Here is a 57,671-nt window from a genome sequence, read left to right on the forward strand (position 1 = left end):
AGGACCCCGGAAACCGCAAGCCGCCGCCCACATGTCCCTTCATCTTTACCTACAATGTCAAAGAGCCGACAAAAATACCGACACTCGCATAACCCTCCCTCGCGGAAAGCTTGGAGCATCTGGTTTTTTGCGACCTCAGCGGTAACCAGTGAGGCACTCCGCTGCGGTGACACCCCTCTAGGGCCACCTACCGATACCGTCAAACGCTTTTTTACAGTTCCATGGCACTTTTTGGAAAAATGAGCGTCAGGGGCCCAGAACGGCTAGATGGGCAGCGCTCGCCTTACCGGGGATGCAACTTGGCGAGCGCTATGCCGGCGATGTTCTGGTTTCGACCGATATGCCGTATGCGAAGCCGATCGAAACCCGAGGCCAGATCCGCGAACCTTGCCCGGTGTGCTTCCAGCACTGGCGAGCGGCATCGGGCCGTTCCGTTGGCTTGCGTGACGACCAGCGTGGAATCGCCGAGCAGCGTGATATCGCGGTCGCCGTTTTGCGCTGCGACTTCCAGCGCATGGATGGCGGCCAGCCATTCGGCGTCACTGTTGCTGCCGTCACCCAGATTGTGGCGGTAATGAGTGACGCCCTTGCGAACGACTGCGCATTCGATCGGGCCGGGGTTTGGCCGGCACCCGCCGTCGAAGAACAGCTTGGTCGACTGACCATGGGCCATCAGGCTTTGTCTCGCGGGTTCGTTGTCGCCTGACCGGATGCAATATGCTTCCGGTGGGCGAGCACTGCGCCGATGGCGATCATGCCGAGACCCGCGACCGGTGAACCGCGGCGGATAGACCGCAGCCCGCCGAGCGCCAGAAGCGAGGCGGGTAGGCCTGCATGCACGCCGCTCAGATGCGCGACTGCCAAGACCCCTGCCCCGTCTGGCTCTGCAGGCCGAGCAGCTTGCCGAGGCGCAACCTCCGTTGCCACCGTGTCAGCGACGGTCGCGCCTCGTGCGCCCATCGGAGCCGCCGCGCCGGTCGTCGTGTCGCTGGTCGTCTGGTGTTCGAGTTCCGAATTCAGTTCTGCACCGAGGAGGAAGACGTATGCCGACAGCCACAGCCACGTGAGCAGCACGATGACTGCGCTCAGCGAGCCATAGGTCGCGCCGTAATTGCCGAAGCGCGAGACGTAGACGCCGAACCCGATCGTCGCACCAAGCCAGATTACGGTCGCGGCCAGCGACCCCGGCGTCAGCCACATCCACTTCGCCTTGTGACGGTTGGGGCCGAACCGATACAAGCACGCCGCCGCCGTGACGCCCAGCGAAGCGAGCACGCCGTAACTTAAGAGGCGGATCGCGAGGAGCAGGATCTCTGGCGCGCCGGGTATCAGGCTATCGAGCAGCGCGAACGCCGCGGTCGAGAGCGCAGCGACCAAGGCGAGCATCACGGCACCACCGGTGATCGCAAAGGCGAGCAGGTTTAGCGCGATGAACCCGCGCGTCTCCTTCTCTTCGTAAGCGATGTTGAGCGCGGTGACGATCGACGATGCGCCCTTCGTGCCGCCGTACAAGGCGATGCCGAGCGCGATGACGAGGCCGAACCCCTTCTTGCCTTCCGACGTGTTGACGACGGTCGCGAGCTGGTCGCCGATCACGCGGGCGGCGTCGTCAGGCAACACGTTGAACAATGCGCGGATGTTCGCGACGACCGTCGCGGTGTCTGCGACCAGGCCGTAGATCAGCACGACGGACGCCAGCAACGGGACGATCGCGGCGAACCCGTAGAACGCCGTCCCCGCCGCGATGAGACCGATATTGTCGTCGTTCCCCTCGGCCCAGGTCCGCTTCAGGACCTTCCACCATTCCCGTGCCGACATCGACCAGGGGCTGGTGGCCTGATGCTCGGATGGTGTTTCGTGCGTGCTCAGCGTCTTGCCCCCTTCGGTATATTGCGGCCCAACGCTGCACGGACGCAAACGGACCCTCAGAGTTGCCGCAAAGCCTGTGCGGGCCGAGCGCCGAGAATGGGCCACGCACCGATCAACCCGATCACCATCGTCAGCCCCGCCCCGCCGAGTAATGTCACCAACACAGTCGCGTAATCCGGGCGCCATTCGAAACTGAAGAGCTGCGTGACGACATACCAGGCACCACCGAGCCCGAGCAGTAACGCGAGTACCGACAGGACGATGCTGAGGAACGCGTATTCGAGCGCCTGCACCGCGAGCACCTGCCGTCGTGTCGCGCCGAGTGTCCGCAGGATCACGCCATCATAGGTACGCGCCTCACGCGCCGCGGCAATCGCGCCGATCAGCACGGCGATCCCGGCGAGGATCGCCACCGACGCGGCGGCAGTGATCGCGGTCGCCATCTGCGAGACGATGTCGCGGACCTGCCCCAGCACGCCGCGAACCTCGATCACCGACACCGACGGGAAGCGCGGCAGCAATGCGCGCATGACAGGCGCTTCCTGCCCCGGTGCGAGCTCGATCGTCGCGGCGAGATTATGCGGTGCGTCCTCGATCGCATTGGGCGAGAACACCATCACGAAGTTGAAGCCGAGCGTATCCCAGCTGATCCGGCGGAACGACGCGATATGCGCGGTCCGCTCGACGCCGAGCAAGGTGTAGGTGAGCGGATCGCCGATCTTGAGGTCGAGCACCTTGGCCAGTCGCTCGTCGATCGAGACCAGCGGCGGCCCCTTATAGTCACGCGGCCACCATCGACCCGCGACGAGTTCGCTACCCTCGGGCAAGGTCGCGGAATAGGTCAGCCCGCGTTCGCCGCGCAATGCCCATGCGCCATCGGGCAGCGTCTTGAGATCGGCAACGCGCGTCGTTCCGTAGCCGGTGATCGTACCGCGCATCGCCGGCACGGTGCGAATGACCGGGTGGGTCGCTACGCCTTCGATCGTCCTCCGGAACTCCGCCTCTCGGTCGGGCGGAACGTCCAAGGCGAACAGCGCCGGCGCGCGCTTGGGTACTGTGAGTGCGATGTTCGCGTCGATGCTGGTGCGGATGCCGGCGAGCAGAACGAACAGCGTAAGCCCGAGACCGAGCGCGACGACCAAGGTGCCGGTCCGCGCGCCGGGACGGTGCAGTCCGGCGATGGCGAGGCGTAGCAACGGCTTGCGCGAGCGGGGAAGCGCGGCGGCTATCCGGCGTACGGCCCAGCCGAACCCGGCCAACACCAGCAATACGCCGGCCACCGCCGCGAGGAAGCCTGCGCTGAGGCCGGGCTGGTCCGCAGTCGACAGCGCGAGTGCGACGATCGCGGCGCCTGCACCGACGACCCAAGGCAAGGTCCGGCGTAGCGGCACGGACCGATTGCCGAACACGCCGCGCAACAGGCCCGCCGCGGGAATGCTGCCAGCCTCGATCAAGGGCGGTGCGGTGAAGGCTAGAGCGATCAGCATGCCGTAGGCCGCAGCCAGCACGAGTGGCGCCAATTGCAGCGAGAATTGCGGCGCTACCGGAAGGACGTCGCCTGCAAGCCAGACTATCAGGGGCACTGTTGCGGCGCCTGCGACCAGACCGGCAACGATACCCATCGTTGCCACGACCGCGACTTCGAGGAGGTAGATCTTCGCGATGAGCCCGGACGTCGCACCGAGCACCTTTAACGCCGCGATGCTGCTTCGGCGGGCGGCGAGATAGGACGAGACGCCGTTGCCGACGCCGATGCCGGCTATGACAAGCGCGGACAGCCCCACAAGCAGCAGGAACTGCCCCATGCGATCTACGAAGCGTTCGGCACCGGGCGCGGCACGGTCGCGCGTCTTGGTTTCCCAGCCGCCGGTCGGGAACGCCGCCTTGAACCGATCGACCGCAGTAGTCGGCGAGGCACCGGGCGAAAGGCGTACCCGGTATTTGCTCTCGTACAAGCTGCCGGGCTGGACCAGGCCGGTGCGCGCGATGCCCTCCATCGAGACGATCGCGACGGGTCCGAGCGTAAAGCCTTCGCCGAGCCGGTCCGGTTCGTTCGCGATCACGCCAGCGACGGTGAAGTCCGCGATCCCGAGCCGTACGTGCGCGCCGCGCCCGACGCCGAGCCTCTGCGCCAAGGCCGGGACGATCCAGATCGCCTTGGGATCGTCGACCTTCGCGACCGATCCACCCTGTACGGTCAGCGTCCCGTAGAGCGGGTAAACCGCGTCGACGCCCTTGAGCTGGACCGGCACGCTGTTGGTGCCGCCGATCGCGGTCGCCTGCATCCGCACGGTTTCGGACACCGTGCCGAGCCGCGCCATCGCCGCGCGTTCGTCAGGCGTAGCGGCGCGCTGCGACGTGCCGAACTCGACGTCGCCACCTAGGATCGCGCTGCCGCGGGCGGCAAGCTCACCGTCGATCGACTGCGTCAGGCTGCCGATCGCGGCCAAAGCGCCAACGCCGAGGAACAGGCATGCGAGCAGAAGCCGCAGCCCGCGAAACCGAAGATCGAGTTCGCGACGGGCAAGCCGCCACGCCAGCCGCCATTCGCTCACCGCAAGCGATCCGCGGCGATCCGGCCGTCGGCGAGTTCGACGATGCGATCGCAACGCGCGGCGAGCACGGGATCATGGGTGATGATGATCAACGTAGCACCGGTCGCGGCGCGGCGGTCGAACAGCAGGTCCATGATCGATGCACCGGTGGCGGCGTCTAGGTTGCCGGTCGGTTCGTCGCCGAAGACCAGCGCTGGCCGTGGCCCAAGCGCACGGGCGATGGCCACGCGCTGTTGCTCGCCGCCGGAAAGTTGGGTCGGATAATGGCCGATCCGGTGAGAGAGGCCGACGGCGGCGAGTTCGACCTCCGCGCGCTCGAACGCGTCAGGCATCCCGGCCAGTTCCATCGGCACGGCGACGTTCTCGAGCGCGGTCATCGTCGGGAGAAGGTGGAAGGCCTGAAGGACGATGCCGATCCGTCCACGCCGCGCGCGCGCGAGGGCGTCCTCGTCGAGCTTGCCGAAATCAAGGCCCGCCACCTGGACCCGGCCGCTGGTCGCGCGCTCCAGGCCGGACAGCACCGCCATCAGCGACGACTTGCCCGACCCGGACGGCCCGAGCAGCGCGACGCTGGTGCCCTGGGCGATGTCGAGATCGATGCCTTTGAGGATCGTCGTCGCGGCAGTCGATGCGCCGAGTGTCAGCGTGACATCGCGCGCCGAGATCACCATATCGGCGGAAGCAGGTTCTGACATGGAGACCAATATTTTGGAGAAACAGATGCGACGCTGGCCTCTTTATGGGGGCGGACTGGCGCTTCTCCAAGCGGGGTTGCTGGCCAGCTGCGATCGGACACCCGAAGTCCCTGCCCCGCCGCCCGCGACGAACACCGTCTCGCCGATTGTTGCGACCCCAGCGCCGCACGGTCCCGAGCGCGTCATATTAGCCTTCGGGGACAGCTTGTATGCCGGTTACGGCCTCGACCGCGGTCAAAGTCTGCCCGATGCCTTGCAGAACCGATTGCGCAAGGACGGGATCAACGCGACGATCGTCAATGCCGGCGTCTCGGGCGATACCAGTGCAGCGGGACGGCAGCGGTTCGCCTTCGCGCTCGACAACATGAAGCGAAAGCCCGACCTGATCCTGCTGGGGCTCGGCGGCAACGATGTTCTTCGCCAGATTTCGCCGGCCGAGACGCGCGAAAACATGACGGCGATGATGGACGAGGCGAAGCGTCGCGGCATCCCGGTGATGCTGACCGGCATGATGGCGCCGCCCAATCTGGGTCCGGAGTATTCTTCGCAGTTCAACGGGATATGGACCGACTTGGCTAAGTCCTATCACGCGACGCTCTACCCGTTCATACTCGACGACGTCATCGGCAACACCGCACTGATGCAGCCGGATCACGTTCATCCCAACCGGACCGGCGTCGACCGGATCACCGCCCGCGTTGCGCCACTGGTGGAAAGCGCGTTAGGACGATCGCAATGATGGCATTGCATCGTCATCGATAGACTTACGAAGGATCGCGCGATCCACGACGCGTGGTACGATAATCTGGCGGCGGGACGGCAATAGCCGCGCGCAAGGAAAAGGGTAAAGCATGCAATTGAGCGGTTTGATCGCACGACTGGGGCGGCATCTCGATCTCACCGAGGCCGAACGCGAGGCGATCCTGCACGCCGAACGCGGCGAGCGGCGGTTGCGCGCGGGTGACGTGCTGGTCGCGGAAGGTGGCGAAAGCCACGCGCTGTATGTCGTGCGACAGGGTTGGCTGCACTCGTCGACCAAGCTGGTCACCGGCGGGCGCCAAATCCTGCGCTTCCACTATGCGGGCGACCTGATTGGCACGTCGAGCATGGCGTGGTCGCAGGCAGCGGCGACGCTGACCGCAATCTCGGACTGCATCGTGATCGATTTGCCGAAGACCGAACTCGGACTGCTCTTCCGCGAGCAACCGCGGATCGCTGGACTTCTCTACGCAATCGCCGCAGCCGAGAACGTCGCGATGAGCGACCGGCTGACGACGATCGGACGGATGGGGGCGAGCGAGCGGCTGTCGACGCTGCTGCTCGACATAATGGCGCGGCTACGCGTGACGGCGGGCGGAATCGTCGATTCCTTCGACCTGCCGCTGACGCAGACCGATATCGGCGATGCGCTCGGGCTGACCAAGGTGCATGTGAACCGGACGATCCGCGCGCTGGAGAAGGCGGGCGTGATCGAGCGGAACGGGCGGCGGGTCCGGATCGTCGACGAAGCGGCGCTGGTCGCGGCGACCGGGTTTACAGACCGCTACGGCGAGATCGAAACCGCGTGGTTGCCACCAGCGGTTTGAGGTCCTCCCAATCCTCCCCCGCCAGAGGGAGGTGGCTGGCTCTTGCCAGACGGAGGGGGAGGACGGCGACCACCTCTGCTCCGTGTCCTCCCCCTCCGTCACCTTCGGCGACACCTCCCCCTGGCGGGGGAGGATCAGTTGTAAGTCAGCTGCGATCGACGACGAACAACGTGACGCGGTCATACTTGATGTCGCCAGGGTTGAAGATCGCATCGGGTACGAACGGACGATCGGTCACTTCGATGTCCTTCAGGCCGGCGAGCTTGAACGTCCCGAGCTTGATCTCCTTGGGCGGCTGGCCGTCGCGCTCGAGCGTCACCGCATCGACGAACACATCGTCGTGCTTGGTGTAGAGGATGTGCGGCGCAAGCGTGCAGACCATCCGGTTGTAGGTCGCGGTGATGCACTTGCGCAACGCGATCGCCTGGAGAAGCAGCGCATTCGCATTGTTCGGCGCGGAGGTATCTGAGGTCGAAGTCATGTTGTGCATCGCAGCATAAGTTTGAGGATCGGTGCCGTTAGGCCGAACGCGACCTTACCCACAAGGGTTAAGTTTTCGAAGACGCCGCTTCGCCTGCGCTTTTACCCGCCCGGCTGGTCGTCGGCAAAGACTTCGTCGGTATGCACGTCGAACCTCACCAACTGCGCCCGACCGAACGTCGTCGTCAGCGCAGTATCGGTCGCATCGCGCCCCCGCGCCATCAGGATGCGGCCGATCCGCGGCCGGTTGTGGCGAGCGTCGAAGGTGTGCCACGTCCCACCCAGATACACGTCGAACCATGCCGAGAAATCCATCGGCGCGTCGACCGGCGGGATGCCGATATCGCCGAGATACCCGGTGCAATAGCGCGCGGGGATGTTCATGCACCGGCACAGCGTGATCGCGAGGTGGGCGAAGTCGCGACACACGCCCTGGCGCTCCTGATGAACGTCCCAAGCGGTCTTCGTCGGGCGAGCATAGTGATAGCCGAACTCGACATGATCATGGACGAAGTCGACGATCGCCTGAACTCGCTGCCAGCCGGCCGGGACATGCCCGAACAGCGACCAAGCGGTCTCGGTCAGCCGGTCGGTCTCGCAATAGCGGCTGCCGAGCAAGTAGATCAGGACGTCGTCGGGCAGATCCTCGACTGCGTGCTGGCTGGCGTCCGGCGTGATCGGATCGGGCTCGCGGCTGTCCACGATCGTGAAGTCGCACGACAGTGTCAGGCCGCCCTTCGGCACCGTGACGCGCGTGCAGACGTTTCCGAACGCGTCGAGGTAATCGTAGGTCGGCACGTCGGGGGTCGCGACGATCCGGTGCGGCGTCACGAGATCCTTGTTGCGGGACGGGTGCAGGCTCAGCATCGCCATCATCGGCGTCGCGACCTCGGTCTCGAAAACTATGTCGTATCCAGTCCGGATCAGCATGGAAGAGCCCCTTTTCACGCCTGTTTTAAAGTTTGTGCCGAGTGTTGCCCCGCCGTGTCGGCATCATCGAGCGTGATGTCCACCGACACGGTCATGTCGAGAAAGCTGCCGGGAAAGCCGCTCCAGGTGCCGGAGATCGGCACGGCCTGGTAGATATCGCGCGCGACCGCGACGCGGACGAGCCCGCGATTGCCGACGATCCCATTGGTCGGATCGAACTCGACCCAGCCCGATCCCGGCAGGTACACGCGGACCCAGGCATGCGTGTTACCGCCACCGGTCCGTTGCTCGCGCGCGCTGGGGTTGTAGACATAGCCCGAGATGAACCGCGCCGCGAAGCCGAGCGCGCGGACCGCCTCGATCATTAGCACGGCGTAATCGCGACACGTCCCCTTGCGCGTCGCGAGCGTCTCGATCGGCGACTGCGTGCCCTTTTCCGGTCGCGGGACATAGGTGAACTCGCGCCGGATCGTCGCGGTCATGTCCGACAGCATCGCCAGCGTGTCGGTCGGCCCGTCGGTCCGCACGAAGCGCCGTGCCCAGCTGTCGATCTGGCGCAGCGGATCGTGATGCTGACGCTCGATCGAACGAAGCAGGTCGGGCATCTCCTCCGACGAATAGGTGAACGGATAGAGCCGTGCGTACCGTTCGATATCGACGTTCTGCAGTTCGGCCGGCGTGTGCAGCAACTGCACGCGGCTGTCGAAGACGAGCTCCTTCGCGCGCTTGTCGAACGTCGCGATCGCGACCGAATTGCCGAACACGTCCTGTAGCCAGCGGACGTCCGAAGGCTCTGGACTGATCGTCAGCTGCGCATCGATCAGATGCTGGTCGAAACTCTCGCGCGGGCGAACCATGATCCGATGCTCGCCAAACGCTACCGGATGGCGGTAGGAGTATCGGGTTACATGAGAGAGAGTTAGAGATGGCATCGAGGATCCGTGTCGCATGAAGACCGCTATCAGCCAATCGCTGCTTGGGACCGAAGATGCCGCACCGGTCACATTGGTCAACCCCGAAGGCGCGTCATCGTTCCTGCTGATCGGCGATCATGCGGGGAAAGCCGTGCCGGCTGCGCTCGGCTCGCTCGGGCTGAGCGATGCCGAACTCTCGCGGCACATCGGTTGGGACATCGGCATCGCCGAGCTTGGCCAGATGTTGGCCGAGCGGCTAGACGCCGTCTTCCTCCGCCAGACCTATTCGCGGCTGGTGATCGACTGCAACCGGAGCGCAGAGCAGCCCGATGCGATCGCCGCAGTGAGCGACGGGACCGTCGTGTCGGGCAACCAAGCCTTGTCGGACGCCGACGTCGCGGCGCGGTTCGCCGAGATCCACGAGCCTTATCAGGCGGCGATCGCGGCCGAACTTGCGCGCCGCGATGCGCTGGGGATCACGACGACACTCGTGGCGCTGCACAGCTTCACGCCGTCGATGCGTGGTGTCGATCGGCCGTGGCAGATCGGTATCCTGCATGATGGCGGCGATACCGGATTTGCGCACGCCCTGCTCGACGTCCTGCGCGAAGAGGCCGACCTGACCGTCGGCGACAACGAACCTTACCGCATGGACCAGATCGACTACACCATTCCGCGCCACGCCTACCCCGCCCGCCCCTATGCCGAGATCGAGATCCGGCAGGATCTGTTGGGCTCGACGGAGGACTGTGCGGCCTGGGCCGATCGCCTTGCACGGGTGTTGCCGGCAGCGCTCGAACGGACCGCCACGATCTGAGCCGAACCGCGGATCGGTTTTACCGTTGGTGCGTTTGCTCGCCGGCCTTGGTTGCGTAAGGCGCGCCCTCAGACGTTCGAGATACGATGCAGCGACCGACGACCCAGCCTGATAGCGGCAACCCGGCGCAGGAGCGTTACGATGCGCTGTTCGAAGCGATCGACGCGGGGTTCTGCATCATCGAGGTGATGTTTGATGGCGACCATGCGGTCGATTACCGCTTCGTGGAGGTCAATTCCCAGTTCGAAAGCCAGACCGGGCTGCTCGATGTGGTCGGCCGGACGGCGGGCGAACTCGTCCCTGATCTCGAGCGCTTCTGGTTCGACGCCTATGGCAAGGTCGCGCTGACCGGCGAGCCAGCGCGGTTCGATCATGGTTCGGACGCGATGGACCGGTGGTTCGACGTCCACGCCTTTCCGGTCGGTTCCGGGACGCCGCGCCTCGTCGCCGTTCTGTTCACCGACGTATCCGCGTACCGTCGCGCAGCTATCGCGACGCAGGAAAGCGAGGAACGGCTCAATCAGGCGCTCGCGGCCGGCAACGGCATCGGCACATGGGACTGGGACATTCCGAACGACCGGGTGAAGGCCGACGAACGCTTCTCGCGACTATACGGCGTTCCGGAGGAACTCGGTCGCAAAGGCGCGCCGCTCGAACGGTTCTTTGGTGGCATTCATCCCGACGATCTTCCAGCTACCCGCGCGGCCATCGCCGATGCGCTCGAAACCGGTGGCGACTTCAGTGCAGAATACCGCCTCGTCCAACCCGGCGGCGCGATCCGCTGGGTCGCCGCGCAGGGCCGCTGCCGGCTTGCCTCGGATGGCACGCCGCTGCGCTTCCCCGGCGTCAGCTTCGACATCACCGAACGCAAACAGGCCGATCTCCGACAGAGCGCCCTGCTGCAATTGAGCGACGCGATCCGCGACCTCACCGATCCCGACGAGATCGCCTACGCGGCATCGGCGATCCTGGGTGCCGCGCTACAGGTCAGCCGGGTCGGCTACGGCGTGATTGACAAGACGCGCGAGACGATCCGGGTCGAGCGCGACTGGAACGCACCGGGCATCGTCACGCTCGCGGGCACGCTCAAGTTTCGCGACTATGGCTCCTATATCGAGGATCTGAAGGCGGGCCGCACCGTCGCCATCGCCGACGTCGCCCACGATCCCCGAACCGCCGATCTTGCCGACGCGTTGCGGGGGATCAGCGCGGCATCGTTCGTCAACATGCCGCTGGTGGAGCAGGATAATTTCGTCGCGCTGATCTATGCCAACCACGCCGCGCCGCGCGTGTGGAGCGACGACGACCAGTTGCTGATGCGCGAAGTCGCTGAACGCGTCCGCGCCGCCACCGAGCGCCTGCGCGCCGAGGGTGCGCGACGCGCGAGCGAGGAACAGTTCCGGGTGTTCGCCGAGGCCGTGCCCAACCAGATCTGGGCGGCGCGACCCGATGGCTACCTCTATTGGTTCAACCAGCAGGTCTATGCGTATAACGGGCTCGCCCCCGGCGAACTCGACGGCGTCGAGGTATGGGGCGGGCTGTTGCATCCCGACGATGTCACCTTGGCAGCCGAGCGATGGAGCACTTCGTTGGCGACCGGCGCCCCCTATTCGGTGGAGTTCCGGGTACGAGCCGCGGATGGCGAATATCGCTGGTTCCTGGTCCGCGCCGAACCGGTGCGCGGCGATGACGGCACGATCCTGCGCTGGGTCGGCACCAATACCGATATCGACGATAGCCGCCGCCAGACAGCGCAACTCGCCCAGTGGAACGAGACGCTAGAGGAACAGGTCGCCGAACGCACCCGCGAACTGATGCAGGCCGAAGAGGCGCTGCGGCAGAGCCAGAAGATGGAGGCGGTCGGCCAGCTTACCGGCGGGATCGCGCATGATTTCAACAATTTGCTGACCGGCATTACCGGCAGCTTGGAACTGCTCGGCATACGGATAGCCCAGGGGCGGCTGAACGACGTCGAGCGCTATTCGCTGGCTGCGCAGGGTGCTGCCAAGCGTGCGGCGGCGCTGACCCACCGGTTGCTTGCTTTCTCGCGGCGACAGACGCTCGATCCCAAGCCGACCGACGTCAACCGGCTGGTCGGGGGAATCGAGGATATGGTCCGGCGCACGGTTGGCCCGGAAGTCGAGGTCGAGGTCGTCGCCTCGGTCGGGTTGTGGGCGACCTTGGTCGATCCCCACCAGCTGGAAAACGCGCTGCTCAACCTGTGCATCAATGCGCGCGATGCGATGCCGGGTGGCGGGCGCCTCACGATCGAAACCGCCAATCGCTGGATCGACGCCCGCACGGCGCGCGAGCGCGAACTCGATGCCGGACAATATGTGTCGCTGTGCGTGTCCGATACCGGCACGGGAATGACCCCGGAGGTGATCGCCAAGGCGTTCGATCCGTTCTTCACCACCAAGCCGCTCGGGCTCGGCACCGGGCTCGGCTTGTCGATGATCTACGGCTTTGCCCGGCAATCCGGTGGACATGTCCGCATTTACTCTGAGGTCGGCGAAGGCACCAACGTTTGCATCTACCTCCCGCGGCATTTCGGTGAGGCCGAGGATACCGAGACCGTCGCCGGACACGCCGAAGCCCCGCGTGCGAACGCCGGCGAAACGGTGCTCGTGGTCGACGACGAACCGACCGTCCGAATGCTGGTGATGGAGGTGCTCGAGGAGCTTGGCTACGCGGCGATCGAAGCGGCAGACGGGGCATCAGGGCTCAAACTGCTGCAGTCCGACATTCGCATCGACCTGCTGGTCACCGACGTCGGCCTTCCCGGCGGCATGAACGGGCGACAGATGGCCGACGCGGCGCGGATCGGGCGGCCGGACCTCAAGATCCTCTTCATCACCGGCTATGCGGAGAATGCGGTCGTCGGCAACGGTCATCTCGATCCCGGCATGCATGTCATGACAAAGCCGTTCGCGATGGAAGCCCTGGCCACGCGCATCAAGGATCTGATCGTTGCGGGATGATGGGGCGGCGTGTGGAGTCGGATCCTCCCCCACTCCGTCATCCTGACGAAAGTCAGGATCCAGAGCAACGGAAGCCGCCAATCGTGGCTCTGGATCCCGACTTTCGTCAGGATGACGGCGAATGTTTTGATCCCCCCGAGAACGTCAAACCATGTTGCATCGCGGTAACAGTCGCGACGCCATTCGCATTCATGGCAACATTGTCACTTGATATGATGTATCATCAAATCTACCCGATGTGTCGTACAGGGACGACACAAGGGAATTTCATGAAGACGATGCTGTTCGGCGCCACCGCCCTGGCCGCGCTCCTCTCCCCGCAGGCGCATGCGCAAACCGCCGCCACGGATGCTCCGACCCCTGCCCCCGTACCGACGTCGGTCGGTTCGACCAACCAGCGCGACATCATCGTCACCGCGCCGATCCAGACCAGCGAGCGCGACGTCCTGCAAGGCACGACCGTCCTGACCGGCCAGGAACTCACGCGCCAGTTGCGGCCGTCGATCGGCGAGACTCTCGCCCGCCAGCCCGGCGTATCGGCATCGTCGTTCGGCCCGAGCGCATCGCGGCCGATCCTCCGCGGCTTTCAGGGCGACCGTATCCGCGTGCTGACCGACGGGATCGGATCGATCGACGTCTCGAACACCTCGGTCGACCATGCCGTCATCATCGACCCGCTGCTCGCCGAGCGTATCGAGATCCTCCGCGGCCCCAGCGCGCTGCTCTACGGCACGTCGGCAGTCGGCGGCGTCGTCAACGTTATCGATACCCGCATCCCGCGGTCGGTGCCCGAGAACGGGTACCGCGTGAACGGTATCGCCAATTACGGCTCGGCCGCCAACGAGCGCTCCGGCGGCATGGCCGGCGACGTCGCGGTCGGCCAGCACCTCGTGCTGCACGCCGATGGTTCGTACTTGAAGTCCGGCGACCTGCGCACAGGCGGCTACATCCTCTCGCGCGACGCCCGCGCTCAGGCGCAGACCACGGCCGCCCTCCCCGTCGATCCCAACGAAGCCGACCCGATCGACTATGCCGCCTCGGCGCAGTTGAAGGGCAAGCTCCCCAACACGCAGGCCGAAACCTGGACGGCGGGTGCCGGCGCGTCGATCATTACCGACAACGGCAATCTCGGCATCTCGTACAGCCACTACGACAGCCTCTACGGCGTACCGATCCGCTACGCCACGCAGCCCGACCAGGAGCAGGAAGCGCCCCGCCTCGACGTCGTCCAGAACCGCGTCGACCTGCGGGGCGAGATCGACACCGGCGGCGATTTCATCAGCAAGATCCGCGTTCGCGCCGGCCAGGCGAGCTATCGCCATTTCGAACTGGAGGAGGACAACTCCGTCGGTACCGCCTTCTATAACAAAGGCCTCGAAGGACGCCTTGAGGTGGTACAGGCGAACCGAGGCGGATGGCAGGGCGCGTCGGGCGTGCAGTTCTACAACCGCATCTTTAACGTGGTCGGCGACGAAGCCTTCCTGCCGAAGAACGAGACCAACCAGACCGGCCTCTTCACGCTCCAGCAGTACGAGTCCGGCAAGTTCCACGCCGAGGGTGGCGTCCGCTACGAGATCACCGATCTCGCCGCGCGCACCCCCGAGGACGACCTTCGCTTCTTCCGCGGCAGCCAGAGCTATCATTCGGTCTCGGGTTCGCTCGGGGCCTCCTACGCGCTGACCGACAGCATCCGCGTCGGCCTGAACGGCTCGCGCACCGAGCGTGCGCCATCGGCGGAAGAACTGTTCGCGAACGGCGCGCATGCTGGCACGCAGGCGTACGAACTCGGCAATCCGAACTTCCGGCTTGAGAAGTCGTGGGGCCTCGAAGGCACGCTCCACGCACATGGCGACGGTTTCAGCTTCGACGCATCGGCCTATTACAACTGGTTCTCGAACTACATCTCGGAGAACCAAGTCGCCTCGACGGTCTGCCAGGCAGCCGCCGATCCTTCGGGCCGGACCGTTGATCTGCCCTGCTTCCAGTACCAGCAAGCCGATGCGCGCTATTACGGGTTCGAGGCGGACGCATCGGTGAAGGTCGCGCAGATCGGCGGCTATGCGGTCAACGCCGATGTGCTGGGCGATTACGTCCACGCCAACATCGTCGACCAAGGCCCCGTCCCGCGCATTCCGCCGATGCGCGTGCTCGGCGGGATCGAGGCGCAGGGCGACCGGATCAACGGCCGTGTCGAGGTCGAGCACGTGTTCGACCAGAACCGTATCGCCGCGTTCGAGACGAAGACCAACGAGTACACGATGGTCAACGCCTCGATTGGCCTCAGCCCGTTCGGCAAGGATTCGAAAACGACGCTGTTGCTGAGCGCGAACAACCTGTTCGACGTCAACGCACGGCGCGCAACGAGCTTCCTGAAGGACTTCGCGCCGCTCGCCGGCCGCGATTTCCGCGCGACGCTACGCTTCGGTCTGTAACCTCTACCGGCCGTTCCTGCGTCGAAGCGGGAACGGCCAGCACGCAATCACTTGCCGATCAGGACGTCGCTCGCCTTGATCAGGACTGTGACCGTGTCGCCGGTCGCGAGTGCGAGGTCGGCGATCGCTTCTTCAGTGATGTTGGCGGTGACGACGTTGCCGCCGCCGATGTCGACCTTGATCGAACCGTTGACCGCACCCGGCGTGATCGAGACGATGGTGCCGGAAATCTGATTGCGTGCGCTGATCTTCATCGTTCTGTTCCTTCTGAAACCGTTTTCCGGCCGCGTTTTGGTCACGCTGCCAGCGCTGGATCCGATGCCATGAGTTCGACCCGCACGCCATCCTCGCCGAGCAGGTCGAGGATCCGCTCGCCAGACGATAACGCGGTATCGCCCCACCAGTCGGCCGCCGTCATTGCGCCGAGATAGCGCTCGGCACACCGCAACGCGATGATGCAGCAAAGCATCACCCCCTCATGCTCCCGCTGGAACGCCATGACATGGTCGCGGCGCGGCCCGATGACGGCGATCGGCGCATAGCTACCGTTCGAAAACAACGCGGGATGCGTCCGCCGCAAGTCCAGCAGATGCTTGATCGACCGCATCTTGGGCGCATCGCCGGTCCGCAGTATATCGCGCAGGATGGCATAATCGACCGGCCGCCGGTTATCCGGATCGACCAGGCTCAGATCGGCGATCTCGGTACCCTGATACAGATCCGGCACGCCCGGCACGGTATAGCGCAACGCAACCTGCGCGAGGCTGTTCTGCTCTCCGGCGGGCGCGATCCGATCGACGAATGCCGTCATGTCTTGGGGGAAGTCCACGGACCGCTCGGAATCGAGAAGCGCCCGAGTCAGATCGTGACAGCGGGTTTCGTACGCCTCGTCCGGCGCCTCCCAGGACGACCGGAGCTTGGCTTCGCGTAACGCCTTTTCCTGCCACGCGACGATCCGCTTGGCATACTCCGAAAGAGCGTCGGCGTCCGACGCGCGAAGGTTCGTCGGCCATGCGCCGAACAGCGTCTGGAGCAGCATATAAGTGTCGGCGGGATCGACGCCTTCTGCATAGGGGGCAGCCAGTTCGAACCAATGCTCCACACGCGAACGCCAGAGATCGGGTATCTCGCTGAGCACCGCTAGCCGCGCGCGAACGTCCTCACCACGTTTGTGGTCGTGCGTCGCGGTGGCGAGCATCGCGGACGGCCAGTCGCCGGCACGTTCGATCATCGCGGCGTGGAATGCGTCGATATCGAGCGACATACGCGCCGCGTCGAACCCGACGTCGTTGCGCGAAAGCAGGCGGCCATAGCGGTAAAAGGCGGTATCCTCGACCGCCTTGGCGGCGATCGGTGCGGAAAGTTGCTGGAAGCGCCGTACAGCGTCCGCGGCTAGTGTCGGGTCGCCAGAACCCTCGCCTGCCAGCCAGGACAGCATTTGGTCGACGACGCTGCCTTCACCGGGGGGGGTGAACTTGGCAACCCGCTGGCGGACGATATCGCGGATCCTGGCGTCTGCGAGCGGCGCTGCCTCGCCCGTTCCGTAGGTCCGATACACCGGAAAGACCCAGAGCAGCCGCTCGATCGCGCGGTGGAGCATGCCTGTCGTCAGCCCATCGCAGTCGGATGTCGAGCGGGCCAGCGCCACGAACGCCTCGACGCAGCGGCGGTGCTGCGCATCGAACTGCCACGCGAGCAAATCCTGCCGCGCGCGCAGTTCCTCGGGCGCGAAGTCGGCGGAGCGGCCGCTTATGTCGGCCCAGAGTTCGGCGAATGGTTCTGCCCCGGCGGGCGCGTGAAGCAAGGCGGTAACCTGCTCCATGAAGTCGTACCCGCTGGTGCCGTCGACGCCCCAGTCGGTGCTGAGCGGTTCGCCGTCGGCGAGGATCTTCTCGATGACGATGTAGGCGGGCCCAGCGGGCGCGTCGGCGGGGCGCTCGATCGCGTCGAGCCTTGCGCGCAAGGTGCGGCAATAGCCGGCGGGGTCGGTCAGGCCATCGACATGATCGACGCGGACGCCGTCGATAAGGCCCTCGGCGTAGAGGCGAAAATAGAGCGCGTGCGTAGCCTCGAACACGACCGGATCTTCGGCACGAAGGCCGGCAAGGTCGTTGATCGTAAAGAACCGTCGCCAGTTGAGTTCGTCGTTCGCTACGCGCCACGAGGCAAGGCGGTAATGCTGGCGGTCGATCAGCGCGGCTATGTCGTCCGTCGCTGCGGTCGTTTGGTCCTCGTCGCGGATCGGCAGGCGGTGTTCGCCATATGCTTCGAGGACGTAGCGGCCGTCGGCCTGCTCGACCTTCAGCGCGCCGCTGGCCAGCGTCTCGGCGAGCGGATCGCCGAGGATCGGAAGAACGAGCTTCTCGCGCCAGTCGATGTCGAAGTAGCGTGCGAATTCGCTGTCTTCACCATGTGTTAGAACGTCGTTCCACCACGTGTTCTCACCTCCGGCAACGCCCATGTGGTTCGGAACGATGTCGATGATGACGCCCATGTCTCGCGCGCGAAGAGCGGCAACAAGGCTTCGAAAGGCGTCCTCGCCGCTAAGTTCGGGATTGATCCGAGTCGGATCGACGACGTCGTAGCCGTGGGTGGACCCGCTGCGGGCGGTCGTGATCGGCGAGGCGTAGAGGTGGCTGATCCCGAGCTCGTCGAGATACGGGACCAGCGCTTCGGCGTCGGCGAAGGTGAAGTCCTTGTGGAACTGGAAGCGGTAGGTCGCGCGGGGCGTGGTGGGGGCGGTCATGCGGATCTCGTGACGTTGAGCGTGACGATGCGGGTGGCGACTTCGGGGCGGGCGAGCAGCGCCTCGGTCGTGTCGGGCATGCGGCGGCGCCAGTTGGGGTGTTCGTCGATCGTGCCGGGGAGGTTGGGTTGCTCGACCAGTCCGGCGAGGTCTTCGATCGGGATGATGGCAAGCGCGCAAGGCGTGCCGGCGACGTGCACGATCGCTGCGTCGACGACCGGGTCGGTGTCTTCGGGGGTGGGCTGTTCGGTGCCAGTGTCGAATGCGGACCAGAGCGCGACGCGGTCTTCGGCGCGAGCGGCGAGGTCTGAAGATTTGTCGGCAGCTTCAGACTTGCGTCCGAGGTCCCAGGTCCAGTCGATATCGCGACCGCTCCACCAGCCGGCGACGGTGGCTAGGTCGTGGGTGCCGGTCATCGCGACCGCGTCGGGCGACCACTGCGCCGGGGGAACGAAGCCATCCGCGTCACGCTCGAACCAGAGGACGCGCATGCCGAGCATGGCGCGCGTGTCCATCGCCTCGCGAAAACCGACGGGGACGGTGCCGAGGTCTTCGCCGATGACGATCGCCCTCGCCCGCTGTGACTCCATCGCGACGATCCGCATCAGGTCGTCAAACGACATATCGAGATACGCGCCCTCCGCGGCGGATGCGCCCTCGGGAACGACCCAGAGGCGGCGGAGGCCGAACGCGTGGTCGATGCGAATGCCGCCGGCGTGCGCGAGCGCTGCGCGGATCGTTGCGATGAAGGGCGCGAAGGCGGTGTCGCGCAATGCCTGCGGGTCGAAGCCGGTGATGCCCCAACTCTGGCCGTCGGGGCCGAGCGGATCGGGGGGCGCGCCGATCGAGAGGCCGGTGAGCAGGTCGCCGCGCCGGCTCCAGCCGTGGCTGCCGCCGGGATCCATGCCGACGGCGAGATCGGCGATGAGGCCGATCGCCATGCCGGACTCCTTAGCCGCCGTCTGCGCGGCGTCGAGGTCGCGGCGGGCCAGCCATTGGAGGAACGCATAGAACGTCACGTCTTCGGCATGATCGGCCACGAAACGTCGGACGGTCGGGCTCGCGGGATCGTGATATTGGGCTGGCCATTGCTGCCAACCCTTCGCACCGGTGGTGGCGAAGAAATGCGCGTGGAGCGCGTCGAACTCGGCATGGCGTTCGAGATTTTCGCCGCCTTCACGTCGGAATGCTGCCATAATTTCGCTAAGTTGTGCAGTGCCTTGTGCGAAGGCTTTGCGAAGTCGTTCGAGCTTGACCGGGATCGCGTGCTGCCAGTCGATCAGGTCTGGCACCGGGTCGTTCGATGGGACGCCGAACGCGGACGGGTTGCCGTAGAGGCCGTTAAGGAATTGCCGGCTCGACGGTGCGTAGGGGCTGTAGCGGCTGGCGTCGGCCGGGAACAATGCGTGCGTGGGGCTGATCGCGAGGGCATCGGCGCCGCGCCCGCCGAACGCGCGGGCGGCATCGGCGAGCGTGCCAAAATCGCCGAACGCGGTTGGGGTCTCGTCGCGCAGGCTGGGGATCTGGACGGCGGGCGCCCATATCCTGCGTGCGCCTACGGCATCGGCGATCGTGAAGCAGCGGCGTGGCGCGACCAGCAGGTCGATCACGTTTCCAGCGAATTCGAGCCGGTGATAGCCAGTCTGCGCGATCGGCGTCAGCGTACCGTGATCGATCGTGACCGAGGCGGACGTGCCGTCTTCCAAGATCAGCTCGGCCTCGCCCGAAACCTCGGTCGAGAGCCGGATCGGGCGACCGACGTCCACCGAGAGGAAGCGCCCGCCGCGCGCGTTCCGTGCTGCGATCGCGGCCAGGCTGTCGGCGATCTGCTTCTCGTTTTCGGACGGATGGCCGAGCCGATCGAGGATCGTCCGCAACGCGTCGTCGGATACCGTCTGGCGGCGACCCCCTGCGTCCTGCCATTCGTGTTGCAGGCCGGCGGCGATGGCGAGTGCCTGGATGTTGCTCATCGTTCCAGCCAGACCGCGACGCTGCCGGGGTGGCCGGGTTCGCCATCGGCAAATATCGGCTCGACGTCGATTTCCGGGAAGGCCGCGGCACTGTCCCCGAGGTTCAGCGCGATCGTCAAGACTGCGCCGTCGCCCATCCGCCAGCGTGCGACGACGGCGCCCTCGCCGATCGCTTCGGCGCCGATCGACATCGCGCCGTGCAGGCGAGGGATGATCGCTTCGTGGCGGATCTTCAGCAGGGTGCGGTACAGGTCCTGCCACGCCGCCGCATCGGGGCCGGGTAGCGCGCGCGATCGGTGGAACGTCTCATGCGCGTTCGGATCGGGGATCGCCTCGCGCGCTTCGGGATCGGCGAAGGCGGCGAACTTGGCGAATTCCTTGCGGCGGCCTTCGCGCACCGCGTCGGCCAGTTCGTCGTGGAAGTCGGTGAAAAACAGGAACGGGCTCTCGCTGCCGTGCTCGTCGCCCATGAACAGCAAAGGGATCTGCGGGCCGAGCAGGAGCAGAGCGGTGGCGGCGCGGAGCTTCTGACGGTGGGTCAGCAGCGTCAGCCGCTCGCCCATCGCGCGGTTGCCGATCTGGTCGTGGTTCTGGAGGAACGCGACGAATGCGGTCGGCGCGAGATGCGCGCTGGGTTTGCCGCGCGGCTTGCTGTCGTGGTTGGGTGAGCCCTCGCCCTGGTAGATGAAGCCTTCGCCCAGACACCGCGCCAGGCGTTCGGCGGGACGATCGGCGAAGTCGGCATAATAGGCGCTGGTCTCGCCGGTGAGCAGGACGTGGAGGACATTGTGGAAATCGTCGTTCCACTGCGCGTCGAACGCCGCGGGGTGGAGGCGGTCTGCGTCGTTGCCCTCGTTTTCGAGGACGAGGTGGACGTGGCGACCGGCGGTCTTCTTGCGCAGTTCGGCGGCCATCGCGTCTAAGAAGGCGTCGTTCTCGATCGCGTGGACCGCATCGAAGCGGAGGCCGTCGACCTTGTACTCGTTCAGCCACATCAGCGCGTTGTCGACGAAATAGCGGTGGACCGGCGCCTGGTCGACCGCGACCGCGCCGCCCCAGGGGGTGTCGACTTCGGGGTGGAAGAACCCTTTCGCATAGGCGCCGAGGTAGTTCCCGTCGGGTCCGAAGTGATTGTAGACGACGTCGAGGAACACGGCGAGGCCGAGTTCGTGGGCGCGGTCGACCAAGGCCTTCAGTTCGTCGGGCGTGCCGTAGCACTCTGCGGGCGCGTAGGGCAGCACCCCGTCATAGCCCCAGTTGCGGGTGCCGCCGAACGCGTTGACGGGCATGAGTTCGATCGCGGTGATGCCGAGTTCGGCGATCGCCGGGAGGTGGTCCGCGACGCCCGCGAAGCCGCCAAAGGTGCCGACATGGACCTCCTGGATGATCATCTCTTCCCAGGGCCGACCGCGCCAGTCGGGCATCTGCCACGCATAACTGTCGGGATCGGCGACCATGCTCCAGCCGTGGACGCCGCCGGACTGCGCGCGGGAGGCGGGATCGGGGACCGCCAGGTCGTCGGTCAGGCGGAACCGGTAGCTGGCCCCTGCCCCTACAGGCGCCTTCGCGCTGAACCAGCCTTCCGGATCCTGGGTCATGGCGACCGGCTGATGGTCGGCGAGCTCCAGCGTTACCGCGTCACGATCGGGCGCCCATAAGCGGAAGGTCGTCCCGTCTTCGGAAAGCGTCGGCCCCCAGGTCATGCTGCCGCAATCGTCCAGGCAAGCAACGCCGCGCCCTGCGGGGGCAGCTCGTAGCTGTCCTTGATCGGTGTCGCTGGCTGGTCGGGCTTGCTGCTGTCGATCAGGACGGTGCGCTCGACCTCTTCGGGCGGCGGCATGTGGAAGGTCAGCGGGCCTTCCGACGCATTGAGGAGGAGTGAGACCACCTGGACTTCACCGGATTCGAGTTCGCAGGCGCGGCGCATCACCAGCGCGCGGCCGTTGGTGTTCTCCCAGTCCTCAGAGGTCAACTGGAGGCCACGCTCGTCCCACCATTCGATGTCCTTGAGGCCTTCCGCGGGCGTGTCCTCGCCGTAGAGGAAGTTGCCGGCGCGGAGCATCGGGTAGTCGCGGCGGAGGGCGATCAGGCGCGCGGTGAAGTCGATCAGTGCGTCGCCCTCGGGGGACTTGGCCTTGTTCCAATCGAGCCAGCTGATCTCGTTGTCTTGGCAGTATGCGTTGTTGTTGCCGTTCTGCGTGCGACCGAACTCATCGCCCGCGACCAGCATCGGCGTACCGAGCGAGGCGAACAGCGTGGTCAGCATCGAGCGCATCACGCGCGACCGGGTCTCAAGGATCGCGGGGTCTTCGGTCGGGCCCTCAACGCCCCAGTTTCGCGAGCAGTTGTTCGAATGGCCGTCGTTATTGTCCTCGCCGTTCGCCTCATTGTGGCGCTCCTCGTAGGCGACGGTGTCGGCGAGCGTGTAGCCGTCGTGCGCGCCGAGCAGGTTGACGCTCGCCCAGGGACGGCGGGCGCGGCGGTCGAACAGGTCGGCCGACCCGGTCAGGCGGGCGGCGAGATCGGCGCGCTGCGCATGGTCGCCGCGCCAGAACTTCCTCACGGTGTCGCGATACTTGTCGTTCCACTCGGCGAAACCGGGGGGGAAGTTGCCGAGCTGATAGCCGCCGGGGCCGATGTCCCAGGGTTCGGTGATGAGCTTCAGCTTGCCGAGCACGGGATCCTGGCGAAGCACGTCGAAGAACCCTGCGCCCGGATCGAAGCCGGTGTCCGTACGGCCGAGCGTCAGCCCGAGATCGAAGCGGAAGCCGTCGATCCCGAAGCTGGTCGCCCAGTAGCGCAGCGAGTCCGCGACCATCTGGATCACGCGCGCCTTGGTGAGGTTCAGCGTGTTGCCGGTGCCGGTGTCGTTGATCGAGTAGCGCGGGTCGTCCTTGACGAGGCGGTAGTAGCTGGCGTTGTCGAGACCGCGCCAGGAGAGCGTCGGGCCCTGTTCGGAGCCTTCGCACGTGTGGTTGTAGACGACGTCGAGGATGACCTCGATCCCGGCCGCGTGGAGGCGGCGGATCGAGCGGCGGAGTTCGTCGTGGCTGTCGGTCGCGAAGAACGAACGCTCGGGCGTGAAGAAGTTGAGGGTGTTGTAGCCCCAGTAGTTGCGCAGGCCCTTTTCCTGGAGAAAGCGGTCCTGGATGTAGGTGTGGATCGGCAGCAGCTCGATCGCGGTGACGCCTAGGCGCTTGAGATGATCGATGACCTTGGGATTGCCGAGCGCCGCGAAGGTGCCGCGCTCGGAGGGCTGGACCTCCTCGAACAGCTTGGTCAGGCCCTTGGTATGCGCCTCGTAGATCACGGTTTCGGACCAGGGCGTGTTCGGACGCACGTCGCGCGACCAGTCGAAATGGCTGTCGGTCACGACGCCCTTGGGCATCGTCAGCGCGCTGTCGCGCTTGTCGAAGCTCAGATCCGCGCGCGGCGACTTCACCTGATAGCCGTACATCGCGTCGGTCCAGCGGAGTTCGCCGATCATTTGCTTGGCGTACGGATCGAGCAGCAGCTTGTTCGGGTTGAAGCGGTGCCCTTCCTCGGGCGCGTACCGGCCATGCGCGCGGAAGCCGTAGACGAGGCCGGGCTGCGCGTCGGGGAGGTAGCCGTGCCAGACTTCATCGGTCCATTCGGGCAGCGGATAGCGCTTCAGCTCGCGGCGGCCGGTCTCGTCATAGACGCAGAGTTCGATCTTCTCGGCATTGGCGGAATAGACCGCGAAGTTGACGCCGAGGCCGTCGAACGACGCGCCGAGGGGGTAGGCCGAGCCGGCGTCGAGCGTGTCGGGCAGTAGATGCAATGCGAGGACCCTTTTCGTGTCGTAATCGTCGCTGCGGGCGCGGCTTTATCGCGGTGCAGCATTCCTTGCCATGAAACCCGCCCGCCCGTTCCTATGTTCCGCCAGCAGCAGCGAGTTTTCGCCGCACTCTTCTACGTATCAAGGACATGCACATGCCTTACACCATCCGATCGATCCTCGCATGAGCGGCCCGAAACTGTTCGAGCCGCTTACGGTCGGCAATCTGACGCTCGCGAACCGCATCGTGATCGCGCCGATGTGCCAGTATTCGGCGGTCAACGGCTGCATGAACGACTGGCACCAGATCCATCTGGGACAGCTGGCACTGTCCGGCGCGGCATTGTTGACGATCGAGGCGAGTGCGGTGCTGCCGGAAGGGCGGATCACCTACGGCGACGTCGGACTGTACGACGATGCGACCGAGGCGGCGATGGCGGGCGTGATCGAGAGCGTGCGGCACTGGTCCGACATGCCGATCGCGATCCAGCTTGCACATGCCGGGCGGAAAGCGTCGTGCGAGGTGCCGTGGAAGGGCGGGCTCCAGATCGCGCCGGGCGCGCCGAACGGGTGGCAGACCGAGGCGCCATCTGCCGTGTCGTTCCTGCCCGAGGAGAACGACCCGGTCGCGCTCGACCGTGAGGGGCTGGCGAAGGTGCGCGATGCGTTCGTGGCGGCGACGGTGCGCGCGGCACGGCTCGGGATCGACGTGATCCAGTTGCACGGTGCGCATGGGTATCTGCTGCACGAGTTCCTGTCGCCGCTGTCGAACCGGCGTGAGGATGACTATGGCGGCAGCCTCGAGAACCGGATGCGCTTCCCGCTCGAAGTGTTCGATGCGGTCCGCGCTGCGTTTCCGGCCGATCGGGCGGTGACGATGCGCGTGTCGGGCACGGACTGGGTCGAGGGCGGCTGGGATTCGGAGCAGACCGTGGCGTTTGCCAAGGCGCTCGAAGCGCGTGGGTGCAGCGCGATCCACGTATCGAGCGGCGGGAATTCGCCGGCGCAGCAGATTCCGGTCGGGCCGAGCTATCAGGTGCCACTGGCGCGGGCGGTGAAGCAGGCGGTGTCGATCCCGGTCGTCGCGGTCGGGCTGATCACCGATTACGAGCAGGCCGAGGCGATTATCAGCACCGGCGATGCGGACATGATCGCGCTGGCCCGGACGATCCTGTATGATCCGCGCTGGCCCTGGCATGCGGCGGCGCACCTTGGCGGCAAGGTGAAGGCGCCGAAGCAGTATCTGCGGTCGCAACCGCGGCAGTTTAAGGATTTGTTCGAGGGATAGAGCGACTCTGCAATCCTCCCCCGCCAGGGGGAGGTGGCGCGGAGCGACGGAGGGGGAGGACACAGAACAGGGGTTTCGCCTGCCTCCCCCTCCGTCAGGCTGCGCCTGCCACCCCCCCCTGGCGGGGGAGGATTCTTCTGTTCTGCTCCGAGACCGTCCGCGTCACCCAGCCACCGTCATCACCGAGCCGGAGTCCACGCGGATATCCGCGCCGTTGATGAAGCTCGCGCGCTCGGAGCACAGGAACAGGATCGCCGACGCCACCTCGTCCGCCTTGCCGCGGCGCTTCAGCGTCATCCCAGGGCGTTCTTCCTCCAAGAATGTCTCGATCGCCTCGTCGAAGCTCATGCCCTTCTCGTCGGCGCGCTTCTGCATCATCTTGTCGGTCATCGGCGTCGCGATGAACGCGGGCGACACGGTGTTCACCAGCACGTTGTCGCAGCCATACGCCTTCGACAGCCCCTTCGACAGGCTCGAGATCCCTGCCTTCGACGCGCAATAGGCGAGCTCGTCGACATAGGGCTGCACCGCATCCTCCGAGCTCATCAGCACGATGCGGCCCCATTTGGCGGCGCGCATCGCCGGGATCGCCTCGCGGCAGACACGCACCGCGCCCATCAGGTTGATGTTCAGCGTCGAGTGCCACCCCTCGTCGTCGACCTCCAGAAAATCGCCGGTCGCGCCGGTCACGCCTGCGCAGTTGACGAGGATATCCGGATCGCCGAGCTGCTCGCGGACCTTGGCGAACAGCGTCTTGACGTCGTCGAGCCTGGTTACGTCCGCCTCGACCGCGATCACTTCGCCGAGCACCTTCAGATCCTCGACGCTCTTGGCCAGATCGCCGCCGGGCTGGTCGGTGATCGCGACGCGGACGCCCTCCTGCAACAGCATCCGGGCGGTCTCCTTGCCCATGCCGCTGTCGGCGCCGGTGACGAGTGCGATCTTGCCTGCGATATCGAGATTCATGGCGTATTCCTCAAAGTGTCGGATATCGTAACCCGTTCAGACGCCTGGAGTTTCCTCAGGCCCATGCCCTCGGCCCGCCATCGTTCAGTGCGCGGTCGAGGTAGAAGGCGGCGCTGATCAGCGCGAGGTGGCTGAACGCTTGCGGGAAGTTGCCGAGGAACGTCCCGTCCTGCGCGATCTCTTCCGCGAACAGGCCGAGATGATTGCCATGCGCGAGCAGTTTCTCGAAGTTGAACCGTGCCTCGTCGAGCCGACCTGCCCTTGCCAGACATTCGACGTACCAGAACGAACAGGCGACGAACGTCCCCTCCTGCCCCGGCAGGCCGTCGTCGATCTTGTAGCGATAGACCTGCCCGTCGTCGGACAGGTCGTCGCCGATCGCCTTCAGCGTGGCGAGCCATTTGGGATCGGTCGGGCCGATGAAGCGGACCAGCGGCATCATCAGCAACGCGCCGTCGACCGCCTTATCCTCAGGCGTATCCCCTTTCGCGCGAACGAAGCGGCCGAGATCGTCATTCCAGAAATTCGCCCAGATATCGTCGCTGATTTCGGTTCGCGTTTCCGACCAGCGGACCAGCGGCGCGGGAAGCGAGCGTTTCTGCGCCAGGCGGACGGCACGATCGACCGCGACCCAGTTCATCAGGCGCGAATGGAGGTATTCCTTGTCCGGCCCGCGCACTTCCCAGATGCCCGAGTCCGGATCGCGCCACGTATCGCAGACATGGTCGACGACCCGGATGATCGCCTGCCAGGAATCGTGCGCGAGCGGCTCGCCGTATTTGCTGCCGAGATAGGTCGCGTCGAGCAGCGCGCCGTAGATGTCGTGTTGGGTCTGGCCATTGGCGTCGTTGCCGACGACGATCGGCGATGCGCCTTCGAACCCGGCGAGATCGAGCTTGCGCTCGGACGCGACATCACCGCCGTCCAGGGCGTACATCACGCCGAGATGCCCCTTCGAACAGGACTGCGCGCGGTCCATCGCCCAGTGCATGAAGCCGACCGCCTCGTCTTGAAAGCCGAGTCGCAGCAGCGCGTAGACGGTGAACGACGAATCGCGGATCCAGGTCGCGCGGTAATCCCAGTTGCGCACGCCGCCGGGCGCTTCGGGCAGGCCGAACGTAGCCGCCGCCGCGATCGAGCCATGCTTGCGCGAGGTCAGGAGCTTGAGCAGCATCGCGGAGCGCTCGACGGTCTCGCGCCAGCGTCCGCGGTACAGCGACTGGCGGCTCCACTTGCGCCAATAGGCGATGTCCTTCTCGACGACCGCGTCGAGTGCCTTGGCATCGAGCGACACGTCGTCCGGGTTGCTGAGCACCAGCGAAACGGTGTCGCCCTCTGCCAGCACGATCTCCGCGGTCAGGTCGCAGCCATCGGCGACCAGCGACGCCTTGGCATGCAACGCCAGCGCGAGCCCGCATTCGTGGTCGAACCTGCCGCGCGATACCTCCGCCTCACGACCCGTGACCGATGCGGTTCGCCCTTCGGTCCCGTAATCGAACCGTGGCGCACAGCGGATGCGGATCGTCGCCTCGCCGCGCGTGCACGTGATCCGGCGGACCAGCCGCGACGGCACGTCCTCGTCCGCGTTCCCCACCGGCATCAGGTCGACGAGGTCGATGCTCGCCTGCGTACCCATCCAGCGGGTCATCAGGATGTTGGTCTCGGGCAGGTACATCTGCACGACGCGCGCGTCCGGCAGATCGGGTTCGATCGCGAAATGCCCGCCTTTGTCCGCATCGAGCAGGCGCGCGAATACCGTCGCGCTGTCGAGGCACGGCCAGCACAGATAATCGATGCAGCCGGTCGTATCGACGAGCGCGATCGTCTCCAGATTGCCGATCGCACCGTGATCGGCGATCGGCGTCGTGGCCGGCTCAACCATTGTCGCGAAAGCCGGGATAGAGCGACATGCCGCCGTCGATCGTCAGGGTGGACCCGACGATGTAATCTGCCGCATCCGACGCCAGGAACAGCGCCGCGCGGGCGACGTCGTCGGGATCACCGACGCGGCCGTAGGGGATCAGTTCGAGCAGCTTGCCCTGATTCGCCGTCGCATCCGCGTTGATCGCAGTGGCGATCGCGCCGGGGGCGATGCCGTTCACGCGGATACGGTCGCCGGCGACCTCCTGTGCGAGCGTCCGCATCAGCATCCCGCTGCCGCCCTTCGACGCCGCGTAATTGGCGTGGCCTGCCCAGGGGATGACCTCGTGCACCGAACTCATGAAGAGGATCTTCCCGATCGCCCGGCTGACGCCGCGGTCGCCCTGTTTGCGGAACCGCCGCACGGCTTCGCGCGAGACGAGGAACTGGCCGGTCAGGTTGACGTCGATGACGCGCTTCCAGTCCTCCAGCGTCAGGTCGGCATAGGCGGCGTCCTTCTGCATGCCGGCATTGGCGAACACCACGTCGACCCCGCCGAACCGCGCGACCGTCTCGTCGAACAGGCGGATGACCGCGGCTTCGTCGGAGGTATCGGCCTGAAAGGCGAACGCCTCGCCACCGGCCTGCTCGATCCGCTCGACGACCTCGCGCGCCTTATCCTCGCTGCTGTTGTAGTTGACCGCGACGCGCGCACCGGCAGCGGCAAAGGCGATCGCGGTAGCGCGTCCCAGCCCCGAACTGGCACCGGTGACGATCGCGGCCTGGCCTGTCAGGTCGATATGCATGGCTAGTCTTTCGGTTGAGAATATCCCGCCCCCAACGCGCTCCGGCCCGCCTTCTATCCCTCCCCCCGTAATCTTGCTGATCTGCGTTAAGTGGCGGTTTTCGGTGCAACTCTTAGCCCGCCCCGCGCGCTGTGGGTCCTGAGAAGCTACGAGGACGGCACATGACCAAGACCATCGCCAAGGATACCGGCACGCCCCCGCAGGGCGCGACGTTCGAGACGCAGGTCGGCGAAGGGGGCGAACTGCACCAGATCGCCAGCGGCGACGGCGACGTGCTGACGACGCAGCAGGGTATCCCGGTCGCCGACGACCAGAACTCGCTGAAGGTCGGCGATCGCGGACCGACGCTGCTCGAGGATTTCCATTTCCGCGAGAAGATCTTCCACTTCGATCACGAGCGTATCCCCGAGCGCGTCGTCCACGCGCGCGGCTATGGCGCGCACGGCACGTTCACGCTGAACGAAAGTCTCGAAGAGTTCACCAGCGCGGGCGTGCTGACCGAAGTCGGTGAGCAGACGCCGATGTTCGTCCGCTTCTCCACGGTCGCGGGCAACAAGGGCTCGGCCGATCTCGCCCGCGACGTGCGCGGCTTCTCGGCAAAGTTCTACACCAAGGAAGGCAATTGGGACATTGTCGGGAACAACATCCCGGTGTTCTTCATCCAGGATGCGATCAAGTTCCCCGACCTGATCCATGCCGCCAAGCAGGAGCCCGATCGCGGCTTCCCGCAGGCACAGACCGCGCATGACAATTTCTGGGACTTCATCAGCCTGACGCCGGAATCGATGCACATGGTCATGTGGATCATGTCCGATCGCACGATCCCGCGCGGTTTCCGCTTCGTCGAAGGCTTCGGCGTGCATACGTTCCGGCTGATCAACGCCGAGGGCAAGGGCACTTACGTCAAGTTCCACTTCAAGCCGAAGCTGGGCCTGCAGTCGGTCGCCTGGAACGAGGCGGTCAAGATCAACGGCGCCGATCCCGACTTCCATCGCCGCGACCTGTGGGACTCGATCAGCCAGGGCAATTTCCCCGAGTGGGATCTGGGTGTGCAGCTGTTCGACGACGAGTTCGCCGACAATTTCGAGTTCGACGTGCTCGATTCGACCAAGATCATTCCCGAAGAGCAGATCCCGGTCCGCATCATCGGCAGCTTCAAGCTCGATCGTCTGGTGGACAATTTCTTCGCCGAGACCGAGCAGGTCGCGTTCTGCACGCAGAACGTTGTCCCGGGGATCGGTTTCACCAACGATCCGCTGCTGCAGGGGCGTAACTTCTCCTATCTCGATACGCAGCTGAAGCGGCTCGGTAGCCCGAACTTCACGCATATCCCGATCAATGCGCCGAAGATCCCGGTGAAGAACTACCAGCAGGACGGTCACATGGCGATGCGCAACCCCAAGGGTCGCGTGAACTATGAGCCCAACAGCTGGGACGGCCCGCGCGAAAGCCCTTCGAAGGGATACAAGCATTTCCCGTCGCAGGAGACGGGGCGCAAGGCGCAGCTGCGTTCGGCGACGTTCGCCGATCACTACAGCCAGGCGCGGCAGTTCTTCATCAGCCAGACAGAGATCGAGAAGAAGCACATCGGCGATGCGCTGACGTTCGAGCTGTCGAAGGTCGAGCGTGTCGATATCCGCAAGCTGATGGTCGGGCATCTGCTCAACATCGACGAGAAGCTCGCTAAGACGGTCGCGACCGGTCTCGGCCTCAAGGCGATGCCGCCAAAGGCAAAGGCGGCGGTCGAGCCGCGCACCGACCTGCCGGTGTCGGATGCGCTCAGCATCCTGAAGAACACCAGCGGTAGCTTCGAGGGTCGTAAGCTCGGCATCCTCGTAACCGACGGTGCACCCGCAGCGATCGTCCAGGCGCTGGTCGACGGGATTGTCGCGGCGAAGGCCACGTACGAGATCATCGCACCGAAGGTTGCCGGTGCGACGCTCGACGACGGGACGCTCGCGGAAGGCAAGCAGAAGATCGATGGCGCGCCTTCGGTGCTCTACGACGCCGTTGCGATCGTCGTGTCGGCGGACGGGGCGAAGAAGCTCGGCAAGGACAAGACCGCCAAGGACTTCGTCAGCGATGCGTTCGGGCATGCCAAGTTCATCGGCTTCAACGCCGAGGCGAAACCGTTCCTGGAAAAGGCCGGCATCGAGGACGAGGACATCGACGACGGCGTGATCGCGCTCGGCGGCAAGGGCGATGTCGATGCGTTCCTCAAGACGCTCGCCAAGCTCCGCATCTGGGACCGCGAACTGAACGTCGACCTCGACGCGCCAGCGTTCGAAAACCCCGAGGCGGCTTGATCGCTTCGTTCAAACCCGGGCCGTCGCCACCGTACGCTCAGCGTGCGGTGGCGATCGCCATTCCGGTCAAGAACGAAGACCAGTATCTGCTTGGCTGCCTCGACGCGCTGGATCGTGCGGCGGGGCGCTACGGCGGCAAGGTCGTCATCGTCGCAATGGCGAACGACTGCACCGATGGCACGATCGATATCCTGACGAACTGGCGGCCGGCGCATGCGACCCTCGCATGGTCGGCCGTTTCACTTTTGCCGGGTGCGCGGCACGCCGGCTGGGCACGCCGCCTTGCGCTCGACGCTGGTGCCGCGCTGCTCACGCATCATACCGATCTGCTGCTGTCGACCGATGCGGATACGAACGTGGCCGCGGACTGGATCGTCCGTATCGTTGCACATATCGATGCGGGCAACGACGCGGTGGCCGGTCGTGCGCTGACGCTACGATCCGACCGTGCAAGCCTCGGCGTGGCGGCACGGCGGCGGCTCGATCAGCTCGGGCGCTATTATACCGCGCTCGATTATCTGCGCGCGCGCGCCGAGACCGAAGCCCATGATCCCTGGCCACGCCATTTCTATGAGGGTGGCGCCAGCATCGCGGTGACGCACGCCATGTACCGCCGGATCGGTGGCGCCCCTACCCCACCCGTTGCCGAAGACCGCGCGCTGTTCGATCGGATCCGGGCGCATGGCGGGCAGGTTCGGCACCCGCTCGACGTCCGCGTCTTCACGTCCTGCCGAATTTCAGGTCGTGCGCCCGGTGGCATGGCGGACGCAGTCGCGCGGTGGATCGACCAGCCGGTCGATGCGCCGCTGCACGAGACCTATGCGGTGACGGCGGCGCTCGATCCCGCCTCCGCGAACCCGAGCGATCAGCTCAGCTTCGCGACGTTGCCCGCCGCTATCCGCGAGGCGCAGACGCTCATCCGCCTAACGCGCGTCTTCCAGCCGCCAGAGGTCGAGCCGATATGCTTCGTGCCGATCGCTGCGAACGACCGTGACGCCGTCACCGAGCGCAGCGTGCAGTTCGGCAACGGCATCGTCCCCGCTTTTGGGATAGTCGGTCTCGCCGATCCAGTGGACCAGCATCACATACCCGCCTGACGCCGCCGCCGAGCGGACGTACGCGGCCAGCCGGACAATGTCCGCGCTGTCCCAGTAATAGACCACCTCCGACAGCAGGATCAGGTCGAACGTCCCCGGGGGAGCGCCTTCGGGAAGTCGGCGCTGTTCGATGCGGATATGCGGTTGGTCTGCACACCGCGCCCGTGCAGCCGCGACCGCGGTTTCCGACACGTCGAGCGCGAGCAACGCGTCGCAGCGTGCACCGAGCCGCGCCGTCAGGACGCCGTTCGCGCAGCCGACCTCCAACGCGCTCTCGAACCGCTCCTTCGGCAACGCGGCCAAGGTCTCGTCATACTTCGCCGCCTCGTACGAGCTGGTCTCGAACTCCCACGGGTCGCCCTTGTCCTTGTAGAGCGCCTCGAAATATTCGGGCTCGATCGAGTGTTCACGGCGCATCGCAGGTCTCCAGCAACAAGGTGTTCGGCAGGTCCATCAGCCGCATCATCGCGTTGGGCAGCCGGAAGTTCTCGCGCGCGCCGACGATCCGCCCGCCGCGCTGGCTCCGGTGGCACGCCATCGCGCGACGCTGTCTGGGGCGACCGGATGCGGTGGCGATCGACAGCACGCGGGCACCGCGCAGGCGCTCGGTCAGATCGGGAACGGTCCAGCCCCAGACGAGATACTGCCAGAGACGGCAACGCGCGCGCCTCGCCACCGCCGCGGCCAGTGCGGCTGCGGCCTCGTGGTCGCAATGCGGTTCGCCGGACCATGTCACAGCGATCTGACTAACGCCGCGGGCTTTGCACCACGCCGCCAGTCGATCGACGCTGCGCACGAACAGCGGATCGCCCTTAGAAGCCGGCGACGCGTCGGGCCAATCGAGATAGAGCGCGTCTTGCTCACCGCCCAGCGCCTTCAACGCCGCTTGAGCCTCACCGCGCCGTAGCCCCGCGATCCGTTTTCCACTCCAGCCCGGCGCATCCGGATGCGATCCCGCGCCATCGGTAAGGAACGCGGTATGAACACGTCCGCCAGCCGCCGTTACCGCGGCGATGAACGCGCCGCAGCCGAGCGTCTCGTCATCGGGATGCGGCGCCAGCACTAGCCACGGCCCCTGCCCCGCCGCCGTCCTAGCCGACATCCGCCGTGCCCGCCGCGTAAGATTGCTCCAGGCCTTGCCGCCCGGCGCTACCACCACCGATCGTCGCCCCAGCAATCATCCTCAAGCCACGCCGCCGCCGCCCGGTCGCGCGCCAAGTCCGGGACCGGCTGGCGCAGGTAGAGCCCCAGATCGCGCGTGATCCGGTCGATCCGGCTGGCCGCGAAGAACGACGCGGTGCCGACCGAGCGCGCCGCCGCCTCCATCGTCTTCAAGCCCGCCTCCTCGACGATACCCCGCGTCATCAGCACGAAAGGGATCGCCTCCGCCGCCTGCGTCTCCGCAAGGTGTGCAGCGCGCCGAACCCAGAGCCCTGCGCTGCGCGTTTCGGTCAGACACGTCGCGAACCGTGCGCGCTGGATCGCGTCGTCGCCCTTGCCGGTCGCGACAAGATGATCGCGCAGATGCCGAACCAGCGCCTCGATCGCGCCGAGCTGCACCGCGGTGAACCGCCACGCGCCGGCACTGAACCGCGGTTCGGTCTCGTACACGTCGGGCGCACCGATCATTCCCTCGGGACCAATCGGCATGCCGGAGAAATCGAAGAGCCCGCTGCACGTCCCGCGCATCCCGCGGACCTGCCACCCGCTATTGTCGGCGCGTGCGGTTTCGCCAGCGATCGGCACGAGTACGAGTTGCTTGCCGCCGGTCGCGTCGCGCGCGGTCACCAGGATGCGGTCGAGATGCCCCGCCCCTGTCGCAAAACTCTTGCGGCCGTCGAGCACCCAGCCGCCGGGCGCGGACTGCCGGATCGACAGGCCGGGCGTGGGCTCGGTATTCCAGACGCCGAACACGCGACCGGCTGCGAGATCGTCCGCCAAGGCTGCCCGCTGCGCATCATCGCCGTACGCCGACAAGAGTTGGGCCGCATTCACATGCCCCTCGAATACGCGGCCAAGGCTCAGGTCCGCGCCACCGATCGCCCGCAGCACGTCGACCAGCGCATCGGTCCGCGCCGGTGTCGAGACGTCGATGAATTCGGCTAGCGCCCCCGCTTCGTGCAGCGCGGCGACGCGGTCGGCCGGAAACGACTCCTCGCCATTGCTGCGATCCCAGTCCGCCGCAAGCGCGCGAACGCTTTCCAGGACGGTCCAACCCTTTGGATGAACGGGCGATTGTGCCGGCGATAGTCTGGTCAGTGGATCGATCCCCGCGCGCTGCGGACCGTGCGATACGGCCGCTGTGCGACTAGAACGCCGGACCGCCGCGAGCGTTGCGTGAATCGCCGCCGACAATGGTTAACCGCATCCGAATCCGTCCCGAACCTTTGGTTAACGCTTGCCCGGCATAACGGCGGAATCGGAAGGGAAGCAGATCGATGGCACATAAACAGGATATCTTCGCGCTGGTCGGCAAGCGGATGTGCGCGTCGCCGAGCCATCACGATCTGACTGCGAGCTATGATCGGCCGCAGATCGCCGACCTCATCCGCAGGATCGACCGCGCGCTGCTGGATCGCCGCGCCGCCTGATCATCGCTTCAGTCGTCGGATCGTTCGGCGAAACCGATCGCCGCGGCATAGGCTTCGGCGGCGCGAATCTCCCGCGCATCCTTGAACGCGACGTGCGGCGCGGGCGCCGCGCCGGTCGCACGCAGGACCGCCCAGAGCGCAAACCGTCGCCCCGCCTCCCGCTCGGTCCCGAACGCGATCGACACGCGCTCGCGTCCTGCCTCCAGCGCCTCGGGGCTGAGCGTATCGATGTCGGTCGTGCCGAAGAAATGCTGCGAGATCGCGTCGAGGTCCATGGATCGGGCCTAGCCGACGCTCCGCCTCCTGCGCAATCGCACGCGCGCACGCGTCCACACATACCAGATCGGCACATCGCGGTGGTTGCGATCGCGACGCTCTCCGCTTAGACGCCATCCTCCCGGTTCGCCGGGTAGCGGCGTGGAAGAGTGTCCGAGTGGTTTAAGGAACTGGTCTTGAAAACCAGCGATGGGGTAACTCATCCGTGGGTTCGAATCCCACCTCTTCCGCCACACGTTGCCTGAACTTGGGCCTGAACGCGGCTCAGTTGGTCTTTTCGGGCGGCACGACGGGTAGCGGCAGCGGGGCGACCGGCACGCCCTCTTCGACCAGTGCCTTCGCTTCGGCGAGACTGGCCTGACCGTGGATCGTCGCCTGCTTCTCCTCGCCGAGATGCATCGCGCGGGCGCGATCGGCGAAGGCGGTGCCGACCCATTCCGACGATTCGAGCGCTTTGGCCTGTCGCGCGGCAAGCACCTTCATCGCGGCCTTTAGCGCCTCCGGACTCGGCGGAGAGGGCTTGGAGTTGCTCTTCGACGCGATTGCAGGCGCCATGACCGCCTTGGTCACGTTGCCATCATTGCAGACCGGGCATTGCACCTGCCCCGCCTTGCGCTGGCTTTCATACGCGTCGCTAGATCCGAACCATGCCTCGAACACGTGCCCGCCGCCGCATCTGAGGTCGAAGACGATCACGACAGGCTGGTAACGGCGGGAATCGCGCGACGATGGGCGATCACCGGAATGCGCGACCGGACCTGCTCTACGCGAGCGGGATCGATCTCGGCGAAGGCAAGCCCTGCCGTCCCGCCCATGTCGAGGATCACGTCACCCCATGGATCGACGACCAGCGAGTGACCATAGGTCTCGCGTCCGTCCGCGTGAATACCCGTCTGCGCGGCTGCGACGACGTATGCACCCGCCTCGATCGCCCGCGCGCGCAGCAGGATATGCCAGTGCGCGGCGCCGGTCGGGCGCGTGAAGGCAGCCGGAACCGAGAGGATCGTCGCGCCTGCATCGCTGAGCGCACGATAGAGATCCGCGAACCGCACATCGTAGCAGATCGACGGGCCAAGGCGTCCTGCCGGCGTATCGACGACGATCGCCGCGTCGCCACCGGCGTAGGCGGCGGACTCACGCCAGCTCTCGCCGGTCGGGAGGTCGACGTCGAACAGGTGGATCTTATCGTAGCGCACCCGGATCGTCCCGGCCGCGTCGATGACGAACCCGCGATTGGCGAACTTGCCGTCGGGCCGCCGCACGGCAAGCGATCCCAGATGAACCCAGACACCGGCATCGGCGGCCGCAGCACGCACGGCAGCGAGCACCGGATCCGTATCCTCGGCGACAATGGAAGACGCGCCACGAGACCGATCGCGATCGATCAGCCCGGACATTTCAGGCGTAAACAGGACCGCCGCGCCGGCCTTTCCCGCGTCACGGATCGCTTCGACCAGCGTCGCGGCGTTGACGGCGGGATCGATCCCGCTCGTCATCTGGAGGACGCCGATCTTCGCCATCAGGCGAGAAGTGCGTCGAGGCCGCCCTTCGCATCGAGCGCGGCCAGATCGTCCGATCCGCCGATATGCTTACCGTCGATGAAGACCTGCGGCATGGTCATGCGACCGCCCGACCGCTCGACCATCTCGGCCTTTTTCGGGCCCCCCATCGTGACGTCGAACTGCTCGGGCTCGACCCCCTTCGATGCGAGGAGCTTCAGCGCGCGCGTGCAATACGGACAGAACGCCTTGGTGTAGATTTCGACTTTAGCCATGCAGCGGAAATGTGGTCTCGGTTTGCCGTTGTCAATCGTCCGACGCCGGCAAGACCCGCGCCCAGCACAGGATCACGACCGATCGCGCGCCCGCCTTGAGCAACGCTCGCGTACATGCCTCGGCGGTAGCGCCACTGGTGTAGACGTCGTCGACCAGCACGATCGCTTTGCCCCGCACGCGATCGCGCGCGGAGACCGCGAACGCGCCCGACACCGCCTTTTCTCGCTGTCGTCCGCCGAGCCCGCGCAACAGGGTTGTCCGCCGGGGCCGCGTCAGGACGGTGCGATCGTGCCCTACCCCCGACAGCTTCGCGATGGCGTCGGCGATCAACGCCGCCTGGTTGAAGCCGCGCGACCATATTCGCCAGCGGTGCAGCGGGACCGGCACCAGCAAGTCGACCTCGTCCGGTAGCAAGCGCCGCATCTGTCGGGCCATGGTCTCCGCAAAGGCGATACGACCGCCATATTTCAGGCGCAGCACCAGCGTCCGCGCGATCGGACCGTACGCGACGGCAGCACGGACGCCGGCATGACGCGGCAGATCCGCGAGGCATGCCGCACACCGTGCATCGTGGCCGCGGTCGAATGCGAAGGGCAGGTTGCAGCCGGCGCACCAGGGCGGCCCCAGGAACCGCAATCCGGTCCAGCAGATCGAGCAGAACCGGTGATCCTCGGCAACCGGGGTGCCGCAACCGGCGCACCGCGGCGGCAAGGCGATCCCGGCGATGAAGCGGAACGGGGCGAGTATCTTCATCCAGCCCCCCATGAGTGCCAGCCCTTGTCGGAGGCGAGCGACCACGGCACAAGCGAAGACGTGTCCGATATCGTTTCAGAAAACTCCGCCCCCGAGATCTTCGACCGCGCCGCGCGCCGTGTCCGCCGGGACCGCGCCGCGCCGGGCTATGCCGAGCACGACTTCCTGCGGGCCACGATGCTCGACGGGATCGCCGAGCGGCTGGATGCGGTGACGCGAGACTTTACCGACATCCTCGATCTCGGCTGTTTCGACGGCGCGTTCGTTGCGCCACCGGGTGCGCGAGTGGCGCGCTGCGATGCGGGGTTCGCGTTTGCTGCCAAGCCAGGCGGCGTGCAGGCAGACGAGGATCGCCTTCCCTTCGCCGATGCCTCGTTCGATCTCGTGGTAAGTGCCGGCGTACTCGATCAGGTCAACGACCTGCCCGGCGCGCTGGCGTTGATCCGCCGCGTGCTCCGCCCCGACGGCCTGTTTCTCGGCGCGTTCGTCGGTGCGGGAAGTTTGCCGGCACTTCGCAGCGCACTGAGGTCCGCGGAAAGCGAACGGCCAGCCGCGCGTCTCCACCCGCAGATCGACGTGCGATCCGCCGGCGATCTGCTGATGCGGGCGGGGTTCGCCTTGCCCGTGGCCGATGTGGAGACGCTCGACGTCGGCTACCGCGATCTCGGCCGGCTGTTCGGTGATCTGCGTGGAATGGCCGCGGGTAACATCCTCGCGCAGCGCCGCCCCCTCGTGTCGGCGACGGTGGGACGGACCGCCGCGGCCTTCGCTGGCGCGTCGGACGATCGTGGCCGAACCCACGAGACATTCCAGATCGTATTCCTGACCGGCTGGTCGCCGGACCCTTCGCAGCCCAAGCCAGCAAAACGCGGCAGCGCGACTGCATCGCTCGGTGCAGCGCTAGGACGCCACGATCAACGCGGCGCCTAGCCGATCACACCGTCGCCTTCGGCCCCGCGTGCCAGGATCACACCCATCGCGTCGAACAGCGAATCCATCGCGACCGGCTTGAAAATAACATCGTCTGCACCCGCCGTTAGACAGCGCTCCCGCAGATCGGGCGCGATATCCGCGGTAACGACGATGATCGGCACCTTGGCTTTGGCGTCCTGCCGGGCACGAATATGTTCGATCGCGGTGATACCATCCATGCCGGGCATCCGCAGATCGACGAGGATCATCGCGAACTCCTGTTCATCGAGGATTTCGAGACCGCGTTCCGCACTCTCCGCCTCGACCATCGATACGCCAGCAACGTCGAGCATATCCTTGACGACACGACGGTTCATCCGGTCGTCCTCGATGAACAAAACGTTCACCGCAACCCCCACTCAACATAGATCAAAGGAGGATATATCGTGGCCATATGGCCGCCTCTACGCCTCATGCAGCATGCGATACAAGGTCCGGATTCACGCCGTTGGCAGATACCGATCCATCGAACATGATCGCAATCAGCGCACCCCCGCTCACCGGCTTCGCAACGACCCGCGTGATCCCCGTACGCAGCAGTTCCTCGCGCTCCTTCTCTGCGGCGACAGGCCATAGCAACGTCGTCTCGGCACCCGAAATATACGCCGCCTCGGCAATCCGCGACAGTCCGCCCAGCGCGTCGTCGCTCGCGCGCACCGTCGCATCGTCGATCAGCACGCGCGCGACGTCCCCATCGGCAAGACGCGTGACCGCTTCGTCGACCGACGCTGCGAAGGCGATCGGGCCGCCGTAAGGCGCGAGCAAGGTCTTGAACATGCTGCGCGTGATCGGATTGCGATCGACGATCAGCGTGCCCGGTTGCGTCTCCGTTTCGACGATCTCGACCGCCTTCGTGTCGGCCCGGACCAGCGGCAGGACGAGCGTGAAGGTCGCCCCCTGCCCCACGGTGCTGCTGACGGACACGTCACCGCCCATGGCCCGCGCCAGATTGCGACAGATCGACAGTCCCAAGCCAGTGCCACCGAATTGTCGTGTCGTCCCGGCATCGGCCTGACGGAACGATTCGAAGATCTCCTCGATCTTGTCGGCGGGAATACCGATGCCGGAATCGGTGACGGTGACGCGCAGTCGGTCGTCGTCGCCGACCTGGATGCTCAGCGCGACATGGCCCGCCTTCGTGAACTTCAGCGCGTTCGACAGGAGATTGAAGACGATCTGTCGAACCCGTGCGGCGTCGCCCATGATCATCGCAGGGCAACCGCCGACATCGACGGTGAAGGAAAGGCCTTTCGCGCGCGCCTGCTCTTCCCACATCCGCGCCGCGTCCGTCACCGTTGCGCAGACGTCGAACGGAGCCGCCTCGATCGTCAGGTTGCCGGTTTCCATCTTGGCGACGTCCAGGATGTCGTTGACGAGCGCCCGCATCGTGATCCCGGCGCCATTCACCACGCCAAGCCGGTCGCGCATGTCCGCCGGAAGCGTCGGGTCCGCCAGCATCACCTGAGTCATGCCCAGAATACCGTTCAGCGGCGTCCGGATCTCGTGACTGGTCGTGGCCAGGAACTCGGTCTTGGCGGCCAGCGCCTTACCCAATGCGCTGTTCGTCGTCGCAAGGTCGTCGTTGGCAGCACGTACCTGATCCCGGCTGCGACGGATCGTAACCAGCCCGATCGCCAGCAAAGCGATAACGACAGCGACCGCCGCGCCCGTCGCGATGAAGATATTCCGCTGAGTCCGCGCCTGCGTACGCTCGAACGCGATACTGCGCTGCAATTCGCTGGCCTTGAGCTGGCTGATCCGTAACTCCTGATTGGCGAAGTCGAACCGCGCCGCCATCAGCGCGGTCTTCGTGTTGGTGGCGAGCTTGGTGCCCGCGTCGTCGAGGCGCTTGAGAGCTTGCAGATGGACCAGCGCCGAAGTGGTGTCGCCCGTTGCCGTGAAGACATTGTACGCGGTCTGATGAAAATCGCGGTACGAAATGCCCGTGGTTTTTGGATCGATCCCGACCAACGCGCTTTCGATCAATCGATTAGCGCGTGGCAGGTCGCCGTGTTGCAACGCCGCCTGCGCTGCCGTTGCCGTCAGGCGCCCTGCCAGACTCGGGTCACTGGGATCGGCCATCGCCCGCCCGTTCGCGATAGCCCGGTCCGCCAGCGTCAGGTTGCCAAGTTCGAGCTGCACGCGCGCGATGTTCATATAGATCAGCTCGAGCAGGTTCCTGCTGTTGAGCTGCTTCGCCAGATCGAGCGCGTTCTTGAACTGCTCCGCGGCCTTCTTGTATTGTTTGTCCTCGGCGAACACCAAGGCACGGTTGTTGTAAACCGAGACAGCGATATTGACGTCCCCCCGATAGATATCGAGCGCCTGCTGATAATAGCGATCGGACGTCTCGGGGTCCTTAGCCTGCGTGTAGAGCAACGCGATAAAGACCAGCGCTCGCGACTGTCCCCGGGCATCGCCTAGCTTTCGATAGATACCGAAGGCCAGTTGATAGTCGATCAGCGCATTGCCGACATGGCCCTGATAGCTGTCGAGCCACCCCATCGATATGAGCAGGTCGGCATGAAGCTTCGACTTTGGCTGATACCGTTTCACCGCCGCAAGTGCCCCCCGGATAAGTACATCCGCCTTCTCGGGAGTATTGATCCGGAGATACGCCTCGCCTTGCAGCCATTGCGCGGTGGCGATCGCGATGCCGCGAGCTTTCTCGTCGGCGATTTGTGCACCAAGGCGTTCGGCGACGATCGCTTTGGGCAACGCCTTGGCCGGATCGACCAGCATCGTCGCATTGGCATCCGCAACCGTCGTCTCGTACCGGTCGGCAGCAACGTCCTCTGCCTGGACGATAGCCGGTTGCGCGGACACGGCTGGGCCGATGAACGTCAGGGCTACGGCGGCGGCCGCGACGATCCAGCGCTGCGCCATTGCGATCAGGCGCGCTTCCAGACGGTCGCGAGCCGATTGAACGGCGCGCGCATATCGGCGGCCAAAGCCTGATACTTTCCGTCATCGAGAAAGTGGATCAGCGCATCGAGGTTGATCGGTCGGCTAATGAGGAAGCCCTGGATCATGTCGCAGCCCATCACCGACAACAATGCCATCGCCGCCTGGGTCTCGACACCCTCTGCGACCACCTCCATCTCGAGCGCGTGCGCGAGGTCGATCGTCGAGCGGACGATCAGCGGGTCGCGATTCGAACTCGTGAGCTGCGTCACGAAAAGCTTGTCGATCTTCAGTTCGCGTGCCGGCAACTGCTTCAAATACGCCAGCGACGACAAGCCGGCTCCGTAATCGTCGATCGCGATGACGATCCCGATATCCGCGAATATCTTGAGGTTCGCGATCGCGCTTTCCGGGTCACGGATGACCGACGTCTCCGTGATCTCAAACCCGAGTTGCGCCCCGCTCGCTTGCACCAACTCGCAGGCGCGACGAACGAAGCGCTTGTCGGCGAGCAATGCCCCCGCGATGTTGATGAAAATCCGGAGGTCGTGACCACTGGCAGCCAGTGCCTTCTGATCGGCAATCGAACGGCGGATCGTCCACAACGTGAGTGCGACGATATCCCGCGACTCCTCGGCCAGAGGAATGAAGTCGTTGGGCAGCACCAGCCCGCGTGTCGGGTGATTCCAGCGGACCAGCGCCTCGACGCTCGTGACCTCCTGGCGACGGAGGTGAACCTTTGGCTGGTACTGGAGGAACAGTTCCTCCTTTTCGATCGCACGCGTCAGGTCCAGCGATAGCTCGGCACGATCCATTGCCGCAGGGTTGCCGGTGACATCCCGCGCGATCGTGATTCGTTCGGCCCGGGCTTCGCGCAACGCGTGCTCGGCCTCTTCTATGAGCAGGACCTCGTCGCGATGCGCAGAGGCGGCGGCGGCCCCCAACTGGATATGGATCACATACGACTCACCGTCGATGTCGAACGGGTCCTCGAACGCGATTTCCAGCGCGGCGATCGCAACGTCCAAGGCTAGCCGTGCCTCGCTCTCGAAGACGATTTCCGCCGTGTCGCGTCCCGCGACCATGACCCTGGCGTCGGGCAGCGTATCGGCGATCCGCGCCGCGACATCGACTATTACAGTGTCCGCCCTTGATCGTCCGAGATGACGCCGCAACACCGCGAAATTCGCAACCTCGGCGAGCACGAGAAACCGCCAAGAACCTTGTGAAGCCTGGCATATCGCATCCCGCGTGCGCTTTATCGACAGGTCGGCGTCCAACAGCCGAATGCCGCCTAAATGCGGGCTGCCTTCGACCTGACCGTGCGGAATATGGCTCATCCCAACCCGAATAGCTCGGACGCATAAATATACCCTTAAGCACTTAGCACGCCCGGACGCCAAGAAGATGGTTAACAAATTACAAATGATATTGTTTAACGCTTCATTAACCGATATTCGGGACCGGCACCTTCTCGGTGCCAATTAGGGAGCAAAACATGCTGAAGCTCATTATCGCGCTCGTTTACGGCGAAGGCATTCGCCCCTGGTGAATGCCGGTCGGCTCGAACATTGCGGAGGCGTCGAATAAGGGCGCGCCTCGGTGTTCGGGCCGACATTTTAAAGTGGCTGCTGTCTGGACCGAGGCACTTCGGCGCAACTGCCTGCCCGCTACGCGCTGATTTTGCTTTATAGTCTTGCCATCGGCGAAGCGTGAACCTGCTTAGGCGAACCCCGCGCCGATCTTGGATGCCCCGACTGCTAGTTGGGACTCAAAACGGTACCCTCAGGCGGTAACGTTCTCCCGCCGCGCCGGGACCCGCACCGGGTTCGAGAACCGCATCGCATCATCGATCGAGCCGAACTTGAGTGCGAGCACGTCCAGGGCGTAATTCTGGTTCAACTTCCAAGGCTTGCGCTCTCCCTGCGTCGGTAAAGCCGCAGCGGCGCGCTGCACGTACCCCGATGTGAAATCGAGGAACGACTCGCTCTTCATCGTCGGATCGTCGTTGAACGGCATCGCCTGACGCAGGCCGCGCTTCTTCATCGTGTTCAACAGCCGGCACATGTAGATCGCCGTCAAATCCGCCTTCAGCGTCCAGGACGCGTTAGTGTAGCCGAAGGTCGAGGACAGATTCGGCACGCCGTCGAACATCATGCCCTTGTATTGGAGCCGCCCGGCGAGTTCGATCGGCTTGCCGTCGAGGCTGAACGCCACTCCGCTCATCAGTTGCAGTTCGAGGCCGGTCGCGGTGACGATCACGTCGGCGGGCAGGTCCTTGCCCGAATCGAGGTGGATGCCCTCGGGCGTGATTCGCGCGATCGTGTCGGTGACGATCGAGGCAGTGCCAGCGTTGATCGCGGTGAACAGATCGCCGTCGGGGACCAGGCAGACGCGCTGGTCCCAGGGATTGTAGCGCGGGGTGAAATGCGTCGCGACGTCGTAGTCGGGGCCGAGCTGATCGCGGACCATGCCGATCATCCGCTCCTTCACCACGGCGGGCTTCTTGCGTGCCATCCGGTAGAAGAACATACCCATCAGCACGTTCTTCCACCGCGTGATGCCGTAGGCAGCCTTTGCCGGCAGTTTCCCGCGCAACCAGTTCGCTACGCCGTCCTCGCCCGGCCGCGCGACGATGTAGGTCGGCGAGCGCTGGAGCATCGTCACGTGTGCGGCGGTCTTCGCCATCGTCGGCACTAAGGTCACTGCGGTCGCGCCGCTGCCGATGACGATAACACGCTTGCCGCTATAGTCGAGGTCCTCGGGCCAGAATTGCGGGTGCACGATCTGCCCGGCGAAGCTGTCCGCGCCATCGAACTCGGGGGAATAGGCCTTGGCGTAATTGTAATAGCCGGCGCACATCGAGAGGAAGTTGCAGGTCAGCTTTACCGGGCCATCGGGGCCGGTGGCTTCGACCGTCCACTGCGCGTCCTCGGTCGACCAGGCGGCGGACCTCACATGGTGGCCGTAGCGGATCTTTTGGTCGATGCCGTACGCTTGCGCCGTTTCCTCGACATAGGCGCGGATCGAGGGGCCGTCGGCGATGGACTTGGCTGCCGTCCAGGGGTGGAAGACGAATCCCAGCGTGTGCATGTCCGAATCGGAGCGGATGCCGGGATAGCGGAACAGGTCCCACGTCCCGCCCATCGACTGCCGCCCCTCAAGGATCATGTAGCTCCGGTCGGGGCAGCGCGTCTGCAGGTGGTAGCCGGTGCCGATCCCGGAAATGCCGGCGCCCACCACGATCACGTCGACATGTTCGGTCATGCTGCATCCTCACGCCCCGGCGTTACGCCGTAGGTTTCATAACCGAACCTATCCTGTTGTGATCTTTACTCAATAGTCCTTCGTATATTTCACGCTCGCGCTCTGCCCGCCGCTCGATCCCGCTGCCGACAACAGGCTGAGTGCCTTGGTCAGCGCGATCTCGAGTTGTGTCGAGGTGAAGCCCTTCGCGTCGGTCACGATCTCAACATAGATGTTCTTCGTGATGTACTTGCCGGCAGCGAGGCTGGTGCCACGCCCGGTCGCCTGATCGGCGCCGAGCACGCGCAACCGGTCGAACCCGGTCGCCGAGCGCAGCTTGCCGAGCGGGTTCAGACCGCCGCCGCCCGACCCGCGCAGCGAGTTCAGCGCGGACGCCAGCTGGATCGCCTCGGTCGCCGACAAATTGGCCGGGCTCGATCCGAACAGCAGGCGGCTGAGCACTTCGTCCTGCGGCAGGACCGGAGTCGAAGTAAACGCGATCTGCGGCTTCTGGCCGGTCCCGGTGACGTTGATGACGACGGTGATGTCGCTGGTGGTCGTGGTCGCCTGGATGTTGATGTCCGGATCGGTCAGCGCACCGCCGCGGAAGCGGATCTGGCCCTTGTTCACCTCGAACCGCTTGCCCGAGAACGAATAGGTGCCGCGGACCACATCCATGCCGCCGGTCACGATCGGTGCGGCAGACGTGCCGCCGATGTGCATGTCCATCTCCCATTCGGACTCGAGGCCCATGCCCGAGACGAACAGCTGGTTCGGCGCACGGACGCGGAGGTCGAGCTTGAACTTGCCGATCGCCGGTACGTCCGAGCGATCGGTCGAGACTGGCGTCCGGATATCGCTCTTGCGGCGGACACCGGTCAGTTCGGGCACCTCAGCCTGCCCTTGGCGGATGATCTGGTAGCGTGCCTCGGGGATCTGAAGATCGCCCTGGATCAGGCCGCCATCGCGCCCGTTGGTGAGGTGGACCGTGCCCGTCGTGGTGGCGCTGATCGCGTCGCTCTTGGCGAGCTGCGCATTGTTCAGCGTCGCGCGGATGTCGATCGGGAAGCCGCTGTCCGCCGCGAACCCGATCGTACCCTGCGCCTGCACGGTGCCGTCGCCGGCCTTCGCGTTGAGCTGCGTCAGTTGCAGGTCGGTGTTCGAGAACCTGCCGGCTATCCGCATCTGCGACAGACGCGTGCCATAGGTCTCGTTGTCGTAGGTCAGGTTGTCTGCCCGGACGACGCCGTTCAACTGAGGTGCGGACAGGCGCCCGGAGAAGTCGGCGGCGACCGCGATCGGCCCCGACAGCTGCTGGTTCGGGATCGCGGCAAAGCTGAACAGCACCGCCGATGGGCCGTTATAGCGGATCCCACCCGACAGCGGCGCGGCCATCAGGCGTGTGCTCCACGACCCGTTGCCCGCCGGCAACGGCCGGAGGTTGGCGACCATGCGGCCGATCACCGACGTTCCGCGACGGACCAGCGCACGACCGGTCGCGCCCTCGCCGCCGAGCGTCCCGGCGAACACGATGTCGACGGGGTCGGAGACAGCGGCGAGACCCGAGCGGGTGAAGTTGGTGACGGTCACGCGTGCGTCGGCGGTCGGCGGCGCGGCCGAGTTCGCTTGCGAGAAGTCGAGGCTGCCGGTCGCCTTGCCGCCGATGCCGAGGTTCGGGACCAAAGCGGAGAGCGTCGACAGGTCGAGGCTATCGAGCCGGACCTGCGCGTTCGTGCCGCGGCCATAGCTGCCGGCCAGACGCGCCGAGCCACCGCCTGCGCCACCGAAGTCGATCCGGGTCGGCGACAGGCGGTATTCGCCCTTCACCGCCTGGATGCGCGCCGGGTTGACGGTGCGGAAGTCGATGCCGTTGGCCTGGCCCTGTGCGGCGACGAGGTAGTTGTTGGGGCTGAGCTTGGCGTTGACCGCGAGGCGGAAGGGGACGCCGTTCGAGCCGGTCAGCAGCGCCTGTGCGGTGCCGTTGCCGCCGACGTAATTGACCTTCGCGCGGGCCGCCGAGAGGACGATCGCACCGTAGCGCATGTCGGCGATCTGCGCGTCGGCGACGATCTGCGGGGTCGGCGTCATGACCGCGGTCGCGCTGACGATCGCGCGGCCGATGGTGAAGTCGACCATGCCGGGGATCTTAGCGCCGTTGGCACGCGCCGCGACGTCGGCGCGCTGATAGCCGCCCTGGTTGGCGAGGCGGACATTGCCCGAAAGGCCTTGCCCGGCGAACTGGAGCGCGCCCGCGAACGGGCCGGCTGCGGTCTGGACGATGCGGCCGCTGCCGACGATCCCGGCGAACACCACGCGGCGCACGTCGACTGCGAGTTGCGCGCCCGGCTTGACCAGCACGTCGGCGGTGAATGGGCCGTAATTGGTGCCGCCGCTGGCGGTGACCGCATAGGCGCCGCCACGTCCGACGATACGGGCGTTGAGATTGACGAGGCCGACGCCGACGCCCGGACGCGGTGCGCGCAGGACGACGACAGGAGCCGTCGCGCTGCCCGTGACGCGGGCGGACAATGGGCCGTAGGCGGTGGAATACGCATCGGCGTTCACCAGCACGGCGCCGGTGGCCGGGTCGAACCGGCCTTCGCCGCTGGTCACACGGAACTGTGGCGCGTTCATGCGGAGATTGCGGAAGGTGACGATGCCTTCGGGGCTGTAGCCGATGTCCGATCGGACGATCGCGTTGCCGCCCAGGAAACTGCGCGCGCCCTCATTGAAGATCTGCGAGGTCTGCGCGACGACGCGGCCGGTGATGCCGAAGCCGCCGTTCGGCCCGGGTACCAGCTTGGCGTCGGTCGTCAGATTGACGATACCGATGCCGTCGACACGGTAATTGTTGACCCGCCCCTTCAGCGCGCCGGTGTAGCGCCCGGTCGCCATGTTCGCGACGACCATCGCTGTCGCATCGATCTTGTCCGAGCGGATCTTGAGGTTGTCGGAGAGGACGTTGACGCCCGAGATCGCGAAGTCGCCGTCGATCGCGACGTTGGTCGCGAGCCCGCCGACCGCGGCATTGAGCCCCGTCACGCGACGTGCGCGCGCCTTGACCGGCACGAGGATGCGGTCGGAGTTCACGCGTGCGAGACCCTCGGCATAGAGGTTCTCGACGCCCATGTCGCCGAACGCGATCGTCGCCGCGCGCACCTTGTAGTCGACCGTCGGCGTCGCGAACGCACCATCGAGCACGACGCGCGCGGTAACGTCGCGACCACGCAGGTTCGGCAGGATCGCGCCGGGCGTCAGCAGCTTCGCGTTGACCGCGAAATTGCCGAAACGGCTGTTGGCGAGATCGATCAGACCACCGGCGTCGACCGCGAGCGCGTCCGACTTCAGCGTCATCCGCGTGTCGGCCTTGCGGTCGTTGAGCGTGGTATCGATCGCCACGTCGAGCTGTGGCGACGTCAGGCGCTCGACCGGACCTTCGAGATACAGGCCGGGACGCGTCGAACCGCGCACTTCGATATGACCGTTCTTGGCGGTCAGCCCGAGGTTGGCGAGTTGCCCGCCGCCGAGCGTTGCGACGGCGCGCCCCTGCCACGAGGCCCAGCTGCCGCGGCCATCGACGCTTGCCGTCAGCGGCGCCTTGAACGCGCCCATCGTCGACACGACGCCGCCGACCGGGGCGGTCAGCTTCACGTTGACGTCGAGCTTGTTCTGTTCGGGCACCGCGTCGAGCTTGAGCACGAGGCGATCGCCACCGGCGATGCCGGGTCCGGTCAGTGCGGTCGCGTTGGTGGTCAGCTGCGCGCGCTTGTCGGCGATGTGCACCGCGCCGTCGATCTTGACGATATGCGTCTGGCCGGTGACCGGCTTGGCGATCAGGAAGCGATCGATCACCAGACGGTTCACGTCGATGTCGAGATCGGGGAGCAGCGGCGCGTTGGGATCGGTCGGCGTCGCGTTGAGCACCGGGCGGCGCTGCAGCGTAACCAGCGGCGTGGTCAGCGAGCGGACGTCGACATGGTTCTTGGCGAACGCGAACGGGCGCCAGTCGACGGCGAGCTTCGGGCTGGTCAGGAACACGCCCTTGGGATCGGATACGCGCACGTCGCTGAGCGTCATCGCGCCGTAGATCGAGCCGTCGATCCGGCCGACCTTGATGTTGAGGCCGGATGCGGTGGTGTAGCCGCCGATCTGATCGGCAACGAGGCGCCGGCCTGGATCGGTGTTGATCCCGAACAGCACGATCAGGACGAGCGCGACCAGGCCGACGACCAGGATCGCCAGCCATTTGAGGATGCGCTGCCACAGGGGGCGCCGCTCGACGATCACCGTTTCGGTCTGCTCGAACTGGTCCCGCTCAGCAGGGCCCTGTTCAACAGGTGGAGTGCCGTTTTCGGCCATCAGAATGCCTGCCCGATCGAGATGTAGAGGGCGATCTTGCCGTCGCCCTCGCGTGGGTTCAGCGGCGTCGCGACATCGAAACGCATCGGGCCGAAGCTGGTATAGAAGCGCCCGCCGATGCCCGCGCCGTAGCGCAGGGACGACAGGTTCGGCGTGCTGCTCTCATAGCTGTTGCCGGCATCGATGAACGGCACGATGCCGAAATCGCCGAACCGGTAGCGGGCCTCGAGCGCGAATTCGTTGAGCGAGCGCCCGCCGACCGGATCGCCGTTGGGATCGAACGGCCCGAGCCGCTGGTATCCGTAACCGCGCACCGATCCGCCGCCACCGCCGTAATAGCGCCGCGAGGGGGCGAGATCGTCGCGGTCGACGCCCTGGATCGAGCCCGCCTTGGCGCGGCCCGCGATGACGATACTGCTGGAGACGGGATAGTAGAACGTCCCCTCGATCATCGTGCGGATGTACGGCTTGACCGAGCCCTGGACCGACGTCTCGGGGCTGAGGTTGAGCGTCAGGCGATAGCCCTTGGTCGGGTTGAGCAGGCTGTCCGAGCGATCGAACTTCACCTGGCCCGGCAACGCAACGATGCCGTAGGTGCGGCGGACGTTCTCGCCGCGACCGAAATCATAGACGCTTTCGTTCGTACCGACGAGCTCGCCACCATAATAATAGGTCAGCGGCTTCTGCCAGATCGGCGTGGAGTCATAGCTCCAGCGGACGCCGACACTGGTCGTGAAGGCGTCGTACGCGTCGTAATTCGAATGGTTCGCGCCGGCGGTCAGGCTGAACGTGCGGTCGCGGCGACCAGCGTTCGCGCGACGGAACGTGCCGGACAGGCCCTGTTCCTGCGTACCGGCGATCACCGATCCGATCAGCGCGCCCTCGTATGGGAACAGGTTGCGGTGCTGCCACGTGCCTTCCGCGCGGAAGCCCTGCCCGGTCGAGAACCCGACATTGCCGCCGAGCGAGCGCGGCTTGCCCTCGCTCTGGCGGACCAGCAGGTCGACCTGTTCGGTGCCGTCGGGGTTGATCGTGCCGGTGCGGACAGGCTCGACAGATACCGTCGAGAACAGCGACGTCGCGACCAGTGCATCGCGCAGATCGTCGGTCATACGGTTGTCGTAGAGTTCGCCCGACTTGAACCGCGGGAACAGGTTCAGATGCTCGAGATTGAAGACCGGATCGCCTTCGGTACGAAGCTGACCGAACGACGAGCGCGGGCCGGTATCGACGGGCAGCGTGTACGCGCCGGTCGGCGTCTGGTCGTCGAGCAGGATGTCGCGCTCGCCGACCTTGACGAACGGATAGCCGCGTTGGGGCAGTGTCAAGCTTACATTCGCCTCCGCGCCCTGGATGCGCGCGGCCTCGATCGGGTCGCCGACCTTGAGCGGTAACTGCGTACGGACCAGATCAGGGGGTGTCGTCGCGTCCGCCTTCACGGTGATCGACGACAGCGAATAGAGCCGGCCGGGTTGCGCGCTGACGGTCGCCTTCAGCCGCGCGGGCTTGGTCTTGTCAGCGTCGGGGATCGTCTCGATCGTCGAGATCGCGGTCGCGTCGTAATAGCCGAGCGACTTCAGCAGCCGCACCGCCAGCGCCTCGTCCTCACGCGCGCGCGCCGCGACCTGCGTGGCGTTCGCCGCCTTGCCCTTGCCCTCGGCGAGCGCGGACAGCGCCTTGTATTCGCCTTCTAGCCCGTCGCCTGCCTTGTCGAGACCCTTGGTGGCGGTCTCGTAGCGAATGTCGGGCGCGTCCTTGTCCTTGATATCCGCCGCGGTCTGGAGCGGGGTCGTATCGAAGCTCGACAGCGGGGTCAGCGGCTGCGCGAGTTGCGGATCGCTCGGACCGGTCGGCGGCAGGACGTCGCCCGCCAGCGTTGTCGCGGGGGTCGTCGCGGTGGCGGGAGTTGCCGGCGTTTGCGTCGAGGGAGCGGGCAGCGGTGCCATCGCCTCCAACGGCGCATTCAGGTCACCGCTCAACGGCGGCAAGGCGCTGTCGAACTCGGCGTCAGGCACGATCGGCGCGTCGGAACGCGGATCGTTCGACTGCGGCTGGTCGCTTGGCTTGGGCGCATCGGGACCCTTGGCTGGGGCGGTACCCGGCTTCACCAACTGCGCGGAACCGACGCCCGCGAATCCCGTTGTCGACGCTACCAACGCCAGAGCGAGCCAATGATGCCGGCTGTTAGAAGCTGTCACACGATCCCCTTTACAGGCAGCGATCGTGCTCGATTCACCCCCATCTTCGTCCACGTAACGCACATAGGACGGCTTGGTTTCACAAAAATTAACCTCAGACACAGCCGATTAGGCCACCGACCGGCATGACGACAGTATCCCGTCCGGGGCGGTCGATCCGTAGCGTCGCGGACGTCACGGTCGCGCCCGCCGAGATGTCGGCGCGCACGGCGACGGCCATGTCGAGCGTCGCGGTCACATCGCCGCCGCGATATTGCGTGACGCCGCCAAAGCCGAAGCCGATCGCGGGCGACTGGGTCGTCACCGCGAAGTCGGTGGTCTTGCCATCGATCGCGAGACGTATCTGCGCGGGGTCGGCGGTCGCCATCGCGACGAGTTGGCGGCCGGCATCCATGCTCCAGAGATACGCAGCGCACCCCTTGGCGGGGAGCCTCTGCTGGCCGATCGCGCCGAGGGGACCCGGACCTGAATTGGCAGCTGGCGCAGGCGTCGCGGCTTGCAGCGCGAGCATAAGAGCGAGCGATATCATGGCGTCACGCCTATCATGAACAGCCACGCGGGATAAGCCGCGATCGCCAGCAACGCGCCGAATGGAAGCGCGGTGTCCGCTGCCATGCTGCGTCCCTTGAGGTGTGCGGCCAGCACGACGCCGAGCCCGATCATGCTCGCGATCAGCAGGACGGCGGGCAACATCTGCCACCCGAGCCACAGTCCGATCGCACCGAACAGCTTGGGATCGCCGCCCCCCATGCCGTCGCGTCCGCGTATGCGTCGATAGCCGAATGCGACCAGCCACAGCGTGCCGAACCCGGCGAGTCCGCCGATCAATCGCTCGGGGAGCGGCGGGTCGATATCGAGCGCGGTGCCGACAAGCCCGGTCGCCGCGAGAAGGATCGTCAGCCGATCAGGCAGCCAGAATGCGACGATGTCGAGGCTCGCCAACGCCAGCATCAGCCATCCGAAAACCGCGCCTGCTATGCCAACCGTCCCCGGTGCGACTATCCCCGCTGCCAAGCCGATCGCCAACCCCGCCAACTCGATCCGCCAGTGCACCGGACTGATCGCAACGCCGCATCCTTTGCACCGACCGCGCAGGACGAGCGCACTCAGCAGCGGCACCAGTTCGACCGCGCGGAGTGTCCGCCCGCAACCATCGCACGCCGATCGCCCCTGCATCACCGATCGCCCGTCGGGCCAGCGTGTCACCAGCGCGGCGACGAAGCTGCCGATGATCGCCCCGAGCACCCCCAGCAACACCGCCCAGAACGCAGCCTCAGACACCCGTTTTCCGCACCAGGTAGCGATACACGCCGAGGAGGTTGATCCCGAACAACACGATGTTCTGCGTGCCCAGCGCCCAGTCCCCGGTCAAGGCCGCACCGCTCAGCCAGGCGATCGACGAGCCGACGAACAGCACGAACCCCCACCCCGTCACGCGCCGCCCGAAGTCGAGCGACACCATGAAGGCGGCGATCACCCCCGACCCTGCTGCACACCATTTGAGCGTCGTGATGAGTGTTTCCATGACGGGAGGTCTAGGCGCATCCCGCAGTGCTTTGTATTGCCGCACATCAACCCCAGATACGGGGGCAGAAGAATATATGGAGAGTGAAGTGACCGCCGATCGAGATCCCATCGTCATCCTGTCCTACGCGCGCACGCCGATGGGCTCGTTCCAGGGCGCGCTCGCCGGCGCGACCGCGACGCAGCTTGGCGCCGACGCGGTGCGCGGTGCAGTCGCGCGATCGGGCGTGTCGGCGGCCGAGATCGAGCGGATCTACATGGGCTGCGTGCTGCCCGCCGGGCTAGGCCAGGCGCCGGCGCGGCAAGCGGCGATCAACGCCGGGCTTGGCGATCACGTCGAGGCGACGACGGTCAACAAGATGTGTGGATCTGGCATGCAGGCGGCGATCCTGGCCGCCGATGCGCTCGCGGCCGGCTCGGTCGACCTGCTCGTCGCGGGCGGCATGGAGAGCATGACCAACGCGCCGTACCTCTCGAAAAGCCACCGCGGCGGCGCGCGGATCGGGCATGACCGGATGTACGACCACATGTATCTCGACGGGCTCGAGGATGCGTACGAGCCGGGCAAGCTGATGGGCAATTTCGCCGAGGGTACCGCGCACGAATATCAGTTCACGCGGCAGCAGATGGACGATTACGCGATCGAGTCGCTGCACCGCGCGCAGGCCGCGCAAAAGTCCGGCGCGTTCGACCGCGAGATCGTCTCCCTTGATATCGCAGGTCGGAAAGGCACGACGACGGTCTCGCTCGACGAACAACCGGCCAAGGGCGATGTTGCCAAGATCCCGACGCTGAAGCCTGCCTTCTCGAAGGACGGCACGATCACCGCCGCCAACGCGTCGTCGATTTCCGACGGTGCTGCGGCACTGGTGATGACGCGTGCAAGTGTCGCCGAAAGGCTCGGGATCACGCCGATCGCGCGCGTTGTTGCCCATGCCGCACACGCGCATGCACCGGCGTTGTTCACGACCGCACCGGTGTTCGCGATGCGGAAGGCGATGGAGAAGGCCGGCTGGTCGGCGTCGGACATCGACCTGTTCGAGGTGAACGAAGCCTTCGCCGTCGTCGCGATGATCGCGATGCGCGACCTTGGGCTCCCACACGACAAGGTGAACATCCACGGCGGCGCGTGCGCGCTAGGCCACCCGATCGGCGCGAGCGGTGCGCGGATCCTCGCGACGTTGCTGTCGGCGCTGGAGACGACAGGCCAAAAACGTGGTCTCGCCTCGCTCTGCATCGGCGGCGGGGAAGCGACTGCGATGGCAGTGGAATTGATGAACTGACGGTATCGAGGGGGCACGGCCCCCTCGACTGCCGCCGCGACTAGATTTCCAGCGTGTAATACGCGGCGAACATGCGGTCGCTATAGACCCCGAACGGATCGCTGGCGGTAAACCCGGCGTGTTCATACATCGCGTGCGCTGCATTGAAGGACGCAGCGGTGCCGGTTTCGAGACTGATCCGTCGATATCCTCTGGTCCGGGCCTCGGCGACGACATGGTCCAGCATCATGCGCGCGACACCGCGACGCAGATAGGCGGGGGCGGTTCGCATCGATTTGAGTTCGCCATGGGCATCGTCGAGTTGCTTCAACGCTGCCAGCCCGACGAGCCGGTCGCCGTCCCAAGCTGACCAGACCGTCACCGTCGGATCGCGCAACCCGGTCAGGTCGAGCGCGAATACGCTACCCGGAGGAGAGTTTTCGTGCGCTGCGCGGAGGTGCAGTTCGACTAGCGAGACGACCTCGGGCTTCGTCAGATCGTCACGAACGATCCGCCACGCCTCGGATTTCACGGCAAAGTCTCACCAGCCTCGACACCCCAGAGACCACCGATCTGCACAAACCCCGCCTGCCCCTTCACGTCCATCCGGCACCAGCCATTGCCGCACTGGCTCAGCCGCCCGACCACGCCCGGCGCTGCACGCCACAGCAATTTGGCGGACGAGACGGGCTTCTCGCGCATCTCCACCGGCCCCGCGCCGTGGACGACCGCAGTGCGCGTCCCGCTGAGCAGGTTCGCCTGCATCCAACCCTCGGTCCCATCCGGATCAGCGACCTTGCGCCACTCCTTGAAGATCGCGACCACCTTGATCGGCAGATCCTGCCGCTGATACAGCCAGCTCGCCGGATACGTCCGTGCCGGCCCGGTCCGCATCCGCGCGCGCGATGCCGAGATCGACGCGTAATAGGGCACGCTCTTCTTCGTCGCGTCGGCCGCGGTCGCCGGGTCGGGCACCAGCGCGGCGGCAACGAAAACGGAAAGCGCGGCGGCGAGAATGCGCATGGTCATGTCCTAACTGGCGAACCGAACTCCTATCGCGACGAACCGGTTTCCTCAACCGAAGTTGCGGCCCCGACGTTGACGGAACGTTGACGGGCACGAACGCCTTCGCCAAGCCGTCCCCATGATCGACACACGCCGCTGTCCGAACCCCAAGGTCGTCGTCACCCGCGAACTGGCCGATACGCTGATGGATCGGATGGAAGCGCTGTTCGACACGCAGAACAACCGTGCCGACACCAAGCTCGACCGCGACCAGCTCGCCGCGGCGATGGCCGATTGCGACGTGTTCGTGCCGACCGTGAGCGACGACATCGATGCGGCGCTGATCGCGGGCGCAGGCGATCGCCTCAAGCTGATCGCCAACTACGGTGCGGGCGTGAACCATATCGACCTGAAGGCGGCGCGCGCGCGCGGGATCATCGTGACGAACACGCCGGGAGTGCTCACCGAGGACACCGCCGACATGACGATGGCGCTGATCCTGTCGGTACCGCGGCGGCTGGCGGAGGGCGAGAAGCTGGTGCGCTCGGGCCAGTGGAACGGCTGGAGCCCGGGCGGGATGCTGGGCCACCGGATCGGCGGCAAGGCGCTCGGGATCGTCGGGATGGGGCGGATCGGACAAGCGGTCGCACTCAGGGCGCGCGCGTTCGGGCTGACGATCCATTATCATAACCGCACCCGCCTGCCCGCGGTCCGCGAGGCGCAGCTGGCCGCCACCTTCCATGCATCGCTCGACGACATGCTCGGGGCGGTCGACATCGTCACGATCCACACGCCGCTGAACGCCGACAGCCGCGACCTGATCGACGCCCGCCGGATCGCGCTGATGCGGCCGCACGTGTACCTCATCAACGCCGCGCGTGGCGGGATCGTCGACGAGGGCGCGCTGGTCGACGCGCTGGAAGCGGGCAAGCTCGCCGGCGCAGGTCTCGACGTCTGGGCGCACGAGCCGGCGATCGATCCGCGGCTGCTCGCGCTGCCCAACGTTGTAATGCTGCCGCACATGGGCTCAGCGACGCTCGAAGGCCGAATGGCATCGGGCGAACGCGTCATCCAGAATATCCGGATGTGGGCCGATGGCCATCGCCCGCCGGATCAGGTGCTCGACGGGTGGGTCTGAACCCGTCGATACAATCTAAATCAAGATTTGGAACCGATGCCGCGATGCAGCATTTGTTGGATACCCCCGGAGAGACAGGAGTATCCAAGATGAAGAAGTTTGCCGTTTCCGCCCTGCTGGTCGCATCCGCCTTGTCGATGAGCGCATGCTCGACGCTCAAGGGCGCAGGCATCGGTGCAGCCGGTGGCGCAGGCGTTGCCGCCGCGACCGGTGGTAGCGTCGAGAAGGGTGCGGCCGTTGGTGGCGCTGGTGGCGCCGTCGTCGGCACGGTCGCCGACTGATCGATTATCACCCTGCTCGGTGTTGAGTTGAAAACCAACCGACTACCGAGGCTTTACGATCCTCCCCCGCCAGGGGGAGGTGGCACCGAAGGTGACGGAGGGGGAGGTCACGGAACCCGCGTTTCGCATGCCTCCCCCTCCGTCTGGCAAGGGCCAGCCACCTCCCCCTGGCGGGGGAGGATCGTACCGTCGCTCTTAGACTGCGCGCATCCAGTGGGTTCGCGCTACTGTTCCGGTCAGGACCTTTGACCCGAACGCCTTGATGATCTTCGCCGCATCCGCGCTGTTCATCAGCACGACGCGCGTTCCGCCCGATGGCAGCGTCTCGATCGCACTGATGATCGCGCCATGCTTCTTGCACATCGCAACGACCTGAGGCTGTTCGACGCTGACGTTCACCGCGCGCGAGATCGGCACGACCGTGTCGGTGCCGGTCGTCACGATGCGATCCCCGAAGGTGCGATAGCAGAATAGATCGTCATGCGGCATTCCCGGCTCGGAGCGGGAGCGCAAAGCATCTCTCAGTCGCAGCCTGCCCGTACGAAGCGCTGCGATGCCTCGGCTATGCGCGCTATCGCCCCGAACGGCAATGGCGCTCCATGTTTCGCTATGCTCGCACCCGCAGCAAAGCGAGACCGAACCCGACGAAGATCGCACCCGTCACGCGGTCGAACGCGCGCCGCAACGCCGGGCGCGTCAGATACCGCGCGAGCGTCCGCCCCCCGGCTGCATACACGCCGTACCAGAAGCTCTCGACCAAGGCGAAAGTCACCACCAGGATCGCGAACTGCGGCGCCTGCGGTGAAGCGCGGTCGACGAACTGCGGGAGGAAGGCGGCGGCGAACAACAGCAGTTTCGGATTGCTGATCCCGATCACGAACCCGCCGCGATACAGCCGCCACGCCGACAAGGTCGGAGGGAGTGCCACCGGCGTCGTATCGTCGCCGACGTCGATCGGAGACCCCGCCCCTCGCCACGCCTTGATCCCGAGGAATATGAGGTACGCGACGCCGGCATAGCGCAGCGCGTCGAACACCCGCGGCCACGCCGCGAGCAACGCCGACACGCCCGCCGCAGACGCCGCCAGCACGAGCACCAGCGCGGTCAGGCACCCCGCCATCGCCGCGACGCTGCGCCGCGCGCCGAAGGCGATGCTGCGCGTCATGACGTGCAGCATGTTTGGTCCGGGAGTCCCGCATAACAGGAACACCGCGACCACGAACAGCCACCAGGCGTGTAGAGTCATGGGTGCATCCTATTCCTCTTGAGCTCGCGAACGGAGATGCCGCA

Annotated in this window: 48 protein-coding genes, 1 tRNA gene and 1 pseudogene; 14 read left to right on the top strand and 36 right to left on the bottom strand. The window is 65.7% G+C overall.

Features of this window, described 5'->3' with window-relative positions; genetic code table 11:
• Positions 1-283: 283 nt before the first annotated feature.
• The 4 genes from C8J39_RS00680 to C8J39_RS00695 all read right to left on the bottom strand — a co-directional run bounded on the left by C8J39_RS00680 (position 284) and on the right by C8J39_RS00695 (position 5,119).
• Positions 284-673, bottom strand: coding sequence for a reverse transcriptase-like protein (locus tag C8J39_RS00680; protein ID WP_120298919.1), 390 nt, complete (start codon positions 671-673; stop codon positions 284-286).
• On the bottom strand, positions 673-1,818 hold the full coding sequence (locus C8J39_RS00685) for a YihY/virulence factor BrkB family protein (RefSeq protein WP_120298920.1): 1,146 nt from the start codon (positions 1,816-1,818) through the stop codon (positions 673-675). The genes C8J39_RS00680 and C8J39_RS00685 overlap by 1 nt, the downstream gene beginning before the upstream one ends.
• Before the next feature lie 107 nt (positions 1,819-1,925).
• Positions 1,926-4,424, bottom strand: a complete 2,499-nt coding sequence (locus C8J39_RS00690; protein WP_220669823.1) for an ABC transporter permease — start codon at positions 4,422-4,424, stop codon at positions 1,926-1,928.
• Positions 4,421-5,119 (bottom strand): ABC transporter ATP-binding protein, encoded by a 699-nt coding sequence (locus tag C8J39_RS00695; RefSeq protein WP_243649673.1) that lies wholly within the window; start codon positions 5,117-5,119, stop codon positions 4,421-4,423. The genes C8J39_RS00690 and C8J39_RS00695 overlap by 4 nt, the downstream gene beginning before the upstream one ends.
• Before the next feature lie 25 nt (positions 5,120-5,144).
• Between C8J39_RS00695 and C8J39_RS00700 the strand changes: the two genes are divergently transcribed.
• Together C8J39_RS00700 and C8J39_RS00705 are read left to right on the top strand one after the other, a co-directional pair.
• Positions 5,145-5,858 (top strand): arylesterase, encoded by a 714-nt coding sequence (locus tag C8J39_RS00700; RefSeq protein ID WP_120299641.1) that lies wholly within the window; start codon positions 5,145-5,147, stop codon positions 5,856-5,858.
• 118 nt (positions 5,859-5,976) lie between these two features.
• Positions 5,977-6,705: a Crp/Fnr family transcriptional regulator gene (locus tag C8J39_RS00705; protein WP_165895095.1), complete on the top strand. Its 729-nt coding sequence runs from the start codon at positions 5,977-5,979 to the stop codon at positions 6,703-6,705.
• Between the two features lie 145 nt (positions 6,706-6,850).
• Here C8J39_RS00705 and C8J39_RS00710 read toward each other — a convergent pair whose 3' ends face one another.
• The 3 genes from C8J39_RS00710 to C8J39_RS00720 all read right to left on the bottom strand — a co-directional run bounded on the left by C8J39_RS00710 (position 6,851) and on the right by C8J39_RS00720 (position 9,065).
• Positions 6,851-7,186: a hypothetical protein gene (locus C8J39_RS00710; protein WP_120299642.1), complete on the bottom strand. Its 336-nt coding sequence runs from the start codon at positions 7,184-7,186 to the stop codon at positions 6,851-6,853.
• Between the two features lie 101 nt (positions 7,187-7,287).
• A complete protein-coding gene (locus C8J39_RS00715) occupies positions 7,288-8,115 on the bottom strand; it encodes a transglutaminase family protein (protein ID WP_120298923.1) in 828 nt (275 codons plus the stop codon).
• Positions 8,116-8,129: 14 nt separating this feature from the next.
• On the bottom strand, positions 8,130-9,065 hold the full coding sequence (locus C8J39_RS00720; protein ID WP_310793796.1) for a transglutaminase family protein: 936 nt from the start codon (positions 9,063-9,065) through the stop codon (positions 8,130-8,132).
• On the opposite strand from C8J39_RS00720, the gene C8J39_RS00725 reads away from it, so the two are divergent.
• The 3 genes from C8J39_RS00725 to C8J39_RS00735 all read left to right on the top strand — a co-directional run bounded on the left by C8J39_RS00725 (position 9,064) and on the right by C8J39_RS00735 (position 15,259).
• Positions 9,064-9,846: an N-formylglutamate amidohydrolase gene (locus C8J39_RS00725; RefSeq protein ID WP_120298925.1), complete on the top strand. Its 783-nt coding sequence runs from the start codon at positions 9,064-9,066 to the stop codon at positions 9,844-9,846. The genes C8J39_RS00720 and C8J39_RS00725 overlap by 2 nt on opposite strands.
• An 86-nt stretch (positions 9,847-9,932) precedes the next feature.
• Positions 9,933-12,827 (top strand): PAS domain-containing protein, encoded by a 2,895-nt coding sequence (locus C8J39_RS00730; RefSeq protein ID WP_120298926.1) that lies wholly within the window; start codon positions 9,933-9,935, stop codon positions 12,825-12,827.
• A gap of 269 nt (positions 12,828-13,096) precedes the next feature.
• Positions 13,097-15,259: a TonB-dependent receptor gene (locus C8J39_RS00735; RefSeq protein WP_120298927.1), complete on the top strand. Its 2,163-nt coding sequence runs from the start codon at positions 13,097-13,099 to the stop codon at positions 15,257-15,259.
• 47 nt (positions 15,260-15,306) lie between these two features.
• Here C8J39_RS00735 and C8J39_RS00740 read toward each other — a convergent pair whose 3' ends face one another.
• From C8J39_RS00740 to glgX, 5 genes are read right to left on the bottom strand one after another with little or no spacing between them, the layout of a single operon-like run.
• Entirely contained in the window at positions 15,307-15,513 is a 207-nt protein-coding gene (locus C8J39_RS00740; RefSeq protein ID WP_056063255.1) for a molybdopterin-binding protein, read from the bottom strand.
• 41 nt (positions 15,514-15,554) lie between these two features.
• The gene (treY, locus tag C8J39_RS00745; RefSeq protein ID WP_120298928.1) at positions 15,555-18,005 is read right to left on the bottom strand and encodes a malto-oligosyltrehalose synthase; all 2,451 of its coding nucleotides are present in this window, start codon (positions 18,003-18,005) and stop codon (positions 15,555-15,557) included.
• Positions 18,002-19,975 carry a 4-alpha-glucanotransferase gene (gene malQ / locus C8J39_RS00750; protein ID WP_120298929.1) on the bottom strand — a complete coding sequence of 658 codons (1,974 nt, stop codon included), beginning with the start codon at positions 19,973-19,975 and terminating at the stop codon, positions 18,002-18,004. The genes treY and malQ overlap by 4 nt, the downstream gene beginning before the upstream one ends.
• On the bottom strand, positions 19,972-21,678 hold the full coding sequence (gene treZ, locus C8J39_RS00755; protein ID WP_120298930.1) for a malto-oligosyltrehalose trehalohydrolase: 1,707 nt from the start codon (positions 21,676-21,678) through the stop codon (positions 19,972-19,974). The genes malQ and treZ overlap by 4 nt, the downstream gene beginning before the upstream one ends.
• Positions 21,675-23,777, bottom strand: coding sequence for a glycogen debranching protein GlgX (glgX, locus tag C8J39_RS00760; RefSeq protein ID WP_120298931.1), 2,103 nt, complete (start codon positions 23,775-23,777; stop codon positions 21,675-21,677). The genes treZ and glgX overlap by 4 nt, the downstream gene beginning before the upstream one ends.
• A gap of 181 nt (positions 23,778-23,958) precedes the next feature.
• Between glgX and C8J39_RS00765 the strand changes: the two genes are divergently transcribed.
• Positions 23,959-25,062, top strand: coding sequence for an NADH:flavin oxidoreductase/NADH oxidase (locus tag C8J39_RS00765; protein WP_120298932.1), 1,104 nt, complete (start codon positions 23,959-23,961; stop codon positions 25,060-25,062).
• A gap of 162 nt (positions 25,063-25,224) precedes the next feature.
• Here C8J39_RS00765 and C8J39_RS00770 read toward each other — a convergent pair whose 3' ends face one another.
• Genes C8J39_RS00770 through C8J39_RS00780 form a run of 3 tightly spaced genes read right to left on the bottom strand, consistent with a single transcriptional unit; the run spans position 25,225 to position 28,694 of the window.
• A complete protein-coding gene (locus C8J39_RS00770; protein ID WP_120298933.1) occupies positions 25,225-26,028 on the bottom strand; it encodes an SDR family NAD(P)-dependent oxidoreductase in 804 nt (267 codons plus the stop codon).
• Positions 26,029-26,083: 55 nt separating this feature from the next.
• Positions 26,084-27,910, bottom strand: coding sequence for a glycoside hydrolase family 15 protein (locus C8J39_RS00775; protein ID WP_120298934.1), 1,827 nt, complete (start codon positions 27,908-27,910; stop codon positions 26,084-26,086).
• Positions 27,903-28,694: a glucose 1-dehydrogenase gene (locus C8J39_RS00780; RefSeq protein WP_120298935.1), complete on the bottom strand. Its 792-nt coding sequence runs from the start codon at positions 28,692-28,694 to the stop codon at positions 27,903-27,905. The genes C8J39_RS00775 and C8J39_RS00780 overlap by 8 nt, the downstream gene beginning before the upstream one ends.
• A gap of 161 nt (positions 28,695-28,855) precedes the next feature.
• On the opposite strand from C8J39_RS00780, the gene C8J39_RS00785 reads away from it, so the two are divergent.
• Both C8J39_RS00785 and C8J39_RS19010 read left to right on the top strand, forming a co-directional pair.
• The gene (locus tag C8J39_RS00785; RefSeq protein WP_120298936.1) at positions 28,856-31,000 is read left to right on the top strand and encodes a catalase; all 2,145 of its coding nucleotides are present in this window, start codon (positions 28,856-28,858) and stop codon (positions 30,998-31,000) included.
• Between the two features lie 47 nt (positions 31,001-31,047).
• Positions 31,048-31,413, top strand: a pseudogene (locus C8J39_RS19010) (glycosyltransferase); the annotation flags it as partial.
• Positions 31,414-31,923: 510 nt separating this feature from the next.
• On the opposite strand, the gene C8J39_RS00795 reads toward C8J39_RS19010, so the two are convergent.
• Genes C8J39_RS00795 through C8J39_RS00805 form a run of 3 tightly spaced genes read right to left on the bottom strand, consistent with a single transcriptional unit; the run spans position 31,924 to position 34,452 of the window.
• Positions 31,924-32,514, bottom strand: a complete 591-nt coding sequence (locus C8J39_RS00795) for an SAM-dependent methyltransferase (RefSeq protein ID WP_120298938.1) — start codon at positions 32,512-32,514, stop codon at positions 31,924-31,926.
• Positions 32,504-33,256 carry a PIG-L deacetylase family protein gene (locus tag C8J39_RS00800; protein WP_120298939.1) on the bottom strand — a complete coding sequence of 251 codons (753 nt, stop codon included), beginning with the start codon at positions 33,254-33,256 and terminating at the stop codon, positions 32,504-32,506. The genes C8J39_RS00795 and C8J39_RS00800 overlap by 11 nt, the downstream gene beginning before the upstream one ends.
• A complete protein-coding gene (locus tag C8J39_RS00805) occupies positions 33,247-34,452 on the bottom strand; it encodes an acyl-CoA dehydrogenase (protein ID WP_120298940.1) in 1,206 nt (401 codons plus the stop codon). Before C8J39_RS00805 ends, C8J39_RS00800 begins: the two co-directional genes overlap by 10 nt.
• A gap of 83 nt (positions 34,453-34,535) precedes the next feature.
• On the opposite strand from C8J39_RS00805, the gene C8J39_RS18595 reads away from it, so the two are divergent.
• Positions 34,536-34,688, top strand: a complete 153-nt coding sequence (locus C8J39_RS18595; protein WP_156348872.1) for a hypothetical protein — start codon at positions 34,536-34,538, stop codon at positions 34,686-34,688.
• Between the two features lie 8 nt (positions 34,689-34,696).
• Here the strand turns inward: C8J39_RS18595 and C8J39_RS00810 are convergent, their stop codons facing one another.
• Positions 34,697-34,963 carry a hypothetical protein gene (locus C8J39_RS00810; RefSeq protein WP_120298941.1) on the bottom strand — a complete coding sequence of 89 codons (267 nt, stop codon included), beginning with the start codon at positions 34,961-34,963 and terminating at the stop codon, positions 34,697-34,699.
• 144 nt (positions 34,964-35,107) lie between these two features.
• On the opposite strand from C8J39_RS00810, the gene C8J39_RS00815 reads away from it, so the two are divergent.
• A tRNA-Ser gene (locus C8J39_RS00815) sits at positions 35,108-35,197 on the top strand.
• 31 nt (positions 35,198-35,228) lie between these two features.
• On the opposite strand, the gene C8J39_RS00820 is transcribed toward C8J39_RS00815, so the two are convergent.
• Genes C8J39_RS00820 through C8J39_RS00835 form a run of 4 tightly spaced genes read right to left on the bottom strand, consistent with a single transcriptional unit; the run spans position 35,229 to position 37,492 of the window.
• Entirely contained in the window at positions 35,229-35,660 is a 432-nt protein-coding gene (locus C8J39_RS00820; protein WP_120298942.1) for a DUF1178 family protein, read from the bottom strand.
• Positions 35,657-36,484, bottom strand: coding sequence for a carbon-nitrogen hydrolase family protein (locus tag C8J39_RS00825; protein ID WP_120298943.1), 828 nt, complete (start codon positions 36,482-36,484; stop codon positions 35,657-35,659). Before C8J39_RS00825 ends, C8J39_RS00820 begins: the two co-directional genes overlap by 4 nt.
• On the bottom strand, positions 36,484-36,738 hold the full coding sequence (gene grxC / locus C8J39_RS00830; protein ID WP_056063132.1) for a glutaredoxin 3: 255 nt from the start codon (positions 36,736-36,738) through the stop codon (positions 36,484-36,486). Before grxC ends, C8J39_RS00825 begins: the two co-directional genes overlap by 1 nt.
• Positions 36,739-36,769: 31 nt before the next feature.
• Positions 36,770-37,492, bottom strand: coding sequence for a ComF family protein (locus C8J39_RS00835; RefSeq protein WP_120298944.1), 723 nt, complete (start codon positions 37,490-37,492; stop codon positions 36,770-36,772).
• A 60-nt stretch (positions 37,493-37,552) separates the two neighbouring features.
• Between C8J39_RS00835 and C8J39_RS00840 the strand changes: the two genes are divergently transcribed.
• On the top strand, positions 37,553-38,422 hold the full coding sequence (locus tag C8J39_RS00840; RefSeq protein WP_165895096.1) for a class I SAM-dependent methyltransferase: 870 nt from the start codon (positions 37,553-37,555) through the stop codon (positions 38,420-38,422).
• On the opposite strand, the gene C8J39_RS00845 is transcribed toward C8J39_RS00840, so the two are convergent.
• From C8J39_RS00845 to C8J39_RS00885, 9 genes are all read right to left on the bottom strand, one after another.
• A complete protein-coding gene (locus C8J39_RS00845; RefSeq protein ID WP_056063121.1) occupies positions 38,419-38,811 on the bottom strand; it encodes a response regulator in 393 nt (130 codons plus the stop codon). The genes C8J39_RS00840 and C8J39_RS00845 overlap by 4 nt on opposite strands.
• Before the next feature lie 64 nt (positions 38,812-38,875).
• Positions 38,876-41,350 carry an ATP-binding protein gene (locus C8J39_RS00850; protein ID WP_120298945.1) on the bottom strand — a complete coding sequence of 825 codons (2,475 nt, stop codon included), beginning with the start codon at positions 41,348-41,350 and terminating at the stop codon, positions 38,876-38,878.
• Between the two features lie 5 nt (positions 41,351-41,355).
• Positions 41,356-42,708, bottom strand: a complete 1,353-nt coding sequence (locus tag C8J39_RS00855) for an EAL domain-containing protein (RefSeq protein WP_082441448.1) — start codon at positions 42,706-42,708, stop codon at positions 41,356-41,358.
• A gap of 445 nt (positions 42,709-43,153) precedes the next feature.
• Positions 43,154-44,635 (bottom strand): NAD(P)/FAD-dependent oxidoreductase, encoded by a 1,482-nt coding sequence (locus C8J39_RS00860; protein ID WP_120298946.1) that lies wholly within the window; start codon positions 44,633-44,635, stop codon positions 43,154-43,156.
• Between the two features lie 69 nt (positions 44,636-44,704).
• Positions 44,705-48,973: a translocation/assembly module TamB domain-containing protein gene (locus C8J39_RS00865; protein ID WP_120298947.1), complete on the bottom strand. Its 4,269-nt coding sequence runs from the start codon at positions 48,971-48,973 to the stop codon at positions 44,705-44,707.
• Entirely contained in the window at positions 48,973-51,171 is a 2,199-nt protein-coding gene (locus C8J39_RS00870) for an autotransporter assembly complex family protein (protein WP_243649674.1), read from the bottom strand. The genes C8J39_RS00865 and C8J39_RS00870 overlap by 1 nt, the downstream gene beginning before the upstream one ends.
• Before the next feature lie 94 nt (positions 51,172-51,265).
• On the bottom strand, positions 51,266-51,700 hold the full coding sequence (locus C8J39_RS00875; protein WP_120298948.1) for a hypothetical protein: 435 nt from the start codon (positions 51,698-51,700) through the stop codon (positions 51,266-51,268).
• A complete protein-coding gene (locus C8J39_RS00880; protein WP_120298949.1) occupies positions 51,697-52,452 on the bottom strand; it encodes an A24 family peptidase in 756 nt (251 codons plus the stop codon). The genes C8J39_RS00875 and C8J39_RS00880 overlap by 4 nt, the downstream gene beginning before the upstream one ends.
• Complete coding sequence (locus C8J39_RS00885; protein WP_165895429.1) at positions 52,445-52,696, bottom strand: hypothetical protein; 252 nt, start codon at positions 52,694-52,696, stop codon at positions 52,445-52,447. The genes C8J39_RS00880 and C8J39_RS00885 overlap by 8 nt, the downstream gene beginning before the upstream one ends.
• Positions 52,697-52,784: 88 nt before the next feature.
• On the opposite strand from C8J39_RS00885, the gene C8J39_RS00890 reads away from it, so the two are divergent.
• Complete coding sequence (locus C8J39_RS00890; RefSeq protein ID WP_259457483.1) at positions 52,785-53,978, top strand: acetyl-CoA C-acyltransferase; 1,194 nt, start codon at positions 52,785-52,787, stop codon at positions 53,976-53,978.
• Between the two features lie 40 nt (positions 53,979-54,018).
• Here the strand turns inward: C8J39_RS00890 and C8J39_RS00895 are convergent, their stop codons facing one another.
• Together C8J39_RS00895 and C8J39_RS00900 are read right to left on the bottom strand one after the other, a co-directional pair.
• On the bottom strand, positions 54,019-54,489 hold the full coding sequence (locus C8J39_RS00895; protein ID WP_120298951.1) for a GNAT family N-acetyltransferase: 471 nt from the start codon (positions 54,487-54,489) through the stop codon (positions 54,019-54,021).
• Positions 54,486-54,986 (bottom strand): SH3 domain-containing protein, encoded by a 501-nt coding sequence (locus tag C8J39_RS00900; protein ID WP_120298952.1) that lies wholly within the window; start codon positions 54,984-54,986, stop codon positions 54,486-54,488. Before C8J39_RS00900 ends, C8J39_RS00895 begins: the two co-directional genes overlap by 4 nt.
• Before the next feature lie 115 nt (positions 54,987-55,101).
• Here C8J39_RS00900 and C8J39_RS00905 point away from each other — a divergent pair, with 115 nt between their 5' ends.
• The gene (locus C8J39_RS00905) at positions 55,102-56,100 is read left to right on the top strand and encodes a D-glycerate dehydrogenase (protein WP_120298953.1); all 999 of its coding nucleotides are present in this window, start codon (positions 55,102-55,104) and stop codon (positions 56,098-56,100) included.
• Positions 56,101-56,189: 89 nt separating this feature from the next.
• A complete protein-coding gene (locus C8J39_RS00910; RefSeq protein ID WP_120298954.1) occupies positions 56,190-56,381 on the top strand; it encodes a hypothetical protein in 192 nt (63 codons plus the stop codon).
• A 195-nt stretch (positions 56,382-56,576) separates the two neighbouring features.
• On the opposite strand, the gene C8J39_RS00915 is transcribed toward C8J39_RS00910, so the two are convergent.
• Positions 56,577-56,822, bottom strand: coding sequence for a hypothetical protein (locus tag C8J39_RS00915; RefSeq protein ID WP_132833271.1), 246 nt, complete (start codon positions 56,820-56,822; stop codon positions 56,577-56,579).
• A 166-nt stretch (positions 56,823-56,988) separates the two neighbouring features.
• Positions 56,989-57,627, bottom strand: a complete 639-nt coding sequence (locus C8J39_RS00920; RefSeq protein WP_120298956.1) for a LysE family translocator — start codon at positions 57,625-57,627, stop codon at positions 56,989-56,991.
• Positions 57,628-57,671 lie beyond the last annotated feature (44 nt).

This window comes from Sphingomonas sp. PP-CC-1A-547 (genome assembly GCF_003610375.1).
Taxonomy (GTDB): domain Bacteria; phylum Pseudomonadota; class Alphaproteobacteria; order Sphingomonadales; family Sphingomonadaceae; genus Sphingomonas.

Coding starts and splice junctions, on each gene's coding strand:
- C8J39_RS00810 (WP_120298941.1), bottom strand. CDS start 34,963: ATGGACCTCGACGCGATCTCGCAGCATTTCTTCGGCACGACCGACATC.
- C8J39_RS00685 (WP_120298920.1), bottom strand. CDS start 1,818: ATGTCGGCACGGGAATGGTGGAAGGTCCTGAAGCGGACCTGGGCCGAG.
- C8J39_RS00905 (WP_120298953.1), top strand. CDS start 55,102: ATGATCGACACACGCCGCTGTCCGAACCCCAAGGTCGTCGTCACCCGC.
- C8J39_RS00865 (WP_120298947.1), bottom strand. CDS start 48,973: ATGGCCGAAAACGGCACTCCACCTGTTGAACAGGGCCCTGCTGAGCGG.
- C8J39_RS00720 (WP_310793796.1), bottom strand. CDS start 9,065: ATGCGACACGGATCCTCGATGCCATCTCTAACTCTCTCTCATGTAACC.
- C8J39_RS00850 (WP_120298945.1), bottom strand. CDS start 41,350: ATGGCGCAGCGCTGGATCGTCGCGGCCGCCGCCGTAGCCCTGACGTTC.
- C8J39_RS00920 (WP_120298956.1), bottom strand. CDS start 57,627: ATGACTCTACACGCCTGGTGGCTGTTCGTGGTCGCGGTGTTCCTGTTA.
- C8J39_RS00825 (WP_120298943.1), bottom strand. CDS start 36,484: ATGGCGAAGATCGGCGTCCTCCAGATGACGAGCGGGATCGATCCCGCC.
- C8J39_RS00780 (WP_120298935.1), bottom strand. CDS start 28,694: ATGCATATCGACCTGACAGGCCAGGCCGCGATCGTCACCGGTGCCAGT.
- C8J39_RS00855 (WP_082441448.1), bottom strand. CDS start 42,708: ATGAGCCATATTCCGCACGGTCAGGTCGAAGGCAGCCCGCATTTAGGC.
- C8J39_RS00695 (WP_243649673.1), bottom strand. CDS start 5,119: ATGTCAGAACCTGCTTCCGCCGATATGGTGATCTCGGCGCGCGATGTC.
- C8J39_RS00795 (WP_120298938.1), bottom strand. CDS start 32,514: ATGCGCCGTGAACACTCGATCGAGCCCGAATATTTCGAGGCGCTCTAC.
- malQ (WP_120298929.1), bottom strand. CDS start 19,975: ATGAGCAACATCCAGGCACTCGCCATCGCCGCCGGCCTGCAACACGAA.
- C8J39_RS00910 (WP_120298954.1), top strand. CDS start 56,190: ATGAAGAAGTTTGCCGTTTCCGCCCTGCTGGTCGCATCCGCCTTGTCG.
- C8J39_RS00900 (WP_120298952.1), bottom strand. CDS start 54,986: ATGACCATGCGCATTCTCGCCGCCGCGCTTTCCGTTTTCGTTGCCGCC.
- C8J39_RS00885 (WP_165895429.1), bottom strand. CDS start 52,696: ATGGAAACACTCATCACGACGCTCAAATGGTGTGCAGCAGGGTCGGGG.
- C8J39_RS00860 (WP_120298946.1), bottom strand. CDS start 44,635: ATGACCGAACATGTCGACGTGATCGTGGTGGGCGCCGGCATTTCCGGG.
- C8J39_RS00775 (WP_120298934.1), bottom strand. CDS start 27,910: ATGGTTGAGCCGGCCACGACGCCGATCGCCGATCACGGTGCGATCGGC.
- C8J39_RS00835 (WP_120298944.1), bottom strand. CDS start 37,492: ATGAAGATACTCGCCCCGTTCCGCTTCATCGCCGGGATCGCCTTGCCG.
- C8J39_RS00735 (WP_120298927.1), top strand. CDS start 13,097: ATGAAGACGATGCTGTTCGGCGCCACCGCCCTGGCCGCGCTCCTCTCC.
- C8J39_RS00710 (WP_120299642.1), bottom strand. CDS start 7,186: ATGACTTCGACCTCAGATACCTCCGCGCCGAACAATGCGAATGCGCTG.
- grxC (WP_056063132.1), bottom strand. CDS start 36,738: ATGGCTAAAGTCGAAATCTACACCAAGGCGTTCTGTCCGTATTGCACG.
- treY (WP_120298928.1), bottom strand. CDS start 18,005: ATGACCGCCCCCACCACGCCCCGCGCGACCTACCGCTTCCAGTTCCAC.
- C8J39_RS00715 (WP_120298923.1), bottom strand. CDS start 8,115: ATGCTGATCCGGACTGGATACGACATAGTTTTCGAGACCGAGGTCGCG.
- C8J39_RS00730 (WP_120298926.1), top strand. CDS start 9,933: ATGCAGCGACCGACGACCCAGCCTGATAGCGGCAACCCGGCGCAGGAG.
- C8J39_RS00875 (WP_120298948.1), bottom strand. CDS start 51,700: ATGATATCGCTCGCTCTTATGCTCGCGCTGCAAGCCGCGACGCCTGCG.
- C8J39_RS00680 (WP_120298919.1), bottom strand. CDS start 673: ATGGCCCATGGTCAGTCGACCAAGCTGTTCTTCGACGGCGGGTGCCGG.
- C8J39_RS00785 (WP_120298936.1), top strand. CDS start 28,856: ATGACCAAGACCATCGCCAAGGATACCGGCACGCCCCCGCAGGGCGCG.
- C8J39_RS00740 (WP_056063255.1), bottom strand. CDS start 15,513: ATGAAGATCAGCGCACGCAATCAGATTTCCGGCACCATCGTCTCGATC.
- C8J39_RS00700 (WP_120299641.1), top strand. CDS start 5,145: ATGCGACGCTGGCCTCTTTATGGGGGCGGACTGGCGCTTCTCCAAGCG.
- C8J39_RS00765 (WP_120298932.1), top strand. CDS start 23,959: ATGAGCGGCCCGAAACTGTTCGAGCCGCTTACGGTCGGCAATCTGACG.
- C8J39_RS18595 (WP_156348872.1), top strand. CDS start 34,536: ATGGCACATAAACAGGATATCTTCGCGCTGGTCGGCAAGCGGATGTGC.
- C8J39_RS00770 (WP_120298933.1), bottom strand. CDS start 26,028: ATGAATCTCGATATCGCAGGCAAGATCGCACTCGTCACCGGCGCCGAC.
- C8J39_RS00725 (WP_120298925.1), top strand. CDS start 9,064: ATGAAGACCGCTATCAGCCAATCGCTGCTTGGGACCGAAGATGCCGCA.
- treZ (WP_120298930.1), bottom strand. CDS start 21,678: ATGACCTGGGGGCCGACGCTTTCCGAAGACGGGACGACCTTCCGCTTA.